This window comes from Mycobacterium sp. DL440 (genome assembly GCF_011745145.1).
In the GTDB taxonomy this organism is placed as follows: domain Bacteria; phylum Actinomycetota; class Actinomycetes; order Mycobacteriales; family Mycobacteriaceae; genus Mycobacterium.
The window spans coordinates 509844-566933 of record NZ_CP050191.1; the positions used below are offsets into that span (position 1 = coordinate 509844).

General features: G+C 66.5%; 52 protein-coding genes and 2 riboswitches (2 of these 54 running past the window's edge). Of the genes, 25 read left to right on the forward strand and 27 right to left on the reverse strand.

All coding sequences use genetic code 11. From position 1 onward, the window contains the following. From HBE63_RS02520 to HBE63_RS02545, 6 genes are all read right to left on the reverse strand, one after another. On the reverse strand, positions 1-175 hold the 5' portion of the coding sequence (locus tag HBE63_RS02520; protein WP_166902985.1) for a hypothetical protein. 113 nt of this gene lie to the left of the window's left edge; only the first 175 of its 288 coding nucleotides appear in the window; its start codon is at positions 173-175; its stop codon lies beyond the left edge, outside the window. Between the two features lie 119 nt (positions 176-294). Then, positions 295-1014, reverse strand: a complete 720-nt coding sequence (locus HBE63_RS02525; protein WP_166902986.1) for a hypothetical protein — start codon at positions 1012-1014, stop codon at positions 295-297. Then, complete coding sequence (locus tag HBE63_RS02530) at positions 1011-2216, reverse strand: zinc ribbon domain-containing protein (RefSeq protein WP_166902988.1); 1206 nt, start codon at positions 2214-2216, stop codon at positions 1011-1013. The genes HBE63_RS02525 and HBE63_RS02530 overlap by 4 nt, the downstream gene beginning before the upstream one ends. Then, a complete protein-coding gene (locus tag HBE63_RS02535; protein WP_166902990.1) occupies positions 2213-3853 on the reverse strand; it encodes a S53 family peptidase in 1641 nt (546 codons plus the stop codon). Before HBE63_RS02535 ends, HBE63_RS02530 begins: the two co-directional genes overlap by 4 nt. Positions 3854-3883: 30 nt before the next feature. Next, positions 3884-4159 carry a hypothetical protein gene (locus tag HBE63_RS02540; RefSeq protein WP_166902992.1) on the reverse strand — a complete coding sequence of 92 codons (276 nt, stop codon included), beginning with the start codon at positions 4157-4159 and terminating at the stop codon, positions 3884-3886. A 206-nt stretch (positions 4160-4365) separates the two neighbouring features. Further along, the gene (locus HBE63_RS02545; protein ID WP_166902993.1) at positions 4366-4662 is read right to left on the reverse strand and encodes a hypothetical protein; all 297 of its coding nucleotides are present in this window, start codon (positions 4660-4662) and stop codon (positions 4366-4368) included. Between the two features lie 292 nt (positions 4663-4954). Here HBE63_RS02545 and HBE63_RS02550 point away from each other — a divergent pair, with 292 nt between their 5' ends. Further along, entirely contained in the window at positions 4955-5662 is a 708-nt protein-coding gene (locus HBE63_RS02550; protein WP_166902995.1) for a hypothetical protein, read from the forward strand. 3 nt (positions 5663-5665) lie between these two features. Continuing rightward, positions 5666-7252, forward strand: a complete 1587-nt coding sequence (locus HBE63_RS02555) for a DNA polymerase Y family protein (protein WP_166902997.1) — start codon at positions 5666-5668, stop codon at positions 7250-7252. An 84-nt stretch (positions 7253-7336) separates the two neighbouring features. On the opposite strand, the gene HBE63_RS02560 is transcribed toward HBE63_RS02555, so the two are convergent. Next, the gene (locus tag HBE63_RS02560; RefSeq protein WP_166909285.1) at positions 7337-8368 is read right to left on the reverse strand and encodes a nucleoside hydrolase; all 1032 of its coding nucleotides are present in this window, start codon (positions 8366-8368) and stop codon (positions 7337-7339) included. A gap of 58 nt (positions 8369-8426) precedes the next feature. Beyond that, positions 8427-10454 carry an SDR family oxidoreductase gene (locus tag HBE63_RS02565; RefSeq protein ID WP_166902999.1) on the reverse strand — a complete coding sequence of 676 codons (2028 nt, stop codon included), beginning with the start codon at positions 10452-10454 and terminating at the stop codon, positions 8427-8429. A gap of 80 nt (positions 10455-10534) precedes the next feature. On the opposite strand from HBE63_RS02565, the gene HBE63_RS02570 reads away from it, so the two are divergent. From HBE63_RS02570 to HBE63_RS02580, 3 genes are all read left to right on the forward strand, one after another. Next, entirely contained in the window at positions 10535-11404 is an 870-nt protein-coding gene (locus HBE63_RS02570) for a MaoC family dehydratase (protein ID WP_166903001.1), read from the forward strand. A gap of 105 nt (positions 11405-11509) precedes the next feature. Further along, positions 11510-12409, forward strand: coding sequence for a universal stress protein (locus HBE63_RS02575; RefSeq protein WP_166903003.1), 900 nt, complete (start codon positions 11510-11512; stop codon positions 12407-12409). Further along, positions 12406-13962, forward strand: coding sequence for an APC family permease (locus HBE63_RS02580; RefSeq protein ID WP_208301286.1), 1557 nt, complete (start codon positions 12406-12408; stop codon positions 13960-13962). Before HBE63_RS02575 ends, HBE63_RS02580 begins: the two co-directional genes overlap by 4 nt. A 169-nt stretch (positions 13963-14131) precedes the next feature. Here HBE63_RS02580 and HBE63_RS02585 read toward each other — a convergent pair whose 3' ends face one another. Then, on the reverse strand, positions 14132-15160 hold the full coding sequence (locus HBE63_RS02585) for a hypothetical protein (protein ID WP_166903005.1): 1029 nt from the start codon (positions 15158-15160) through the stop codon (positions 14132-14134). A 154-nt stretch (positions 15161-15314) separates the two neighbouring features. Between HBE63_RS02585 and HBE63_RS02590 the strand changes: the two genes are divergently transcribed. Further along, entirely contained in the window at positions 15315-18629 is a 3315-nt protein-coding gene (locus HBE63_RS02590) for an error-prone DNA polymerase (protein ID WP_208301287.1), read from the forward strand. Between the two features lie 9 nt (positions 18630-18638). Here the strand turns inward: HBE63_RS02590 and HBE63_RS02595 are convergent, their stop codons facing one another. After that, on the reverse strand, positions 18639-19619 hold the full coding sequence (locus HBE63_RS02595) for a hypothetical protein (protein WP_166903007.1): 981 nt from the start codon (positions 19617-19619) through the stop codon (positions 18639-18641). Positions 19620-19880: 261 nt separating this feature from the next. Here HBE63_RS02595 and HBE63_RS02600 point away from each other — a divergent pair, with 261 nt between their 5' ends. Both HBE63_RS02600 and HBE63_RS02605 read left to right on the forward strand, forming a co-directional pair. After that, a complete protein-coding gene (locus HBE63_RS02600) occupies positions 19881-20453 on the forward strand; it encodes an XRE family transcriptional regulator (protein WP_166903009.1) in 573 nt (190 codons plus the stop codon). A gap of 158 nt (positions 20454-20611) precedes the next feature. Next, positions 20612-21265, forward strand: a complete 654-nt coding sequence (locus HBE63_RS02605; protein ID WP_166903011.1) for a nitroreductase family protein — start codon at positions 20612-20614, stop codon at positions 21263-21265. A 111-nt stretch (positions 21266-21376) separates the two neighbouring features. Here HBE63_RS02605 and HBE63_RS02610 read toward each other — a convergent pair whose 3' ends face one another. Next, positions 21377-21841, reverse strand: coding sequence for a tRNA (cytidine(34)-2'-O)-methyltransferase (locus HBE63_RS02610; protein ID WP_166903013.1), 465 nt, complete (start codon positions 21839-21841; stop codon positions 21377-21379). Positions 21842-22173: 332 nt separating this feature from the next. Here HBE63_RS02610 and HBE63_RS02615 point away from each other — a divergent pair, with 332 nt between their 5' ends. From HBE63_RS02615 to HBE63_RS02635, 5 genes are read left to right on the forward strand one after another with little or no spacing between them, the layout of a single operon-like run. Next, positions 22174-25164 carry a sensor histidine kinase gene (locus HBE63_RS02615; protein WP_166903015.1) on the forward strand — a complete coding sequence of 997 codons (2991 nt, stop codon included), beginning with the start codon at positions 22174-22176 and terminating at the stop codon, positions 25162-25164. Then, positions 25161-25568: a roadblock/LC7 domain-containing protein gene (locus HBE63_RS02620; protein WP_166903017.1), complete on the forward strand. Its 408-nt coding sequence runs from the start codon at positions 25161-25163 to the stop codon at positions 25566-25568. Before HBE63_RS02615 ends, HBE63_RS02620 begins: the two co-directional genes overlap by 4 nt. A gap of 34 nt (positions 25569-25602) precedes the next feature. Then, the gene (locus HBE63_RS02625; RefSeq protein WP_166903019.1) at positions 25603-25968 is read left to right on the forward strand and encodes a DUF742 domain-containing protein; all 366 of its coding nucleotides are present in this window, start codon (positions 25603-25605) and stop codon (positions 25966-25968) included. Then, the gene (locus HBE63_RS02630; protein WP_371814906.1) at positions 25949-26560 is read left to right on the forward strand and encodes an ATP/GTP-binding protein; all 612 of its coding nucleotides are present in this window, start codon (positions 25949-25951) and stop codon (positions 26558-26560) included. Before HBE63_RS02625 ends, HBE63_RS02630 begins: the two co-directional genes overlap by 20 nt. A 3-nt stretch (positions 26561-26563) precedes the next feature. Further along, a complete protein-coding gene (locus HBE63_RS02635; RefSeq protein ID WP_166903021.1) occupies positions 26564-27139 on the forward strand; it encodes a pentapeptide repeat-containing protein in 576 nt (191 codons plus the stop codon). A 91-nt stretch (positions 27140-27230) separates the two neighbouring features. Here the strand turns inward: HBE63_RS02635 and HBE63_RS02640 are convergent, their stop codons facing one another. Continuing rightward, complete coding sequence (locus HBE63_RS02640; RefSeq protein ID WP_166903023.1) at positions 27231-29894, reverse strand: FHA domain-containing protein; 2664 nt, start codon at positions 29892-29894, stop codon at positions 27231-27233. A 76-nt stretch (positions 29895-29970) separates the two neighbouring features. On the opposite strand from HBE63_RS02640, the gene HBE63_RS02645 reads away from it, so the two are divergent. Beyond that, positions 29971-31740, forward strand: a complete 1770-nt coding sequence (locus HBE63_RS02645; protein ID WP_166903025.1) for a PQQ-binding-like beta-propeller repeat protein — start codon at positions 29971-29973, stop codon at positions 31738-31740. Here HBE63_RS02645 and HBE63_RS02650 read toward each other — a convergent pair. Both HBE63_RS02650 and HBE63_RS02655 read right to left on the reverse strand, forming a co-directional pair. Continuing rightward, entirely contained in the window at positions 31737-32618 is an 882-nt protein-coding gene (locus tag HBE63_RS02650; RefSeq protein WP_166909293.1) for a diphosphate--fructose-6-phosphate 1-phosphotransferase, read from the reverse strand. The genes HBE63_RS02645 and HBE63_RS02650 overlap by 4 nt on opposite strands. Before the next feature lie 23 nt (positions 32619-32641). Then, positions 32642-33865 carry an NADH:flavin oxidoreductase gene (locus tag HBE63_RS02655; RefSeq protein ID WP_166903027.1) on the reverse strand — a complete coding sequence of 408 codons (1224 nt, stop codon included), beginning with the start codon at positions 33863-33865 and terminating at the stop codon, positions 32642-32644. A gap of 37 nt (positions 33866-33902) precedes the next feature. On the opposite strand from HBE63_RS02655, the gene HBE63_RS02660 reads away from it, so the two are divergent. The 4 genes from HBE63_RS02660 (at position 33903) to HBE63_RS02675 (ending at position 37481) form a co-directional block, all read left to right on the forward strand. Then, positions 33903-34754, forward strand: a complete 852-nt coding sequence (locus tag HBE63_RS02660; protein WP_166903029.1) for a bifunctional methylenetetrahydrofolate dehydrogenase/methenyltetrahydrofolate cyclohydrolase — start codon at positions 33903-33905, stop codon at positions 34752-34754. Beyond that, positions 34751-35044: a DUF3017 domain-containing protein gene (locus HBE63_RS02665; RefSeq protein ID WP_055109665.1), complete on the forward strand. Its 294-nt coding sequence runs from the start codon at positions 34751-34753 to the stop codon at positions 35042-35044. Before HBE63_RS02660 ends, HBE63_RS02665 begins: the two co-directional genes overlap by 4 nt. A 174-nt stretch (positions 35045-35218) precedes the next feature. Beyond that, positions 35219-35863 (forward strand): TetR/AcrR family transcriptional regulator, encoded by a 645-nt coding sequence (locus HBE63_RS02670; RefSeq protein WP_166903031.1) that lies wholly within the window; start codon positions 35219-35221, stop codon positions 35861-35863. Positions 35864-35942: 79 nt separating this feature from the next. Continuing rightward, the gene (locus HBE63_RS02675; RefSeq protein WP_166903033.1) at positions 35943-37481 is read left to right on the forward strand and encodes an FAD-dependent monooxygenase; all 1539 of its coding nucleotides are present in this window, start codon (positions 35943-35945) and stop codon (positions 37479-37481) included. Here HBE63_RS02675 and HBE63_RS02680 read toward each other — a convergent pair. Then, the gene (locus HBE63_RS02680; protein WP_166903035.1) at positions 37471-37890 is read right to left on the reverse strand and encodes a nuclear transport factor 2 family protein; all 420 of its coding nucleotides are present in this window, start codon (positions 37888-37890) and stop codon (positions 37471-37473) included. The genes HBE63_RS02675 and HBE63_RS02680 overlap by 11 nt on opposite strands. An 82-nt stretch (positions 37891-37972) precedes the next feature. Here HBE63_RS02680 and HBE63_RS02685 point away from each other — a divergent pair, with 82 nt between their 5' ends. Beyond that, positions 37973-38470, forward strand: a complete 498-nt coding sequence (locus HBE63_RS02685) for a helix-turn-helix domain-containing protein (RefSeq protein WP_166903037.1) — start codon at positions 37973-37975, stop codon at positions 38468-38470. 6 nt (positions 38471-38476) lie between these two features. Here HBE63_RS02685 and HBE63_RS02690 read toward each other — a convergent pair whose 3' ends face one another. The 3 genes from HBE63_RS02690 to HBE63_RS02700 are packed head-to-tail and all read right to left on the reverse strand — an operon-like array spanning position 38477 to position 41675. Further along, positions 38477-39205, reverse strand: coding sequence for a class I SAM-dependent methyltransferase (locus tag HBE63_RS02690; protein WP_166903039.1), 729 nt, complete (start codon positions 39203-39205; stop codon positions 38477-38479). After that, a complete protein-coding gene (locus HBE63_RS02695; protein WP_166903041.1) occupies positions 39202-40332 on the reverse strand; it encodes a homoserine O-acetyltransferase in 1131 nt (376 codons plus the stop codon). The genes HBE63_RS02690 and HBE63_RS02695 overlap by 4 nt, the downstream gene beginning before the upstream one ends. Before the next feature lie 20 nt (positions 40333-40352). Beyond that, the gene (locus HBE63_RS02700; protein WP_166903043.1) at positions 40353-41675 is read right to left on the reverse strand and encodes a bifunctional o-acetylhomoserine/o-acetylserine sulfhydrylase; all 1323 of its coding nucleotides are present in this window, start codon (positions 41673-41675) and stop codon (positions 40353-40355) included. A gap of 169 nt (positions 41676-41844) precedes the next feature. Continuing rightward, a riboswitch (SAM riboswitch) is annotated at positions 41845-41964 on the reverse strand. A gap of 277 nt (positions 41965-42241) precedes the next feature. Here HBE63_RS02700 and HBE63_RS02705 point away from each other — a divergent pair. Further along, complete coding sequence (locus tag HBE63_RS02705; protein WP_166903045.1) at positions 42242-44482, forward strand: NADP-dependent isocitrate dehydrogenase; 2241 nt, start codon at positions 42242-42244, stop codon at positions 44480-44482. Positions 44483-44649: 167 nt separating this feature from the next. Here the strand turns inward: HBE63_RS02705 and HBE63_RS02710 are convergent, their stop codons facing one another. Beyond that, a complete protein-coding gene (locus HBE63_RS02710) occupies positions 44650-45477 on the reverse strand; it encodes an alpha/beta fold hydrolase (protein WP_166903047.1) in 828 nt (275 codons plus the stop codon). Positions 45478-45549: 72 nt separating this feature from the next. On the opposite strand from HBE63_RS02710, the gene HBE63_RS02715 reads away from it, so the two are divergent. Then, complete coding sequence (locus tag HBE63_RS02715) at positions 45550-46359, forward strand: exodeoxyribonuclease III (RefSeq protein WP_371814908.1); 810 nt, start codon at positions 45550-45552, stop codon at positions 46357-46359. Positions 46360-46431: 72 nt separating this feature from the next. Here the strand turns inward: HBE63_RS02715 and HBE63_RS02720 are convergent, their stop codons facing one another. Beyond that, the gene (locus tag HBE63_RS02720) at positions 46432-47049 is read right to left on the reverse strand and encodes a TIGR03086 family metal-binding protein (protein WP_243858465.1); all 618 of its coding nucleotides are present in this window, start codon (positions 47047-47049) and stop codon (positions 46432-46434) included. A gap of 51 nt (positions 47050-47100) precedes the next feature. Here HBE63_RS02720 and HBE63_RS02725 point away from each other — a divergent pair, with 51 nt between their 5' ends. From HBE63_RS02725 to yhjD, 3 genes are read left to right on the forward strand one after another with little or no spacing between them, the layout of a single operon-like run. After that, positions 47101-47514, forward strand: a complete 414-nt coding sequence (locus HBE63_RS02725; RefSeq protein ID WP_166903051.1) for a MarR family winged helix-turn-helix transcriptional regulator — start codon at positions 47101-47103, stop codon at positions 47512-47514. Positions 47515-47548: 34 nt separating this feature from the next. Beyond that, positions 47549-48565 carry a tryptophan--tRNA ligase gene (trpS, locus tag HBE63_RS02730; RefSeq protein ID WP_166903053.1) on the forward strand — a complete coding sequence of 339 codons (1017 nt, stop codon included), beginning with the start codon at positions 47549-47551 and terminating at the stop codon, positions 48563-48565. Positions 48566-48586: 21 nt separating this feature from the next. Continuing rightward, positions 48587-49603 carry an inner membrane protein YhjD gene (yhjD, locus tag HBE63_RS02735; RefSeq protein ID WP_166903055.1) on the forward strand — a complete coding sequence of 339 codons (1017 nt, stop codon included), beginning with the start codon at positions 48587-48589 and terminating at the stop codon, positions 49601-49603. Here yhjD and HBE63_RS02740 read toward each other — a convergent pair. Next, positions 49600-49917, reverse strand: coding sequence for a multidrug efflux SMR transporter (locus HBE63_RS02740; protein ID WP_166903057.1), 318 nt, complete (start codon positions 49915-49917; stop codon positions 49600-49602). The two genes, yhjD and HBE63_RS02740, sit on opposite strands and share 4 nt — an antisense overlap. Before the next feature lie 12 nt (positions 49918-49929). Beyond that, positions 49930-49994, reverse strand: a riboswitch (guanidine-III (ykkC-III) riboswitch). Between the two features lie 30 nt (positions 49995-50024). Here HBE63_RS02740 and HBE63_RS02745 point away from each other — a divergent pair. Next, on the forward strand, positions 50025-50879 hold the full coding sequence (locus HBE63_RS02745) for a nitronate monooxygenase family protein (protein WP_243858466.1): 855 nt from the start codon (positions 50025-50027) through the stop codon (positions 50877-50879). Between the two features lie 285 nt (positions 50880-51164). Here HBE63_RS02745 and HBE63_RS02750 read toward each other — a convergent pair whose 3' ends face one another. From HBE63_RS02750 to HBE63_RS02775, 6 genes are all read right to left on the reverse strand, one after another. Beyond that, a complete protein-coding gene (locus HBE63_RS02750; RefSeq protein ID WP_166903058.1) occupies positions 51165-52409 on the reverse strand; it encodes a hypothetical protein in 1245 nt (414 codons plus the stop codon). Between the two features lie 483 nt (positions 52410-52892). Beyond that, positions 52893-54149 (reverse strand): glycosyltransferase, encoded by a 1257-nt coding sequence (locus HBE63_RS02755; protein WP_166903060.1) that lies wholly within the window; start codon positions 54147-54149, stop codon positions 52893-52895. Beyond that, entirely contained in the window at positions 54150-54380 is a 231-nt protein-coding gene (locus HBE63_RS02760; protein WP_122975218.1) for a F0F1 ATP synthase subunit C, read from the reverse strand. Between the two features lie 7 nt (positions 54381-54387). Further along, entirely contained in the window at positions 54388-55659 is a 1272-nt protein-coding gene (locus tag HBE63_RS02765) for a glycosyltransferase (protein WP_166903062.1), read from the reverse strand. Further along, positions 55656-56285 carry a TetR/AcrR family transcriptional regulator gene (locus HBE63_RS02770; RefSeq protein WP_166903064.1) on the reverse strand — a complete coding sequence of 210 codons (630 nt, stop codon included), beginning with the start codon at positions 56283-56285 and terminating at the stop codon, positions 55656-55658. Before HBE63_RS02770 ends, HBE63_RS02765 begins: the two co-directional genes overlap by 4 nt. Before the next feature lie 104 nt (positions 56286-56389). Further along, on the reverse strand, positions 56390-57090 hold the 3' portion of the coding sequence (locus HBE63_RS02775) for a D-alanyl-D-alanine carboxypeptidase family protein (RefSeq protein WP_166909298.1). Its footprint extends 457 nt past the window's final position; only the last 701 of its 1158 coding nucleotides appear in the window; its start codon lies beyond the right edge, outside the window — the gene reads right to left on this strand; the stop codon is at positions 56390-56392.

Here is a 57090-nt window from a genome sequence, read left to right on the forward strand (position 1 = left end):
GCTCCACGGGCGGAGGCGCCGACGGCGTGGTGGTTGTCGTCGTGGTGGTCGTGGTCGGCGTCGTGGTCTCGGGTGCTTTTTCGCCGGTACCGCAAGCGGTCAGCCCAACCATCCCGACGGCCGCAGCAGATGCCGCGGTGACTGCGAGGCGACGAGTTAATCGACGTGACCTCATGTTTTGTCCTAACTGTCCCCCGAGGGGCGATTCGTATGCAGGCGTCGAAACGGACCGGCTAGCAAACTCTATCCCAGTGCGCCCCGGCGTGGGTGTCAATTCTGTGTTTCGACGGGGGATCAGCGAGCCGGGTCTCCGCGCCAGCGGAAGCTGTTGACGTACTTACCCATGTCCAGCGCCAGCTGCAGGTTGGCGCCGGAGGGCTTACTGGCGCCTGAGTCGGGTCCGAACTCCCGGTAGGGGCCGACGGCCGACGCGATGAGCGCCAGGTCATCTTTCACCGCGACCAGCACCAGCACTCGCATCCGCATGTAGTTGCTGGTGGCGCCCTGCGGCCAGTAGTCGGCGACCAGCCCGAACCCGGGTTGGTAGCCCACCATCGCATTGGGAATCAGGTAGGCGGTCCTGGTATCCGGAAATGTCCTTCTGACAAGGGAATTGGCGATATCCTGGGCGCCACGCCCAGCTGCGGGCTTGCTGAACAACTGCAGCATACCGCCGTCACCGGCTTGGAATTTCGCAGTCACACCGGTCGAATCGGTGCTGACTCTGTAGGCGGCGGAGTCCACCGGGTAGGAGACCGAGAAGCTGCCGTCGGGGGCGGTGAACACCGGATTGATCGCTACGGCCTGCCCCATCGGGGGCAGTCCGCAGTCCGGTGGGCACATGTAGCGGGCCGGGGGCTTGCTCGTCATTGCGGACACCGAGACCAGGACCGCGGCCACGACCGCGATTGCGATGCCCAGGACCGTCAGCAGTTTGCGCTTGGACGCTCCGCGGACGTCTCTGGTTCTGCCCGCCGCAATGGGTACGGCATAGCCGGGAAAGAACGTGGTCACTGGGTGTCCGATTCCGGATACCGGACTGGCCGGTGCTCGCGACGTTCGGACCGGGAGGTACGCGACGACGCATGGGTAGCCGCTCCACAGACCGCGCAGAACGCCATATCGGGCACCACCTGGCCACAGCGCGGACAGAGGATGGGCTGATCGGAAGCGGTCTCGTCGTGCTGTTCATGCAGCAGGGCCAGGTGCAGCCCGATGCGCAGCAGAAACAGGGCCACGAGCGTGATTGTCAGATGAATCGCCAGTTGCAGCCATTGCGCCACACCTACGACATCGACGAGCCCGAGAACCGCGTAGACGGCGATGACGGCGAACCCGAAGCAAAACAGCGCCGCCCGCACATAGCCGGGATGCTGATGAGCTTTGCTCGGGGGACGGGTGAACCACAGCGCGGCGCCGATCAGACCGCCGACTGCCGCGGCGGTCAGGGGGACTGCGACACCACGGATTCCGGCCTCGACGAGTAGCCCGGTCATCGGGCGGTCGCGCGCCACCATACCGGTGGCGAGCTGTGGTGCCAGCCGGGTCAGGGTGGCCGCCGCGGTGAAGACCGTCGCGCCCAGTGCGCCGATCATGAACCCGTCCAACGATTCCCGGCTCGGGGGGCGTAGCAACCGGACCAGCGCCGCGGGCACCAACATCAACAACAGGCCACCCAGCGGAATCCCCAAGCCATTGCGCACGATCCGGAATCCGGTCACCCCGGCACCGAGCGGGACGCCGTAGGACTTGGCCATTATCTGACCGGTGAGCAGCACCCATCCGACGCCCAATGCAATTCCCAGCACGATGGTCAGCGCCAGATTGCCGCGGTGCAGATCACGGAATGCGTCGGACTCCTGGAGATAGATCACGAACAGCAATGGAAGCCCGAGTGCAGCGAGGGCGATCAGAGCCGCAGGCAACCTCAGCAGCGCACAGGCCACTAATCCCGCAACCAGGACCAGCATCGCGACCCGGAATGGGGCACGGGATTGCTGCGACAGTTGGGGGAACAGCGAGCTGGCGATCGACGGGCGCAGCAGGTGCTCTTCGGGGGCGACGCAGGATGCGCTGGGGCGCAACCATTCCGGTCCGTCACCTCGTTCCTTGTCGAGCGGTACGCCGCACAGGCCGCAGTACTTGCCGTCCGGCACGTCGACCTTGCACACGCGGCACTCGGTGGTAGGTACGTCTTCGTTGGGTGTTTCGGTCATCGGTTCGCCTTCTGCAGGACAAGAAGGTTCTTGGCGAGGTTTTCCACATCAGGTGTGCCCAGCCCGGTCACCAGGTCGTAGCCGGGTCCGGCGACGGCGACTGCGTTGCCGCCGAGGGTGACATCGCGGAACGCGGGCAGCGGTGCTCCTTTGGCGATGCGGTAGAGCATCGGATTGAGATGGCCCAACGCCCGCCCGCCGTTGGAGGTCAGGTACTGGTTCATCACCGCGGCGATGCCGGCCCACAGCGGTGCGGCTTGTGAGGTGCCCCCGCCGACCAGAACCTGGCCGTTCAGAACGATTTTCACCCCGGTGAACGGATCGGCGACAGCGGCGATGTCGGGGGTGAGGCGCCGCCCGGCGCCGCCGGCTTCGGTGCTGCCGGGCGCGGAAAGGCCGCGCTGCCAGTCCGGGCGGTCGAACAGTGACGACACCCCGCCGCCGGTGCCCTGCGACAGCGGGACGTCGAACCAGGCCTGTTCGGCCAGCCAGGCGCCGTCGGTATCGGTGGACAGTGAGGTGCCGCCCACACTGGTCATCTCGGGCAGCGAGGCCACCGAATCCAGGCCGACGTCATCGGGGCCTGGCGCGGATGACCAGTCCTGTCCGCCTCGGCATTCCAGGCCGGCCAGATCACCGCTGGCGTCGAACGCGGTGGTTCCGCGAGTATGTGCGGCGGCCAGTGCGGAGCGGACGGGCGCGAGGTCGGCCGCGGTGAGCAGCTTGTCGCAGCCCCAGCCGATCGAGAAGCTCCACACCGCGCCGGGAAACTGCTGGTCGGTGGATTCCAGCAGCTGCCCGATCTTTTCGTAGGCGCCGTCACCCTGCACCGTCGGCCGGGCGTTGACCACGACCTTCTGCGCTTCAGGAGCGATGGCGTGCGCGATCTGTAGATCCATGGTGGTTTCACCGTGTGGTGCGCTCGGTTGCCCTCCGACCACGACCGGTGTGAACGTCGGCAGGCCGAAGGACGTGGAGAACGTGTCGAGATCAGCCTGGTCGAAGCCATCGAACGCGAAGATCACGATGGTGCTGCCCTTGCCGGTGAACCCTTGTCGAGCCAGGCCGGAGAGGTTGTAGGTGTTGAGCAGCTCCTGGGGCGTCAGTCCGCGGTCGGGCACATCCAGCGGCAGGTGCCGCAGGTCCGGCCGGGACATCCGGTACGGCGTGTAGCCGAGGACGCGGCCGATTTCGGTGACTTCTCCGTGCAGCGTTTCGGGTATCGACGGCTGCTGTGGGGAGGCGTAGAACACCTGGCCGCGCCTGCCCCGGTAGTCGTGGATGTCCACCTCGAAAGCGCTTGCCATATTGGTGGGTTCGCCTGCCACGATCGCCCAGGCATCGCCGGGGCGCCACCGGACCGACAGCTCGTGCTCGGCGGCCCACCGGAAGAGCGCCGTGGGCCGTGCTGTGCCGTGCAGGGTCAGGGTGAGCTGGGCCGAGCCGTTGTCGGCAGGGCCGAGATCGGTTGAGGCCGCTATCAATTGGGCGTACGGGCCGGCAATCTGGCCGGAGCTTCGAGCCGGCCCGGGCGCCAACCCGTCCTGGGGAGAGGTCTGTAGATCAGAGACCAGCAGTGCACCGACCATGGTCAGCGCCAGTAGCACCCGCCCAGGGGTGATGCGGATCCCGGCCATGCGCGAACGACCGACTTTCTGTGTCGCGGTCTAGTTGTCGCCGGGGATGGCAGTCGGTGCCGGCGGCGCCTTGACGTCGGGGGTGAACAGGTTGCCGCCGGTGGGGTTGATCGACTTCTCGGTCGGTTCGACCGATGGCGGCGGGGCGGGAGTGGCCGGCGTGGTGGTGGTCGTCGTGGTCGGGGTGGTGGTCTCGGGACCTTTTTCTTCTTCGGTGCCGCACGCCGCGGTGAACGAGATCATCCCGATGACCGCGGCACCGCCTGCGATGACGGTGAGCCGACGAGTCAATTGCCGTGACTTCATGTTATGTGTCCTCACTCACTGACCCCCGCGCTTCGGTGCAGAGCGACCTTCGGCGTTGGTGATTCCCACTGTTCGCAACGGCAAATCGTGGCTCAAGGCACATCCCGAAAGCAGGGTTCTGATGCACGAACTTTAACTCAGTGGTGTAACGCCCGCAGGAACATTCCTGCGGGCGTACCTGACGGGGCAGCGTTGGTGACCCGGTCCTATCCGGTGTTGTCCTTGTTGCCGGGCTTGGCGGTCGCCGGTCCCGGTGCCTTCAGGTCGGGCGTGAACAGGTTGCCGCCGGTGGGGTTGATCGACTTCTCGGTCGGTTCGACCGATGGCGGCGGGGCGGGAGTGGCCGGCGTGGTGGTGGTGGTGGTCGTCGTCGTGGTCGGCGTGGTGGTCTCGGGACCTTTTTCTTCTTCGGTGCCGCACGCCGCGGTGAACGAAATCATCCCGATGACCGCGGCACCGCCTGCGATGACGGTGAGCCGACGAGTCAACTGTCCTGATTTCATGCTGGTTTCCTCACTGTCCCCCGTGTTGTTACAGAGCTTGGCCTTCGGCGAATCGCGTGGATTCCCACTACTTGCAACGCAAATGGTGCCCAGCCCCATCCCGAAGCGGGTTCTGGTAACCCGAACTCTAACCGAAGGTCAGCGCGGTCGCAGATCCATTCCTGCCGGCCCTGCCTTTCCGGGCCGATGACCGCTGCCCGCAGCTTGACGCTGTCGGGGGGTAGGTGTTTACTCTAGCAATCGAACATATATTCGAAAAAGCCGATGGGCGGATGGTGCGGGAGGTGTTGTTGTGACTGCTGCGGCAGAGCTCGATCTACGCCGGCTTACCCGCTCTGAACAGGTAGAACATCTCCGCAGGAAAATCGCGACGGTATCGGGGAAGGTCGGCTCCACGCCTCGGAACGTGCCCCGGCCCGGGGCGGTCACCCCGGCTCGGGAATCTTTGCTGGCACCGCCTGAAACGCTGGTTGAGACGTTGCTCGAGGGCCTGCCGACGATGCTGCCGCGGGGGTCGGTCGCGGTGGCCTCCGGCGCCCGGTCGCTGCCGCTGGGCCTGGTGGCGGCGGTGACGGCCGCGGGTGGACATGCGGTGATCATCGGCCAGCCCGATGTCGGCCTGCTGGCCGCGGTGGAGATGGGCGCCGATCTGAGCCGGCTCGCGGTGGTCCCCGATCCGGGCGCCGATCCCGTCGAGGTGGCTGCGGTGCTGATGGACGGGATGGATCTGGTGGTGCTCGGCCTGGGCGGGCGTTCGGTGCCGCCGAGTCGGGCCCGGGTGATGGCAGCGCGGGCCCGGCAGAAAGGCTGCACCTTGCTGGTCACCGACGGGGACTGGCAGGGTGCATCGGCACGGTTGGAGGCCCGGGTATCCGGCTACGAGCTGGCCGGCGCCGGCCAGGACGCTCCGATGCCCGGGCGTGGCCGGATCAGCCGGGTCCGGCTGGCCATGCGCACCCGTGGGCGGGCCATCGGAACCGCTTGTGCAGCAGGAGGTTAGCGCGTGCCCGCCGATTCCAGGGTGCTGGCTCTCTGGTGTATGGACTGGCCGGCGGTGGCTGCGGCTACGGCGGCGGGTCTGACGTCGACGGTGCCGGTTGCCGTCACATTGGCCAACCGGGTGATCGCCTGTTCGGCGTCGGCGCGCGCGGGTGGGGTGCGACGTGGATTGCGTCGACGCGAGGCGCAGGCCCGGTGTCCGCAACTACATGTCGTCACCGCCGACCCGGCCAGAGACGCTCGCCATTTCGAGAACGTGACACTTGCCGTCGACGATCTGGTGCCGCGCGTCGAGGTGCTGCGGCCGGGACTGCTGGTGGTCTCGGTGCGTGGAGCGGCGCGGTACTTCGGGTCGGAACCGGTAGCGGCCGAACGATTGATCGACGCTGTCGCCGCGGCGGGGGCCGAATGTCAGGTCGGTATCGCCGATCAGCTCTCCACCGCGGTGTTCGCCGCCCGGGCGGGTTGCATCGTCGAACCCGGAAACGACGCGCCGTTCTTGTCGGGGCTGTCGATCCGGCAATTGGCCACGGAACCGGCCCTGGCCGCGCCCGGGCGGGAGGACCTGGCAGACCTGTTGTGGCGGATGGGTATCCGAACCCTGGGCCAGTTCGCCGAATTGTCCCGCACCGATGTGGCCTCCCGGTTCGGGGCCGACGCGGTGGCCGCGCACCGGTTCTCCTGCGGCGAGCCGGGCCGGGGTCCCTCCGGGCGGGATCCGGCCATCGAGCTCGATGCGGTGATGAACTGTGACCCGCCGATCGAACGGGTGGATGCCGCAGCCTTCGCGGGCCGGTCACTGGCCGGCGACCTGCATCGAAACCTGGAGGCGGCCGGGGTGGGTTGTACCCGGCTGTCCATCCACGCTGTCACCGCCAATGGCGAAGAGTTGGAACGCGTCTGGCGATGTGCCGAACCGTTGACCGAGGATGCCACCGCCGACCGCGTGCGCTGGCAGTTGGACGGCTGGCTGAACCGCCGCACCGCCGAACGGCCCACCGCCCCGGTCACCGTGCTGCGCCTGCGCCCGGTGGAGGTGATTTCGGCGGCGGCGCTGCAGTTACCGCTGTGGGGCGGGATAGGGGAGGAGGACCGATTGCGGGCCCGGCGTGCGCTGTTGCGGGTTCAGGGGTTGCTCGGTCCGGAGGCGGTGCAGGTGCCGGTGCTCAGCGGTGGCCGTGGTCCTGCCGAGCGCATCACCTTCACGCCGTTGGGGGACGAGCCGGTGCCACGAGCTGATCCGCGGCAGCCCTGGCCCGGTCGGCTGCCCGAGCCCTCGCCGACCGTACTGCTCGACGACCCGGTGGAACTGCTTGACGCACAGGAAAAACCGGTTCGGGTGACCAGCCGCGGGTTGTTCTCGGCCGATCCGGCGCGGCTGTCCGGCGCCGGCAGGCGTGACGGCAGGTTGCGCTGGTGGGCAGGGCCGTGGCCGGTCGACGAGCGGTGGTGGGACCCGGAGAACCGGGGTGCCGGACGCACCGCGCGGGTTCAAGTGCTGTTGGGTTCCGGAGATGATGACCAGGAGGGGCTGGCATTGCTGCTGTGTTATCGGCAGCGCCGGTGGTATCTGGAGGGGGCCTATGAATGAGCGCCGTCGAACGTGAAGGAGACTGCGAGATTTCGCGGGATCCTGGCCAACACGTTCACGTGGGGGGAGCGGGAGCCGGTGGGCTCAGCCCAGGCGCTGCGCGAAGGTGCCCACGCGGCTGATGAACCGGTCGAAGAACACCGTCGGGTCGACCTCTGTGCCGATGAGCGCATTGGGTCGACGGCCCCAGTGCCCGCGCCAGTCGGCCACTGTCATGCCGCGGGTCAGACTGCCCCTCAGTTCGACGTCGACCGTGGTTTCCCGGTAGCTCACCAAACCGGGGTCCAGCGCGACTGCGGCGGCCAGGGGATCGTGCAGGTGGGCCAGGTACCCGTCGCCGGTGTCGAAATGGAACTCGAAGTAGAACCTCATGGCATCCTCGAGGACGCGGATCAACGGATTGTCAGCCGTCGACCGGGTGCCCCGCTCGTCGAGCACGCTCATCGCCGCCGACGGCGACCCGGCTGACGCCGCCAGTCGATTCAGCAGCGCAGGCGTCATCGCGATGTTCTCGGTGAGGTTGAGGCCCAGCACGATTGGCACATGGGTGGCCTTGTCGAGACCCCAGGCGGCGTTCCAGCCGCTGAATACCTCGGCGGCGGACTCGGGGTCCACGCTGATGTTCCATTCCGACACCGGTGTGGTGTTGCCGCGGTAGTCGAAGGCCCCGCCCATGATCACCAGCCGGCGCAGCAGCTTGGGCAGGGTGGGTTCGGCGCGCATGGCCAACGCCAGGTTGGTCAGGGGTCCGGTGGCCAGTCCGATCAATTCACCCGGGTGCGCGTGTGCGGCCCGCACCCAGGCCTCGGCGGCGTCGTGTGCGGTGAGCAGTCGGTCGCTGTCCGGTAACTGCGCATATCCCAGGCCCTGTGGCCCGTGGGTGTCCTCGGCGGTGCGCAGCGGTGCGCTCAGCGGCTGCTCGGCCCCCTTGGAGACCGGGATCCCGGTCACCCCGCACAGCTCCAGCAGGCCCAGGTTGTTGGTGCAGACCTGTTGCACCGGAACATTTCCCGCGGTCGATGCGATACCGACCAACTCGGCCTCGGGACTGGCGAACAGATATGCCAGGGCCATCGCATCATCGACACCGGTGTCGACGTCGGCGAACACGGGCATCATCGATTCGCCGCTCAGCGGCGGTGGCGTCACGCCGTCAACGATAAGACCAGATCGGCTACCAGTGCACGCCGGGCACCAACCGCACCGCCCGTTTGACCGGGCGGGCCACTGCACGGGGGACCCGCAGGGCGCGGCCGCTGCGGACCGGCCGCTTCGGCCGCCGTTGCGCCGGCTCGCCTGCGGTCCCCGGAGGGTTCTCACCGATCTGGCCCCGTGCGGCCGCTGAATCCGGATAGCCCAGATACAGCTGATGCAGAACGCGGCGCGACAGTTTCGGGGTCAGGTAATTGCCGAAATCAGCGACGGTGCCCAGCGGGGTGTCGATCCGGGCCGGCTTGTCGACCAGACCGCGCACCACCATGGCCGCGGCATGCTCGGCAGAGATCGGCGGCACGGGGTTGAGCTTGCGCGACGGTGCGATCATCGGCGTCTTCACCAGGGGCATATGGATATTGGTGAAGGTGATGTGATCCGACAGGGTCTCGGTGCCGACCACCTCGGAGAAGGCGTCGAGTGCGGCCTTGGATGGCAGGTAGGCGCTGTACTTCGGGCTGTTGGCCTGCACGCCCGCGCTGGACACGTTGACCACGTGGCCGAACCGGCGCTCGCGCCAGTGCGGCAGCAGCGCCAGCACCATGCGTACCGAGCCGAAGTAGTTGACCGCCATCACCCGTTCGTAATCGTGCAGGCGGTCGGTCGAGTTCACCACCGACCGGCGGATGGACCGGCCGGCATTGTTCACCAGGTAGTCGACGTGGTCGAACCGGCCGAGGATGTCCTTGACGGTGTGCTCGACCGACGCCGAATCGGTGACATCGCAGGTAAATGCGTAGGCCTGCCCGCCGGCCGAGCGGATCTCGGTGACCAGGTCGTCGAGCGCCTCACCGTTGCGGGCCAGCGCGAAGACGCAGGCGCCGCGTTCGGCGATCGCGATGGCCGAAGCCCGGCCGATACCGCTGGAAGCACCGGTGATGACGACGTGCCTGCCGACCAGGGGGCCGGCTGGATCGTCGCGACGGGCCCGGTCGGGATCGAGGTGCTGGGCCCAGTAACGCCACAGTTTCGGTGCGTACGAAGAGAATTCGGGTACCGAGATCCCGGTACCGCGCAGCGCGGCGGTGGTGTTGTCTGCGGTGAAGGTCGGCCGCAGCTCGACCACGTCGAGCACCTCACCGGGGATGCCCAGCTGGGTGGCGACGATGTTGCGCACCGCCTTGACCCGTCCCCGTGCCTGAAGGACAGGCGCGGCGGTGGCCCGTGGCAGCGACCCGCGCAGCGGAGGCAGTCCGGCCTCTCCTGCCACACCGCGGTAGATGTCGCGCAGCCCGATGGTCTTCGGTGCGGTGAGGTGGAAGGTTTCGCCGTCCTTGTCGTCGATGTGCAGGAGGTGGACGACGGCTTCAACTACATAGTCCACCGGCACCACGTTGGTCCTACCCGTGTCGGGAAGCATCATCGGCGTGAATCTGGGGAGGGCGGCCAGGCGTGCCAGCACGCCGAAGAAGTAGTAGGGGCCGTCGACCTTGTCCATCTCACCGGTCGCCGAATCACCCACCACGACGGCCGGTCGGTACACCCGGTAGCGCAGGCCCGGCGTCGAGCGCACCAGCAGTTCGGCCTCGAACTTGGTCTGGTGATACGGCGTGGGCAGGTCCTGGGCGACGTCGAAATCGTTCTCGGTGAACACGCCCCGATGGTTGCCGGCCACGGCGATCGAAGACACGTGGTGCAACGTGGCGTCCAGGCGCCGGGCCAGGTCGATCACCGCGCGGGTGCCCTCCACATTGGCCGCTCGCTGTTCGGATTCACCGATCGTCATGTCGTAGACGGCTGCGCAGTGCACCACATGCGAGACATCACCCAACTCCGCGACGTCAGTGTCGGACAGTCCGAGATCTGCCGCGGTCAGGTCACCGACCAGCGGTTTCACTCGCTCATCCCAGTTCTGGGCCAGCCGCTCGAACCGCGTCAGCGACTCACGGCGCACCAGAACCCACACCTCGGCGCCGGGTTCGAGGGACAGAATCCGGGTGATGACTCGGTGGCCGATAAACCCGGTACCGCCGGTAACGACATAGCGCATGCGAGTCATCGTGGCCTGAGATCGAGCAAACGTCAACAAGGCCGGTCAACTGAACCGCTGAGCCGCTATCGTCGGCACGCATGCCCCTCAATCCGGAAGCCATTGGCGAGACCACCGATCCGATTCCGTTCGACTGGACCGACCGCGACACCCTGCTGTACGCCATCGGCGTGGGCGCGGGCACCGCAGATCTCGCGTTCACCACCGAGAACAGTCACGAGATCGAACAGCAGGTACTGCCGACGTATGCGGTGATCGCCTGCTCGGCCTTTCCGGCGGCGCTAAAGATCGGCACGTTCAACTTCGGCATGCTGCTACACGGCTCCCAGGAGATCCGGCTGCACCGGCCACTGCCCCCGGCCGGGAAGCTCAGCGTGGTCTCCGAGGTCGTCGACATCCAGGACAAGGGTGAGGGCAAGAACGCGGTGGTCATGCTCAAGGGCATCGGCACCGATCCGGCCAGCGGCGAGGTCGTCGCGGAAACCCTTACCACCGTGGTGATTCGGGGCGAAGGTGGATTCGGCGGGCAGCCGGGGCAACGTCCCGTGGCGCCGCAGATTCCCGATCGCGAACCGGACGCCCAGGTGGCGTTGCCCACCCGCGAGGATCAGGCGCTGATCTATCGACTGTCCGGGGACCGCAACCCGCTGCACAGCGATCCGTGGTTCGCGAAGAATCTGGCCGGGTTCCCGAAGCCGATCCTGCACGGTCTGTGCACCTACGGGGTGGCCGGGCGGGCGTTGGTTGCCGAACTCGGAGGCGGTGACGCCACGAAGGTTCAGGCGGTGGCTGCGCGGTTCAGTTCGCCGGTGTTCCCGGGTGAGACGCTGACCACGTCGATTTGGCGTACCGAACCGGGGCGGGCGGTGTTCCGCACCGAGGCTGCCGGGACCGACGGTGCCGATGCCCGCCTCGTGCTGGAGGACGGCGTCGCCGAGTATTCCCAGTGATCCAGCCGGTCCGGCAATTTCGTAGAAGTGCTGCACACCGCGTGGTGGGTTGACAGGATCGGACCACTACGGGCGCACGGCGCGGTGCGGGATGGGTGGTGGCGGATGACGCAGGTAAACCTGGTCGTTGGATATCTGGCCACTCCCGGTGGCGCCGATGCGCTGGCGTTGGCAGTCCGGTTCGCCCGGACGCTGGATGCCGAGGTGAACATCTGCATTGTGCTGCCACCCGACAACGCACCTCCCGGCACCGTTCCCAAGGGCGGCTACGAGGAAGTGCTGGCCGAGCAGGCGCAGGGTTGGCTGGACGACGCGCTGGCCTCGGTGCCCGACGACGTTGTGGCGCACACGTATCTGAGCTTCGACGAGTCGTTCGCCGACGGTCTGATCCAGGAAGCGCTGCGGCTGCGGGCGGCCGCCATCGTGGTCGGCGGCGCGGGTGGGGGACTGGTCGGCAGCTACTCACTGGGATCGGTGGTCAACGAGCTGTTGCACTCCTCACCGGTACCGGTCGCGGTGGCGCCGCGCGGAACCCGCGATTCGAAAGTCGAGCGGGTACACGAAATCACCTGCGCCATCGGCCAACGCCAGGGTTCGGATCTGTTGCTCGCCACCGCGGTACGGGCCAGTCGGGCCGCGGACATACCGCTGCGTCTGGCGTCGCTGGTCGCCCTCGATCCGACGTTCGGCTCGTTGCGGGGAGACAGCGAGGCAGTGCGGGCCCATGCGCTCGCCCATGCCGAGCGGACGCTGGAAGTCGCCAGAAATGAACTGCCGGCTGAGTTTCCGGTGACCTCCACCATCGTGACCGGCCCGAGCGTCGAAGCCGCCGTCGAACAGTTGGGTTGGGACGACGGCGACATCATCATGGTCGGATCCAGCCGGCTCAGTGCGCCGCGGCGGATCTTCCTCGGTTCCACGGCGGCCAAGATGTTGCGGGTGTTGGACGTGCCGATGGTGGTTGTGCCCCGGGATGAACTGAAAGACGGCGAGGACCACTCATGACCGAGTCCGCATCGGAATCCGCGTCGCATCAAAAGCTTGCGGGTGCCGAGCAGTCCAGCGGGTTGGTGTCCAAGGGGCTCGCCGCAGGCAAGGTCGGCACGTTCTCGGGTGCGATCCTCGGGATTTCGTGCGTGGCACCCGGGTACACGCTGACCGCGAGCATCGGGTTGATCGTCGCCGCCGTCGGACTGAAGATGCCGGCGATCTTCATCGCCGGGTTCATCCCGATGTTCCTGACGGCCTACGCCTATCGCGAGCTGAACTCGCGTGCGCCCGACTGCGGGGCGTCGTTCACCTGGTCCACCAAGTCATTTGGCCCCTATGTCGGCTGGATGTGCGGGTGGGGCATGGTGATGGCCTCGATCATCGTGTTGTCCAACCTCGCCGCCATCGCGGTGGAGTTCTTCTATCTGTTCATCGCCAGGATCACCAACCATCCCTCGATCGCCGATCTCACCGACAACAAGGCCATCAACATCGTCACGACGCTGGTGTTCCTGGCCATCGCCACCGCCATCGCCAGTCGCGGTATCACGACCAGTGAGCGCGTGCAGTACGTCATGGTCGGCTTCCAGATGGTGGTGCTGCTGGCGTTCGCGGTGATGGCGTTCGTTCATGTGGGCCGCGGCGATGCGCCGGCCGGGCTGTCATTGGACCTGGATTGGTTCGATCCGTTCACCGGACTGACTTTCGGTGTGTTCGCCGTCGGCCTCACCGGATCGATCTTCGCCTTCTGGGGCTGGGACACCTGCCTGACGCTGGGGGAGGAGTCCAAGGACCCGACGAAGGTGCCGGGCCGGGCCGGACTGCTGTGCGTGCTCTCGATCCTGGCCACCTATCTGCTGGTTGCCGTCGCGGTGATGATGTACGCCGGCATCGGGGAAGAGGGTCTGGGGCTGGGTAATCCGGACCACGAGGACAACGTGTTCGCCGCGCTGGCCGATCCGGTGCTGGGCAGCTGGGCGGGACCGCTGCTGTTCCTGGCGATCCTGGCCTCGTCGGTGGCCAGCCTGCAGACCACCTTCCTGCCTGCCGCGCGGGCGATGCTGGCGATGGGTGCCTACAAGGCATTCCCGTCGCGCTTCGCCGAGGTCAGCCCGCGCTACCTGGTGCCCGGTTTCGCGACCATCACCGCAGGCGTGGTGACCGGCGCCTTCTACACCGTGGTGAATCTGCTGTCCGAGAGTGCCTTGCTGGATACCATTGCCGCCCTTGGCATCATGATCTGCTGGTACTACGGCATCACAGCATTCGCGTGCGTCTGGTATTTCCGTCGGGAGTTGTTCACCAGCGCCCACAACATGGTGTTCAAGTTCCTGTTCCCCCTGCTCGGCGGAATCATGCTGGCCTTGGTTTTCGTGATCGCGATCAGAGAGAGCATGAACCCGGAGAACGGCAGTGGTGCCGCGATCGGCGGTATCGGGCTGGTGTTCTTCATGGGTTTCGGCATCCTGCTGCTGGGCGCCGTGCTCATGTTCGTCTGGCGGTCGGTCAACCCAGCGTTCTTCCGAGGCGAGACACTCCGGCACGACACGCCGTCACTCGTGGAGTAGACGTACTGTCCGATTCGGCGAATTCAGTGAAATGAGCGACAGCGCAAATCATTTAGAACCACGTTGCGCTGTTTGCTCGGCGCAGTGGCGGGGCCACGCTCACTTTCCGCGAATGTAACGTGGTGGCGGAAAAACAACTCAAAAATCGCCACCACGTTACGTACGCGAACTATCCGGCGGCGTTGCCGATACCGGACTTACCCGGATTGTGGGCGACGTGGAACGGATCGAGGAGATCCCACACCGTCGCGACAGTGGTGTCCTTGAGTTCGGCACCCGAGGCTTCCTGATTGATGAGGTCGGCGACGATGTCGTAGCCGTAGTACACCGCCGAACCCGGTGGGGTGGTCTTGATCAGCTCCATGATGATCGTCTGCCGGGCATCTCGAGCTGCATCGTCATCACCTAGCGCAGGGGCCAGGCTCGGCAGGATCTTGCTGATCGGAATCACCGCATTCACCCAAGGCACGATCTGGCTGCCCCGGTAGATCTGCTCGGTCGCCTCGCGGATGAATGGATCGAGTTCGTCGGGAAGGGCTGTGTTCATCAACGCATTCCGCAGATTCATGATCGGCTCAGGGATGTCCGTCGGCTCCGGATCATTGTCACGGAACGGGTTGAGATCCCATGCCTGGCCATCGTCCGCGGTGTCGGCCTGAGTCTGCACCGCAGCGAGCTTCGGGGTGACGATCGACTTGCTCGCCGGTTGCGCGACGGTCTCGGTGTCCGATTTGTCGACCACTACCGGGTCCGGCTTCGGAGCCGCCTGCTTCGGGGCGAACAAGTCCTTGAGCTTGGCGACCTGACCGGCCTCGAACTCGTCGGCGCTGGGCTTCGGCTTGGGCGTGGCCGCCACCGGTTTGGTGGCCTTGGCGGTATCGGTGACCTGGGTAGCCGCCTTCTCGATCTTGCCGGCCCGCTTTTCGCGGCTGTCTTTGACGTTGTCCTTGACCTTGGACAACGGCTTGGGCCGCTCGGCCTCGCCAGTCTTCGTCTTGCCGGTCTTGGCCTGGGTGCGCTTGGGCCCGGCCTTGACGTGCTGCGATGTGCTTTTGGTCGAGCCTTTAGCCGCGCCTTCGCCGGAATCAGCGTGGGCGGTGCCCTGTCCGGCCACGGCGAGCGCCGCGCCGACTCCCGCCGCTACGGCGACACCACCGACGTAGCCGATGTACTTCGTTGACGCTGACGTCGATGCCATTGCCCGTCCTTTCACAGCCGATCCCCAGCCCAGGGGCATCGTAGGGGGCGGCGGCGTGATCGGCATCACGAGGCGCGACCTACCCACCTTCACCGGTTGCCTTGCCGCTGCACCAACAGCTGGATCTCGAACACATGTTCGATACACTGATGGGGTGAGTTGGCATAACGGGCCGCCGAGCTGGTCGGAGATGGAGCGGGTGCTCTCTGGCCAGTCGCCGCGGCCCGCCGCGGGTGGCAAGCCCCGCCGTTCCGGCCTGCCGTTGGAGCCCGCCGGCGACGGCGGGGACAGCCCGGCCTGGTCGCGTAAGCGCAGCATCTATCAGCCGCCGGAACTCGACCGGTCGCGAACGTCGGTCCGTTACGCCGAACTGCACACGCACAGCGCCTACAGCTTCCTCGACGGCGCGAGTACGCCGGAGGAGTTGGTCGAGGAGGCGGCCCGGCTGAACCTGCGGGCGATCGCGCTGACCGATCACGACGGGCTCTACGGCGCCGTCCGGTTCGCCGAGGCGGCCAGGGAGCTGGACGTGGCCACGGTCTTCGGCGCCGAGCTGTCGCTGGGGAACATTCCCCGCACCGAGGATCCCGATCCGCCCGGCCCGCATCTGCTGGTGCTGGCCCGCGGGCCGGAGGGTTACCGGCGGTTGTCCCGCGAGATCGCCAAGGCGCATCTGGCCGGTGGTGAGAAAGGCAAGCCCCGCTACGACTTCGGCGGGCTCACCGAGGCCGCTGGTGGGCACTGGCACATCCTCACGGGCTGTCGTAAAGGTCATGTCCGCCAGGCGCTTTCCCGCGGTGGGCCCGAAGCTGCCGCTGCCGCGCTGGCCGATCTGGTGGACCGGTTCGGAGCCGGCCGGGTCAGCATCGAGCTCACCCATCACGGCCATCCGTGTGACGACGAACGCAATGCCATCCTGGCCGGGCTGGCGTCGCGGTTCGGGATACCGGTGGTGGCCACCACCGGGGCGCACTTCGCAGCGCCTGACCGGGGTCGGCTGGCCATGGCGATGGCGGCGATCCGGGCCCGCAACTCGATGGACACCGCAGCCGGGTGGCTGGCCCCGCTCGGCGGGTCTCATCTGCGCTCGGGGGAGGAGATGGCCCGGCGGTTCGGTACCGAGATCGTGACGGCTGCAGCCGATCTCGGTGAGCAGTGCTCTTTCGGTCTGGCGCTCATCGCCCCGCAGCTGCCGCCGTACCCAGATGTACCGTCCGGCGAAACCGAGGACAGTTGGCTGCGGCATCTGGTCATGGCGGGAGCGGCCGAGCGGTACGGGCCCGTCGACAACGCAGAAAAGGCCTACGCGCAGATCGAACACGAACTGCGGATCATCGAGCAGCTGAAGTTCCCCGGCTATTTCCTCGTGGTCCACGACATCACCCGGTTCTGCCGGGACAACGACATCCTTTGTCAGGGTAGGGGATCGGCGGCCAACTCGGCGGTCTGCTACGCGCTGAAGGTCACCAACGTCGACCCGATCGCCAATGAGCTGCTGTTCGAACGGTTCCTGTCCCCGGCTCGCGACGGGCCGCCCGATATCGACATCGACATCGAATCGGACTTGCGCGAGAACGTCATTCAGTACGTATACGAGCGCTACGGTCGGGACTACGCCGCCCAGGTAGCCAACGTCATCACCTATCGCGGACGCAGCGCGGTCCGCGACATGGCCCGGGCGTTGGGGTTCTCCCAGGGGCAGCAGGACGCCTGGAGTAAGCAGCTCAGCCGGTGGAATGGGCGTCCCGACTCGCCGGAGGCGAAAGACATCCCGCAGCCGGTGATCGAGCTGGCCACCCAGATCGCCAATCTGCCTCGGCACCTCGGCATCCACTCCGGCGGCATGGTGATCTGTGACCGCCCGATCGCCGACGTGTGCCCGGTGGAGTGGGCCCGCATGGCCAACCGCAGCGTACTGCAGTGGGACAAAGATGACTGTGCGGCAATAGGTTTGGTGAAGTTCGACCTGCTCGGCCTCGGCATGCTCTCGGCCCTGCACTACGCCATCGACCTGCTGGCCGAGCACAAGGGCATCGCTGTCGACCTGGCCAAACTGGATCTGTCCGAACCGGCGGTCTACGAGATGCTGCAGAAGGCCGACTCGGTCGGGGTGTTCCAGGTCGAGTCCCGCGCGCAGATGGCCACCCTGCCCCGGCTCAAGCCACGCGAGTTCTACGACCTGGTGGTCGAGGTGGCGTTGATCCGGCCGGGCCCGATCCAGGGTGGTTCGGTGCACCCCTATATCCGTCGCCGCAATGGTTTGGAGGAGGTCACCTATGACCATCCGTCGATGGAATCCGCGCTGAAGAAAACGCTGGGCATCCCGTTGTTCCAGGAGCAGCTCATGCAATTGGCGGTCGACTGTGCGGGTTTCACCGCGGCCGAGGCCGACCAGCTGCGCCGGGCGATGGGTTCCAAACGCTCCACCGAGAAGATGCGGCGGCTACGCAGCCGGTTCTACGACGGCATGCGTGACCTTCACGGCATCAACGGCGAGGTGGCCGAGCGCATCTACGAGAAGCTGGAGGCGTTCGCCAATTTCGGTTTCCCGGAAAGTCATTCGCTGAGCTTCGCGTCGCTGGTGTTCTATTCGTCGTGGTTCAAACTGCACCATCCGGCGGCGTTCTGCGCGGCACTGCTGCGGGCCCAGCCGATGGGGTTCTATTCACCGCAGTCCCTGGTCGCCGACGCGCGCAGGCACGGAGTGACGGTGCACGGTCCCGGTGTGAACGCCAGCCTGGCCTACGCGACGTGCGAGAACCGCGGCATGGATGTGCGGCTCGGCCTGGGCAGTGTCCGCCACATCGGTGACGAGTTGGCCCAACGGCTGGTCGATGAACGAGATGCCAACGGGCCGTTCACCACCCTGATCGACCTGACCAACCGGGTGCAGCTGTCCGTGCCGCAGACCGAGGCGCTGGCCACCGCCGGTGCGCTGGGTTGTTTCGGGGTCAGTCGGCGCGAGGCGCTGTGGGCGGCGGGCGCGGCGGCCACCCAGCGGCCGGACCGGTTGCCAGGGGTGGGCTCTTCCTCGCACGTGCCGCCGCTACCGGGGATGAGCGCCCTGGAGTTGTCGGCCGCCGACGTGTGGGCCACCGGCATCTCACCGGACAGCTATCCGACTCAGTACCTGCGCGCCGGCCTCGACGCTCTCGGTGTTGTCCCCGCCGACAAGTTGCTGGACGTTGTCGACGGAACCCGAATCCTGGTTGCCGGGGCGGTGACTCACCGCCAGCGCCCGGCGACCGCACAGGGGGTGACGTTCATGAACCTGGAAGACGAGACCGGGATGGTCAACGTGCTGTGCGCCCCCGGGGTGTGGGCGCGCTACCGCAAGCTGGCGCAGACGTCCCCGGCACTGGTGGTGCGTGGCATCGTCCAGAACGCCAGCGGTGCGATCACCGTGATCGCCGACCGGATGGAACCAGTCGCGCTGCGGGTCGGCTCCCGATCGCGAGACTTCCGCTGAGCGCTCGGCTCAGGCACTCGCCACGGACGGGTCGATGGATGGGTCAGGGACCGGAGTGGCGCGGTCCTCGAGCCCGGTCCTCAGCAGTGACCACGCCAACCGCCGCGCGGCGGTGGCCCGCTCATGCAGGAGGTGCTGGACGGCCGGGATGGGGTTGGTTTCCGGGGTGCGGCCCTCGACCACGTCGGCGTGCAGATCCTCGGCGACCTGGATCGCCATCAGCACCGCATCGTTGACCCGGTTCAGGGCGTCCTGCAGGCGGTCGTCCTGGCTGAGCAGGTGGGCGTTGTCCAACTCGACCGAGACATCACTTACGACCTGGCTGATCTGAGCGAAGAGCGCGTTCATCGCGGTTTCCCGCTCGTCGCGGTCCGGGTTGCGCAGTTGCGTCGCACCTTCGGTCCACAGCGTCGCCAGCATCCGGGTGTGGGCTCCGACCGCGCGGGATACCTCGATCATCGCCTGCTTCTGCAGCTGCTCGAGCAGGTTGTTGCGTTCGATGCGGGACAGTTCTCGTTGGGCTGCCAGTTCGGCGTGGTGCAGTTTCTGCTGGGACTCCATCTGGGCCCGATGCCATTTCTGGGTCAGCGCGAGTCCCAGCGCCGAGCGCTCGTCGGCAGCCGCCAGCTCACGCCGCAGGCGCTCGTCGGCCTGCGCGATGTCGTATTTGGCCTGACGTTGGATGGTGAGGGTCAGCCACATCGTCACCATCACGACGACGAAGACGACGGCACCGAAGAACCACTCGGCCTTGCTTCCGGGTTGTCCCGGGCTGAACAGCAGGTAGGAGATGATGGCCAGGCTGCCCAGGCCGCCACACACCAGCCACCCGATACCGGGCCTGGTGTCAACCGACATCGTCTTGGCCGGCGCCACTGGATCCACCACAGCCACCCGCATCGGCTCGGTCACCTCGCCCACCTGGTCGTAGTTCGGCGGGGCGCCCCCTGAAGACTCAGCGGCCCTTGTCGATTCAGTTAGTCCGGCCATGTCGACCTCCCGTCGGCCAAGCCTGCCACCGTGCGCGTACAGAGTAGGGCCACCCTCCGCGCCGCGTGCTACCGGCCGGTGGCACCCTCCTCGCATACTCTGTTTTTCGTCATTCTTCAAGTGCCCCTGGCGATGACGGGCCGCTCCAAAACCGCTAGTGTCATCGGCGTGCTCCCCGTGAGCGGTGGTGAATCGGACCCGACAGTTCCGGCAACCGGCCGCTCACTTCTGTTGATCTGTTCGCTTGAGAATTGAGGGCCCATGGGACAAAACGCGACGCTGGAAGGTGATTCGGCGGTCATCGTCAGTCTGTCGGAAGCGGCGATGCACATGTATTCCGCCGCTATCGACGCACTGCCTTTCCCCGAGGACAAGAAGTTCCACAAGCGCGCCGACGTCGTCCTGTCCGGCCTGCGCAAGCTGCGTGCCTCGCTGGCCGAGGCGGCCGGCAGCAACCGGCCTTCCCCGGCGGTCATCGTGGCGCTCAGTGGGGTTCGTCAGCGGTACGACTCGCTGATGTCCCACGCCGCATCGGCACCGGGTTCCTCTCTGGGGCAGCAGATCTACGTCACCCGCATCCACGCCAAGCTGTCGGCGCAGGAAGTGGCCAATGGCGCCGGTCTGCGTGACGGTCTGCTCGACGAACTCGAGGCCGGCGCAACGCCGACGGACGCCGAGGCGGCGAAGATCCGCGACACGATCGCTGCGCTTGGCGGGTTGCCCGGCGACGACCATGGCATCCATGCTGTCCCCGCTCCGGCCGACTTCGGGTCGTCGGACGAGTCGCAGGCAGGCGGCTGGGAACCCGTGCTGGTCTCCGAGAACGCCGGCTGAAACCCCGCGAAAACCACCCGTGCGCCGTCGTCGATCAGGCTCCGGCGCGCAACTTTCATCGATTAGCTGAGTTGCACTGCAGCGCACGATGATTGGAAGCTCCCCAGCAAACTGCTGGGGAGCTTCTCTGGTTCGGCGGACGGTTGTAGTCTCGCCGCATGACAGCCGAACCAGCCCTGAACTTGACCGTTGACGAACTGCTCACCACGACCCGCTCGGTGCGCAAACGCCTCGACTTCGAGAAGCCGGTCTCGCGTGAGGTGATCATGGAGTGCCTCGACCTGGCCCTACAGGCTCCGACCGGGTCGAATGCGCAAGGCTGGCAATGGGTTTTCGTCGAGGACCCGGCAAAGAAGAAGGCGTTGGCCGACATCTACCGGGCCAATGCCAATCCCTATCTCGACCTGCCCAAGCCGGAGCGCGGCGACGTCCGCGACCAGCAGATGGGTGCGGTAACGAGCTCCGCCAGATACCTCACCGACAACTTCGAGAAGGCCCCGGTGCTGTTGGTGCCATGCCTCGAAGGCCGTCCCGACGGCGCACCGGCGGGGATGAGTGCGTCTTTCTGGGGGTCCCTGCTGCCCGCGGTGTGGAGCTTCATGTTGGCGCTGCGGTCGCGGGGCCTGGGATCGGCCTGGACGACGCTGCACCTGCTCGGCGACGGCGAGAAGCAAGCCGCCGAACTGCTGGGCATTCCGTTCGATCGCTATGCCCAGGCGGGCCTGTTCCCGATCGCCTACACCGTGGGCACCGATTTCAAGAAGGCCAAGCGCCTTCCCGCCGAGCAGTTCTCACACTGGGACAGTTGGTGAGCCGGGGCGCCCTGGGGTGCCTGTTGCGCCCGATGTAAATGTGAAGCCGGAGTATGAACACTCTGTGGGATTCGGGCGTGGGCCGCGTGTCGGCCCACGCCCGCGGCGTAACTAGACGCCGCCGGCGAAGCCGTGTTGGCGCCACGCCTCATAGGCGGCGACAGCCGCTGCATTCGACAAATTCAGTGACCGCCTGCCGGCAAGCATCGGAATACGCACCTGCGCGGTGATATTGGGGTCGGCCAGAGTTTGGGCATCCAGCCCGGTGGGTTCCGGGCCGAACATCAGCACGTCGCCGGGTTGGTAGGCGACGTCGGTGAACGACGTCGTCCCGTGCGCGGTGAACGCATAGACCCGAGCCGGCAGCAGAGCGCGCCACGCCGCCGCCAGATCGGCGTGCACCGTCACCGATGCCAGGTCGTGGTAGTCCAGGCCGGCCCGGCGCAGCTTGGGCTCGGACAGATCGAAACCCAGCGGCTCGACCAGATGCAGCTCGCATCCGGTGCCCGCCACCATCCTGATCGCATTGCCGGTATTAGGTGCGATGCGAGGAGAAAAGAACATCACCCGGAACATCCGACGATGATCGTATGGCGCCCTGCTCTGTGACGAATCGGGATGCAAATGCAGTCGTGAATCGGCTTGGAGAATCAGGGTGGGAAATCGGCACACGTTTGGGCAAGCGCATCACTGTTTGCTCGATTACCACACAACTCCGCTACAGCTCGGTCACGAACTCTGTCTGTTCAGTAAGAATTGTGGAAACGCTCGCGCGCTGCTGTCATACTCGTGCAATTGCCAAGGCGTTTGACGCCCGCCCCAGTGTGGGCGGAAACAGCAGGAAGTCTTATGAATCACGCCCCACGAGTGAATTGCGGCCACACTGCCGGTAGTGCGGTTGGGTGCCGATGACTGCCTTTACGCAGCTGAAACAGGCTGACGGCACCCTGGTCGAATTCTCCCCAGCACCATCGGCTCCGGCCAAGCGCCCTTCTCGCTGGTCGCCGGCCAACTGGCCGGTCAACCGGAAAGTCCTCGCCATCGTCGTCGTGCCGTTGATCCTGGCCGCGACGTTCGGAGGCTTGCGCATCTATGCCAGTGCCAGCGCCGCCGGAGATCTCCGGTTGGCCGCTGACCGGGCCGAATTGATTCCCGGCATCGACAGCTACATGGCTGCCATGGAGGGCGTCCTCATCGCAGCTACCGAAGGTGGCGATGGGCAGGCCGCGATGTCTACGTTCAATGAGCGGAAATCGGACCTGCAGCAACGCCTGGACGCGACTGATGCAGCTGAAGATGTGGATCAGGCGGTGAGCGGCCTGCTCAGCAAGGGGCCGGAACTGGTCGACGCGGTGATGTCAAACTCGATCGACCTGCGCCAGCGCATCCTCAACTACGGCCCGCTGCTGCTGACCGGGGAAGCTGCCATCACCGGTTCGGTGCACAGCAACCAGCAGTCGCTCCAGGCCCAGGTCGAGGCGCTGGCCCGGGCGGTCGGCGCCCGCGGGCAGATGGCCATTCAGCAGATGCTGGTCACCGCCGGCGGTGCAGAGCCGGAGCCGCTGCTGCGCACCTCGATGATCACGATGGCCGGTACCGAACCTTCCACGGTCGCGGCACTGACCAAGGTGCTGGGCGGTGGCTCCCAGGAGGCGGCCACCCTGCGCGCCGAGATGGTCAAGCGGATGGCGATGATGTCCAACCCCGGGGTTCCGCTGGTCGGTAACCCGGACATGCTGGCCTCGTTGCAGACCACCGACAAGATCGCCGGGCAGATCATCGAGAACACCACCGCGGCGATTCCCGCTGCGGTCGAGGCTCAGGCCAACGATGCCCGCAACGATGCGATCCGCGACGCGATCCTGGTTGCGACCGCGATCATCAGCGCCATCGTCATCGTGTTGTTGGTGGCCCGCTCGCTGGTGCGCCCGCTGCGGACGCTTCGGGACAGCGCGCTGCGGGTGGCCCACCAGGATCTGGCCAAGGAGATCGAACGGGTCCGCGCCGGCGGCGAGTTGGTCCCGGTGACCCCGATCCCGGTGCAGACCACCGAAGAGGTCGGCCAGGTGGCCCATGCCGTCGACGAGCTGCACGAGCAGGCGGTGTTCCTCGCCGGTGAACAGGCTCAGCTGCAGTTGCAGGTCTCGGACATGTTCGAGACGTTGTCGCGGCGTAGCCGTTCCTTGGTCGACCAGCAGTTGTCGCTCATCGATCAGCTGGAGCGCAACGAGGACGACCCTCAACGGCTGGAGAGTCTGTTCCGGCTTGACCACCTCGCGGCCCGCATGCGCCGGAACGGGGCCAACCTGTTGGTGCTGTCCGGGTCCAAGCTGGCTCGAGAGCACAGCCGGCCGGTGCAGCTGGCGACGGTCGTCAACGCCGCAGCTTCGGAAGTCGAGGACTACACTCGCGTGGTCACTGCGTCGGTCGCCGACGTCGAGATCACCGGTTCCGCAGCCGGCGACCTGATCCACCTGCTGGCCGAGCTGCTCGACAATGCGCTGCGCTACTCACCGCCGATCTCGCAGGTGCGGGTGTCGGCCGTGCATGCGGCCAAGGGCGCGTTGGTGATCGAGGTCAGCGATGTCGGCCTGGGCATGACCGAGGCCGACCTGCGGGTCGCCAACACCCGTCTGCAGTCGGGCGGCGAGGTCAACCCTTACACCGCGCGTCACATGGGTCTGTACGTGGTCGGGCGTCTGGCCACCCAGCACGGTCTGGTGGTACGGCTGCGCAGCACGGTCGCCGAGGAACCGAGCTCGGGTACCACGGCAGGGGTCTACATCCCGGCCACGCTGCTGGCCCGCGACGGTGGCGACGCCGTCGACGACCTTCCCTATGGCATGCCCGTCGACGCCCATGCCGGGATCGCCACGGCGCTGTCGTTGGACGCCGATCCCGCCGATGGTTCGGAGTTCGGGCTTGCCGACTCCAACGTCAACGGCGCCGAGGTTCCGTTCGACCTGCTGCCTCAGCGCAGTCCGGGAGCCAGCGGTATCTCGGAGCTGCCGGGCACGCTCGCCCCACAACCGGAGCCGGCCGCTGAGGAGCCGGTCGAGGAGCCTGCGGACGAGCCGGTCAGTGAGTGGCCGCAGCAGTGGCCGGTGCACACCGAAGAGAGCGCGGCCTTGGCCAAGGGCGAAGCCAAGGGTGAACTCGGGGGAGCGGCCGACACCGCGGCGGACGCAGCGGACGACACTGCGGCCGACGACGACGCGGAGTCGGGACGTCTGTCACCCACCAACACCTCGTCGTTCTTCGCATCCCGCGGGCAGGCCGCCACCAACGGCGTAAACGGTGCTGACGGCCTCAACGGCCTCAACGGTGCCAGCGGCGTCAACGGCCTGAACGGTCTCAACGGGCTGAACGGTGTGCACGCACCGGCTCATGATCCCGGCGAGGAACCGGAAGAACCGCTGGAATCCGCCCCGGTCCAGGCCGAAAGCCCGGACGTCCAGGGCGACTCGATCTATCAGTCGATGATCTCGGAATTCGACATCGATCCGACGACCCACGTGCGCAGTGCCGACCTGGACTGGAAGACGGTCTGGGAGAAGGGCTGGTCGGTGGCCGCCGCGGCGCAGGATGCGCCCGTCGAGCAGCACACCGAGGAAGGCCTGCCCATGCGTACGCCGGGTGCCCGACTGGTGCCGGGCGGCGTTGCAGCGGTGGCCGCGGCCGTCGGCGAGTCCAACGGGCGTCACCGCAACGGTGGAGTACACCGTAACGACGACGGCTCAGAGACGGTAGCATCGGCAGACGAACCTGACAGCGGCATGTTCGCGGCGTTCAAACCGCGTGATCCTGAGGCTGTCCGCGCGAGCACCAGCAACCTTTTCGGAGGCGTGCACGCCGGACGATCGCATGCCCGTGAGACCAGAGGAACCGATAACGAATGACGCGTCCGACACAACGCGACTCCCTGGACTGGCTCGTGTCCAAGTTCGCCCGCGAGGTATCCGGGGTGTCCCATGCGGTGTTGGTTTCGGCCGACGGACTGCTGATGGCTGCCAGCGAACAGATGCCGATCGAGCGGGCCGACCAGCTCGCCGCGGTCTCCTCCGGTCTGGCCAGCCTGGCCACCGGAGCGTCGCAATTGTTCAACGGCGGCCACGTGATGCAGTCGGTGGTCGAGATGGAGAACGGCTACCTGCTGCTGATGCGGGTGGGTGACGGCTCCAACCTGGCCACGCTGACCGCCCCGTCGTGTGACATCGGGCAAGTCGGCTACGAGATGGCCATTCTGGTCGAGCGAGTCGGCGCGGTGGTGCAGTCGTCGCGCCGTACGCCGCAGCCGTCTTGAGTCCCCGACCCCTTCTGCCTATCGCGAGGTGCCTGTGGACGAACCGGAAACCACCGATCGACCGAGTTTGGTGCGGCCGTACACCCTGACGGCCGGCCGCACCGACTCGCGTGTGCATCTTCCGCTGGAAGCGCCGGTGCAAAAAACCGACACGACGCGCGAACCGCGCTGGACTGGGCACGATGTGCGCGCACAGATCGTAGAGTTGTGCACCGGCAGTCCTTCGGTTGCCGAGATTGCCGCTCATTTATCTCTCCCGCTCGGCGTGGCGCGCGTGCTGATCGGGGACTTGGTGACGCAGGGTTATCTCCGGGTGGAAGCCACCCTTGATGACTCGGCTAGCTTCGACGAACGCCGCGAATTGATTGGAAGGACCCTGCGTGGCCTACGAGCACTCTGAACCCCGCTCGGCCTCCGGCGGCGGCTCCCCCCGAGGTGGGGCCGTCTCGACGAAGATCGTCATTTCCGGCGGGTTCGGGGCAGGGAAGACGACCTTCGTGGGCGCGGTCTCCGAGATCATGCCGCTGCGTACAGAAGCGTTGGTCACCAACGTGTCCGAGGGTGTCGACGCCCTGGACGGCACCCCGGACAAGCGCACCACGACGGTCGCCATGGACTTCGGCCGGATCACGCTCGACGAGGAGCTGGTGCTGTACCTGTTCGGCACCCCCGGGCAGCGACGGTTCTGGTTCATGTGGGACGACCTGGTGCGCGGTGCGATCGGTGCGATCATCCTGGTCGACGTCCGTCGCCTGCAGGACAGCTTCGCCGCGGTCGACTTCTTCGAGGCCCGCAAGCTGCCGTTCATCGTCGCGGTGAACGAGTTCGACGACGCGCCAAAGCATCCCACCCAAGCGGTGCGCAAGGCCCTGGCACTGCCGGAGCACATCCCGGTGGTCGCCGTGGATGCCCGCGACCGCAACTCGGCCAAGGCTGCGCTGATCGCGGTCACCGAATACTCGTTGAGCACGCTTTCTGCGTTGCCCGGCTGAGGCGTGGTAGCTGACGAAACCGCCTGGGCGGACAGGGAATTCACAGGTGTGGATTTCCGTGCCGAGGAATATGACGGAGTTCTGAGCCGGTTGAGCACCGAGCGTGTGGTGTTCACCGAGTGCGATTTCAGCGGCGTCGACCTGTCCGAGTCTCAGCATTCGGGCTCGGCGTTCCGCAACTGTACGTTCCGCCGCGCCACGCTGTGGCACAGCACGTTCACCAACTGCAGCCTGCTGGGTTCGGTGTTCACCGAGTGCCGGCTACGGCCCATCAAAATCGTGGAGTCGGATCTGACGCTGGCCGTGCTGGGCGGCTGCGATCTGAGGGGCGTCGACCTCTCGGACTGCCGGCTACGCGAAGCCAGTCTGGTTGGGGTTGACCTGCGCAAGGCGGTGCTGAGGCAGGCGGACCTGACCGGGGCCCGGGTGCAGGACGCCAAGCTCGACGAGGCCGATCTGCGCGGCGCCCGCGTCGACCCCACGTTCTGGACCACCGCGAAAGTGCGCGGTGCCAAGATCGACATCGCCCAGGCGCTGGCCTATTCGGCCGCACATGGCCTCGACGTCCACGGCGGGTAACTTCTTCGGCCGAACAGACGCAAAACTGCGCATTTCCACTGGAAAATGGGCAGTTTTGCGTCTGCTCGCGGAGGGGACTCAGCCGGAGAACTCAGGCGGCCTTGAGTCGGATCCGCCAGCGAACGAACCCGGTGTAGACGATGCAGATCAATACGAGGATGCCGATGTTGATCAGCCACACCGACGGCGTGTGCTTCCAGTGCGAGTCGGCGGGCAGCAGCGGTGGCGGCACCAGGCGGGTCAGGTCGACGGTCGATGCCGAGGCGGCAAAGCCCCAGCGCGCCGGGGTGATCCAGGACAACTGATCCAGCACAACCCGGTCGGTCACCGGGATCATGCCGCCGGAGAACACCAGCTGACTCATCACGGTCACCACCAGCAGCGGCATGATCTGCTCGGCTGAGCGGGCCAGTGCCGAAAGCGCGAGCCCGACCATCGCCGACGCCACACACGTCATCGAGATGTCGATGAACAATTCGAGGTTGCGGCCGCCGAGGAAGGCGCCCCGGTCGACTGCGCCCGGGCCCCAGCCCTTGCCGAGGATCGTGATCACCGTGACGATGGCGGACTGGATCACCGCGAAGACCGCGAACACTGCGATCTTGGCCATCAGGTACGCAGTGGTCGACAGACCGACGGCCTGCTCACGCCGGAAGATTGCCTGCTCACCGATCAGAGCGCGGATGGTCAGCGCGGTGCCCATGAAGATCGCGCCGACGTTGAGCATCACCAGGATCTGGCCCGGTTCGTTGGGAGCCTCGCCGCCTTGGACGGCCGGCACCGGCAGACCGAACCCGACATCACCTGGCACCGACAACGACAGCACACCCATGATGAACGGCAGCATCAACAGGAATGCGGTGTAGCCACGATCGGACACGATCAGCCGGACTTGTCGGCGGGCGATCGTGGAGAGCTGGCGGAAGAGGCTGGTGTGCGTCGGCTCGCCGAGGCTCTCCGGTTTCTCCGCGGGCGGTTTCGGGGGTGGGGGGCCGTGCTTGGCGAGATAACGCTGCTTGGCTCCTTCAGGGTCACCGGCGACCGTGCTGAAGATGTCGGCCCAGTTGGTGGTGCCGAGTTCGTCGCCGATCTCGTCAGGTGGCCCGCAGAATGCGGTCTTCCCTCCGGGCGCCAGCAGCAGCACCTGATCGCACACGTCGAGATACGTCAGCGAGTGGGTGATGACGAGTACGACGCGGCCGGCGTCGGCGAGCTGGCGCAGCATCGTCATGACCTGGCGGTCCAATGCCGGGTCCAGACCCGAGGTCGGTTCGTCGAGGATCAGCAGTGACGGGCCGGTCAGCAGTTCCAGTGCCACCGAGGCACGTTTGCGCTGTCCGCCGGACAGCTTTTCGACCCGCGTGTCGAGATGCTTGGTCATCTCGAGTTCTTCGAGCACCTGCATGACGACCTGTTCGCGGTCGGCTTTGGTGGTGTCCGGCGGCAGCCGCAGCTCGGCGGCGTACATGAGTGCCTGCCGGACGGTGAGCTGACCGTGCACGACATCGTCCTGCGGCACCATGCCGATGCGGGATCGCAGCGAGGCGTACTCGGAGTGGACGTCGTGGCCCTCGAACGTGACCGTGCCGCTGGTCGGATGGGTCAGGCCGGCGACCTGGCGGGCGAACGTCGACTTGCCCGCACCCGACGGGCCGATGACGGCGGTCAGCATGCCGGGGCGCGCGTCGAGCGAGATGTTCTCGAGCAGTGTCTTGTTGCCCTCGATCGTCCAGGTCAGGGCACGCACCTCGAGCCCCCCGGTGCGGGTGTCGGCCTCGGTCTCGCTGCGGCGCACCAGGGTGCCGCCGGAGAACGTCAGGTCGACGTTGCCGATGGTGACCACGTCGCCGTCGTGCAGAACAGCGGAGTCCACCCGCGCGCCGTTGACGAAGGTGCCGTTGATGCTGCGCTCATCGCGGATCGCGGTGCCGCCGGTCATCGGGATCAACGTGGCGTGATGCCGTGAGGCGAGCACATCGGGGATGACGATGTCGTTGTCGGTCTCGCGGCCGATCTTCACCGCACCGGCCGGCGCCGGGCTGGTGCGCCCGGGCCGCAGGATCTTGAGCATGCTGGTGGCGATGTTGCCGCCGGGCTCACTGCTACCGCGGCTCGAGGTGGCCGTCGGCCCCATCGCCGTGGGCGGCGCGGCCGGGCTCGAGTTGCGAACCGGTTGGGGCTGATAGGCCTGTGGACCGCTGGGGTGGCCGGTCTGGGGGCCACTCGGATAGCCGGATTGCGGTCCGCTCGGGTATCCGCCCTGCGGGCCGCTGGGATACCCGGTGGGCGGGGTCGGGTAGCGCGGTTGTGGGCCGGAGGAGTAGCCGGGGCGCTGCGCCGCCGGCGGTTGTCCGTACTGCTGCCGGCCGGGGGCGGCGGCCTGGGTGGGCCAGGCGCCACTGGGCCGGTTCGCGAGCGGTACCGCCGCGGTCGGGGTGCGGCCGACGGACCCCTCCTGGACGCGGCCGACCTCGAACGTCAGCTGCGGGCCGTCCGGGTTGCCGATGTTGACGACCTGGCCGTCATGGATGTCGATCGTGGGCACCCGGCGGCCGTTGGCGTACATGCCGTTGAGGCTGCCGTTGTCGATCGCGATCCATCGACCTTGGTCGAAGCGCAGCACCACGTGGGCACGCGATATCAGCGGGTGGGCGATGCGGACGTCGGCGCGGAGGTCGCGGCCGATGACGACATCGTTGCCCGGGGCGAAGGTACGGGTCGATCCGTCGTAACGAACGGTCAGCGCAGGGCTCATCGTGCTCAACTCTATCGGTAGTTTTCACCGGGGCTGGGCCGTTGCGGGGGTGTCGCGTCGTGTGACGATGACACGCATGGTTTCTGAAGGGGCGCAGAAGGTGGCCGGCCGGGTGCTCGGCGTGCTGCGGCGGGCGGGCACGGTGCTGGCCGGGGCAGCGGCGGTGTGGTTGGTGTGGGCCGTGGTGCTGGGTGCCTGGGCACGGCTGGTGGCGCCGCGCAGTACAGGTGAAAGCGCCTGGTACGTATTCAACCTGCACCGGTGGGGCGCCGCCCTGCCGAACCGGATGGCGCTGGCCGTGACGGTGATCGCGGTGGTGCTGATCGCGGCGATGGTCTACAGCGTGTGGCGTGGACGCACCGACCGCGACCTGGCGGCCACCCCGGCCGGCGCGGCGGGTGTGGCGGCCGTGCTGGTCATCGCCTACGTCAGCCAGGGCATCCCGGCGTTCTACCACCGGGTGATGGACAGTGCCCCGGTCACCACGGCGTTGCCTCTCGGTACGGCGGCGTGGTGGTTGTGTCTGGCCGGCGCGGCGGCGACCTTCCTGGCCGCGCGGGCCTTCCCTCGCCTGGAGCGCGGCTCGGTGAAGTTGCTGGCTGTCGGCGCAGCGATCGCAATTGTGGTTGCCGCGGTGGTGACCGTGGGTGCGTTGCGCGCCGGTGACGACGCACGCTTCGTCGACGCGACGACGGCGGCAGCTACCGATGTGCCCGGGGTGCCCACCGCGTTGGGGAAGCGGACGTTCACGGTGTCAGTGCCTGACGCCTTCGCCGAGCGAGACGTGTCGGTATATGACATCGATTCTGCCGGTGCCGGTTTCGCGGTCTATCAGAAGGGCCGCATCACGGCCTATGGCACCGACGGCAAGGAGCGCTGGCACTACGCGCGCACGGGACCCGGAGACGTGGGCGTCAACGGGATGCGGGTCGTTGACAGTGGCGCCACGGTGTTGGCGTTCATCGATGGTGGCCTGGTCGGTCTGGATGCGACCACTGGGGAGCAGCTTTGGACCAGTGGGGATGCGGACTTGCACGACGCGGCACGGGGACGTTTTCGTTTGGCGACCGGTCCGTTCATCGTGGGATGGAACGACGAGCGCGTCTGGACCCGATACGACGGGCGGACCGGCCACGCATTGTGGAGTGTGCCCGCACCACATCCCGGTTGCGGCATTGTCGAACCCGTCGTGGCCGCGTCCGGTGTGGTGTCCACGGTTCAATGTGAGGACGGCAAGGTCTGGTTGAGTGTGCTCGATCCCGAGACCGGGGAAATCGGTTGGGACACAGTCCTGTCGGAGGAAAAAATCGACCCGGCGGTGCCGATCGAACAGCGCTACCTCAAGCTGGGGGCCAGGCCGGCCAACGGCATCGGAGTCTTCATTTCCCTGCTGGGATCCGGTGCGCCCGACTCAGCCCTGTATGCCGACATCGTTCATCGCACTGTCACCGCGTTGCCGGCAGACGGACGATTCGCCGAATCATATGGTCCCAGCGATGATTTCGTGGTGTGGTATCTCGATGATCGGACCACCCGGCTGACCCTGTTCGGGCCTGACGGGCATCAACGGTGCCAGGTTCCCGACGGCGTCGAGCCGGTTCGGACGACCGTGCCGAGCCAGCGAGTTGATCAACCTGCCTACGTCGCGTTCCCTGACAGCCTGGTTCTCGCCGACCGTGGTGCCCGGGGCGCCACGGGCTCACTGCGCACCTTCGATGCGAAGACGTGCGCTCAGACCGCCACGGTGCCAGCCGAATCGGTGGAGGGCCTGGTGCCGGCCCCGGGTGCGGTGTTGGTGTTGCGGCGCGACGGGCAGACGCTGCAGATCGATGGCTACACCGCCTAGGTCGGCGTATTGGCCAGCGCGGGTACGGCTTCTTCGGGGTAGCGGTCCTGGGCGTCCCAGACGTCCCAGGTCTGCACGGCCCAGAACACCGCGAAAAGCACGATGAGGATGAGTTCGACGGTGATCACGCCGAAGTGCCATCCGAGAATCAGCAGCACCACGCCGGCCACGACGGTGACGAGCATGAGCGCGGCGATGGTCGCGTAGAACCGGGCCAGGTGCCGGCGCACGGCGGCCCGCGCGTAGCACGCGTGGTAGACCGCCACGAGGGTGATGGCCAGGAACATCGCCACCGCGGCGATCACGTGTGCGTGTTGGGCGAACCAGTCCCACAACATCAGCGGGGCGCCGGCGATGGCGATGGCCAACAGTGCTGTCGGAAGCCATTTTTCGACCCGCAGCAGCGCGGTGGCGATGGTCTTCCACGGCGTGGCGGCCTCGGCGCAGGATGGTTCGGACGCCACGGGTGGTTGCTGCGGGCGGCGCCAGCGGCCCAGTGCCAGGTACATCCCGGTGCCGACGGCGACAGCGACGAATAATGCGGCGACGTTGTTGGCGACGCCACCGAACGGGTCGGTGACCGTGGGGAGCCATGGCCGGCACAGGTCGTCGGGACCGGTGGGAACCAGGGCCACGATGAAAGCCATGAACCCGGAGTAGTTCAGCAGCGCGTCCTCACCGATCCGGCTGCCCTTGTAAGCGATCAGGCAGATGCCGATCGCGCACAGGGAGGCCAGAAACACCGCGTGGGTGCGGGTGTAGAAGAACGCGCTGATCGACCCCTGCGGGCAACTGTGCGTCCACGTCAACGCCAATGAGGTCAACAGGAAAACCACCAGCGCGACCAGGCCGACCCGCACGTAGCGGTAGGTCACCATGGTGTCGCTGGTGAAATCGGTGCTCACTTCACGAGTGTGTCCGGAGCTCCTGTCACCACGCAATGGGTGTGGCTGTAGATGGTCGGCATGCACTCGTTGCAGTGCGTGCACAGCGATTTCACGGAACCTTTTTCGCTCTCGGCTTTGATCCGGTTGAGCAGGTCCGGCTCGGCGAGCAGCGCGCGGCCCATCGCGACGAAGTCGAAGCCGGCCGCCATCGCCCGGTCCATGGTCTCGCGGTTGGTGATGCCGCCCAGCAGGATGATGGGCATGGTCAGCTCGGCGCGGAACTTCTCGGCGTCGCGCATCAGATACGCCTCGTGGTACGGGTATTCGCGGAAGAACTTGTTGCCGCTCATCCGGATGCCCCAGCTGATCGGGGGTTTGAAGTTCGCGGCGAACTCCTTGACCGGCGCGCCGCCGCGGAACAGGTACATCGGGTTGACCAGCGAGCTGCCCGCGGTGAGCTCGATGGCGTCCAGGCCGCCGTCTTCCTCGAGCCACTTCGCCGTCTGCAGCGACTCATCGATCGGGATGCCGCCGCGGATGCCGTCGCTCATGTTGAGCTTGGCGATGACGGCGATCTTCTTGCCGCCGTGCTTGTCGACGGCGTCGCGCACCGCGCGCACCACACCGCGGGCCACCTTCGCCCGGTTCTCCAGTGAACCGCCGAACTCGTCGGTGCGCCGGTTGATCAGCGGGGACAGGAACGAGCTGGCCAGGTAGTTGTGGCCGAGGTGCACCTCGACGGCATCGAATCCCGAGTCGATCGCCAGCCGTGCGGCATTGGCGTGGGCTTCGGTGACGTCGCGGATGTCGTCGATGGTGGCCTTCTTGGCGAACCGCATCGACAGCGGGTTGAAGAATCGCACCGGCGCCAGCGCCTTGGCCTTGTTGGTGCGCGAATTGGCCACCGGCCCGGCGTGGCCGATCTGGGCACTGATGGCCGCACCCTCGGCGTGGATGGTCTCGGTGAGCTTGGTCAACCCGGGTACCGCTTCCGGCCGCATCCAGATCTGCCAACCGTCGGTGCGGCCGCCGGGGGACACGGCGCAGTAGGCGACGGTGGTCATGCCGACTCCGCCGGCCGCGGGCAGCCGGTGGTAGTTGATCAAATCCTCGGTGACCAGCGCATTGGGCGTGGACGCTTCGAAGGTGGCGGCCTTGATGATGCGATTGCGCAGCGTCACCGGACCGAGCTTGGCCTCACTGAAAACATCAGTGAACACATTGGGCTGGGTGTTCATATGCTGAGCCTGCCACGCGGCTGACACAATGGCACCCGTGGGTGCGATTGTGTTGGACGGTAAGGCCACGCGCGACGAGATCTTCGTCGACCTCAAGCAGCGCGTAGCGAAGTTGACCGAAGCGGGCCGGACGCCCGGGCTCGGAACGGTGCTGGTCGGTGACGACCCCGGCTCGCAGGCCTATGTGCGCGGCAAGCATGCCGACTGCGCCAAGGTCGGGATCAACTCGATCCGGCGTGACCTGCCCGCCGACATCACGCAGGCCCAGCTTGACGAGACGATCGACGAGCTCAACGCCAACCCGGACTGCACGGGCTACATCGTGCAGCTGCCGCTGCCCAAGCAGCTGGACGAGAACGCCGCGCTGGAGCGCATCGACCCGGCCAAGGACGCCGACGGTCTGCATCCCACGAACCTCGGTCGGCTGGTGCTCGGCAAGGAAGCGTCGCTTCCTTGTACCCCCCGCGGCATCGTGCACCTGTTGCGTCGGTTCGAGGTGCCGATCGCCGGGGCCCACGTGGTGGTGATCGGGCGCGGGGTGACGGTCGGCCGGCCGATGGGCCTGTTGCTCACCCGACGCTCGGAGAACGCCACGGTGACGCTGTGCCACACCGGCACCCGGGATCTGCCTGCTCTGACTCGGCAGGCCGACATCATCATCGCCGCGGTCGGTGTGCCGCACATGGTGACCGCCGACATGGTCAAGCCCGGGGCGGCCGTCGTCGACGTCGGTGTGAGCCGGGTGGACGGCAAGCTCACCGGTGACGTTGCGCCCGACGTCTGGGATGTGGCCGGGCACGTGTCGCCCAACCCGGGCGGGGTCGGTCCTCTGACGCGGGCGTTCCTGCTGACCAACGTCGTCGAGCTCGAAGAGTCGAAACTGGCGTGACAGTGAACGAGTTCGTCCGCAAGGTGTTCGCCGGCCAGTGGCCGATCCTGGTGGTCGGGCTGATCTTCATCGCGGCGTTCGCCTTGGTGGTGGCGGGCTACTGGCGCCGCGGCGCGCTGGTCATCGGGATCGGCGTGGGCGCTGCGGCAGCGCTGCGGCTGGCCCTGACCGATGACCGGGCCGGGCTTCTGGTGGTGCGTTCGAGGACCATCGACTTCACGACCACCGCGACGGTGAGTGCCATCGTGCTCTACATCGCCTGGACCATCGACCCGTTGGGCACGTCGTAGTTTTCCCGCCGAGTGGCCAGTTATTGCACGGAAATTGGGAAAACCCGTGTAATAACTGGCCTTTCGGCTCGGGGTGCAATTCGGGGGAGGGGGCTGCCCGGCTACCCGAATATTCACAGTAAATGCTCAGTGGGCAATATTGCTCAGTGGGCAATATTTAGTTAGTGTGGTGGCATGGCACCGGGACTGCGGGAACGCAAGAAGCTCGACACTCGACGGGCGCTGAGCGATGCCGCGCTGACTCTGGCGTTCGAGCGTGGACTGGAGAACGTCACCCGCGAGGACATCGCCAACCTGGCCGGGGTCTCGCTGCGCACCTTCACGAACTATTTCGCCGGCAAGTACGACGCGCTGGCGTACCGGCAGCAGGAGCGCATGCGCTCCAGTATCGACCTGCTGCGCTCGCGCCCGGCCGGCGAACCGCTGTGGACCGCGATCGCCGAATCGGTGATTAATCCGGTGGACGCCGACATGTCCGACGTCTATGGTGTGGAGAACGCGCTGCCGACCCGCCAGCAGCTGGCCGAGGTCCGAAAACTGTTGATGATCCCGGAGATTCGCGATGCCACTTTCCGGGGGATGTCCGACGAGTGGGTGACGGCGATCGCCGAGCGGACCGGCACCGACCCGGAACGTGACATGTATCCCCGATTGGTGGCCGCCGTGGTGCGAGCGGTCGGCGATGTCGCGATGGATCAGTACGGGATCGCCGATCCGCCAGTGTCTTTCACGTCACTACTGCGCAAAGCGTTCGCGGCGGTGGCCGCAGGCCTGCCTGAACCATCACCCAGCCAATCACCACCGCCGATTTCTACCTGAGGGTTGTCGCGGCGGCCGATCACTAGCCCTGGCGTAGGAACCGGCGCACATAGGGCACCAAACACGTAAGGAGAAACCCATGACCAAGACAGACGTCGTAATCTCCGGAGCCGGGCCCAATGGCCTGCTGGTGGCCGGGGAGTTGGCGCTGGCCGGGGTGCGGCCGGTGGTGCTCGAGCAGCTGGCCGAGCCGAGCCCCGAGCTGAAGGCCAACGGCATTGTCGGGCAGGCAAATCGCGTGCTCGACCTGCGAGGCCTGTATCGGGCGCTCAGTGGATCGGACGAGGCGCCGGAGCCGATGGGCGGCTACATCTTCGCAGGCATGCAGGTGCCGTTCGTCGACGTCGTCGAGAACCCCATGTACGGCATGCTGATTCAACAGCCCAAGGTGGTGCGCCAGTTGGTGGACTGGGTGCAGAGCCTCGGGGTCGAGATCCGTTGGGGGCATGAGCTCGTCGATCTCCAGCAGGAACCCGATGGCGTCACCGTGGAGGTCGCCGCACCCGCGGGCAACTATCGATTGTCGACCACCTACCTCGTCGGCGCCGACGGGGGCCGTAGTCCGGTCAGGAAGCTGACCGGCATCGAGTTTCCCGGGCTGACCTCCGAGGTGATCGCGCGGGTAGCCCACGTCACCGTGCCCGACGAATTGCGCGACGGTTACGGTGCGCTGAATCTCCCGGGTGTGGGGCAGGTCCCTTTCGGGCACAATCGATTCGACGGCGGGGTCCTCATCTATGCCGAATTCCAGCCGGGGCGCTCGATGGTGGGGACCATCGAGTACGGTTCAATCCTTCCTGACGATGCGCCGGAGCTGACGATCGAGGAGCTGCGTGCGAGTGTCGAACGGGTGGTCGGGGCCGACCTGCCGATCCAACGGCCGAACTGGCCTGGGCCGCATGCCCTGCGCCGGATCAATGGCCAGAACACCCGTCAGGCTGCGCAGTACCGCGCGGGCAATGTCTTCCTGGTGGGCGATGCCGCACATGTCCACTCGGCCATGGGCGGTCCCGGCCTGAACCTGGGACTGCAGGATGCCATGAACCTGGGCTGGAAACTGGCCGCCACAGTGCAGGGGCGGGCACCCGAGGATCTGCTGGACAGCTATCACAGCGAACGTTGGCCGGCGGGGCAACGGGTGATGATGCAATCCATGGCGCAGGCCGCCTTGATGGCTGCCGGGCCTGAAGTCACTGCACTACGAACCCTTTTCGGCGAACTCCTGGCGACGCCGGATGGCTCCGCGCACATCGCCGGGGTGTTGGCCGGCTCCGATGTTCGTTACGACGTCGGTGACGAGCATCGGCTGTCCGGGTATTTCGTCCCCGATTTTGTCCTGGACGACGGTCGCCGGATTGCCGAGCTGCTGCAGACGGGAAGGCCGTTGTTGCTCGACTTGTCTGGCGGCGACTGCGCGGACGCGATTGGGGGCTGGGGAGACCGGCTCGACATCCAAGTGGCGACATTGGCCGGACCGCCCGCCGCAGCGATGCTGATTCGGCCAGACGGCTATGTCGCCTGGGCCGCAGACGAATTCGCCGAGAGCGACCAAGACCGACTGCGCGGTGCGCTGCAGCGCTGGTTCGGCGCCTCGGCCGGCGAGAAACTCAGCGCCTGAGGGCGCGGCGCAGGAGGCCGGGGCGGCGGGCGAGCTTCGGTCCGAGCAGGAGGGTGAATACCGTGGTCGCCAACAGCGGCCGCAGGTGTGGACGCAGGCGTCGGATCTGGCCGTCGCCATCGAGGTCGAATACGAGCGCATCGGTGATGGTGACGCCTGCGATCCTACCTTCGCTGACCGCCACGCGCGTCGGGCCTTCGCCGATCGTCTCCTGCCAATCGAGCTCTCGCAGACCGCCGTATACCGCAGTGAGCAGCGCGCGGAGATCGTCGTGTCCGCGGAACACCATCTGGCCGGACAACGGGGAGACGAGTTCTGCGTCCGGGGCCAATGCGGTCATCAGTCGGTCGATGTCGTTGGCGCGGGTGGCCTCGCAGAACACGGTGATCGAGTCTGTCTTCGTCGTCATCGCCACATCCTTGAGTCGCTTGCGAATTACAACCCACCCTAATCCCGGTCCATTGCAATTCGCAATGGACTACGGTTGAAGTGTGCCCAAACAGTCCTTCGGCGATATCGCGTGCTCGATTGCGCGGGCCGTCGACGTCGTCGGGCAGCGCTGGACCCCGTTGATCCTGCGAGACCTGTTCGCGGGGTTGGTTCGGTTCGAGGACATCCGCCGTGACCTCGGTATCGCGTCGAACATCTTGGCTGTGCGTCTCGACGACCTCGAAGGCCACGGGGTCGTGGAACGGAGGCAGTACCAGAGCGCGCCACCGCGGTACGAGTACCTGCTCACCGAGAAAGGTCGTGACCTCTACCCGGTGATCGCGACGATGCTGGCGTGGGGGGACAGGTGGCAGGCCGGGCCGGACGGGCCGCCGGCCCTACTTGTCCACAACGAATGTGGCTGCGTCACGACGGCGAAGACGGTGTGCGCGCAGTGCGGTGGAGAACTCCGTGCCGACACGGCGACCGCCACGGGCGGCCCGGGCGCGCGGCCCGGGCCGGGTACGGCCGTCATCGGCGAGTTCCTCGCGGGCGCCTGACCGGCCTCAGGCGATGTTCGCGCGGATTCCGACCGTGACGTAGGGCAGGGCCAGGCCCGATGAATGGGCTAGCGCCGGGTGAGTCGTCAACAGTTCCCGGACCTGCTCCAGTGTCCGGGTGCGCACCTTCTCCGGCGAGGTGATGCAGTAGCTGCGCGAGGCCACCAGATCGATGAGTGCCTGGGGCGTCAGGTAACTCGTCCACTCCACCTGGTGGCGTTCGACTCTGGAGAACGGCTCGGCCAGTGTCACCTCATTGGTGAACGGATCGTGTTCGGGCCCGATGATGCGGCCCAGATCCTTGACCCAGCCCGACCGCTCGTCGCGGGTGTTCCACACCAGGCCCAACCGGCCGCCTGGGCGCAGCACCCGGCTGACCTCTTTCACGGCCAGTTCGGGGTCGAACCAGTGCCAGGCCTGGGCCACCAGCACCGCGTCGACGCTGTCGTCGGCCAGGGGGATCTCCTCGGCGGTGCCCAGCAGTGCAGGGGTGTCCGGCAATGAGTTCGACAGCAGCTCAAGCATTTCCGGGATGGGGTCGACGGCAATGACGTCCAGTCCGCGCTCGACGAGCCGGGTGGTCAGCTTGCCGGTACCTGCGCCCAGGTCCAGCACATCGTGGGCGCCGTCGGGGAGCAGCCAGTCGATCGTCTCCGGTGGATACGACGGCCTGCCGCGTTCGTAGGCTGCGGCCTCTGAGCCGAAGGACAGGGAACGCGCTTTGGGCGAGCTCACCGCTGTGCCAGCTCCAGCGTGCGGCGGACCAACTTGCCCACCACTTCCGTCTCGACCAGGAAGCCGTCGTGGCCGTAGGCCGAGTCGACGACGTCGAGGCCGTTGCAGCCGGGCAGCAACTCGGCCAGTTCCTGTTGCAGCCGGATGGGGTAGAGGCGGTCGGAGGTGATCCCGCCGACAATGACGGGCACCGGACAATTGCCCAGCGCACTGGCCACCCCGCCGCGACCGCGGCCCACATCGTGGGTGGACAGCGCATCCGAGAGGGTCACATAGGTGCCCGGGTCGAATCGGCGGGCCAGTTTGCCGCCCTGGTACTCCAGGTAGCTCTGCACCCCGTAACGCCCGCCGGTGGTCGGGTCCTCGTCGCCCTGGGCGTCGTTGCCGAAGCGGTCGTCGAGTTCCTCTTCACCGCGATAGGTCAGGTGCGCGAAGCGGCGGGCGATCTCCATGCCGGCCAGCGGCGCCCGCCCGGTGTCGTAGTAGTCACCGCCCTGCCAGTCCGGATCGGCCTTGATCGCGGCCACCTGTGTGCTCTGGGTGCCGATCTGATCGGCGGTGGCGCGGGCGCCGACGGCCAGGACGAGACCGGATCGGACCTCGTCGGGGTGTGCGACGAGCCATTCCAGGGCCCGGGCTCCGCCCATCGACCCACCGACCACCGCGGCCACCTCGGTGATGCCGAAGGCGGCCAGCGCGGCGCGGTCGGCTTCGACCTGGTCGCGGATCGTGATCTGGGGAAACCGTGAGCCCCAAGGCTTTCCGTCGGGGCCCGGCGAGCCGGGGCCGGTGGAGCCCTGGCAGCCGCCGAGCACATTGGTCGAGATCGCGCACCACTGGTCGGTGTCGATCGGGGCGCCCGGTCCGGCCACCCCGTCCCACCAGCCCGCGGTGGGATGGCCGTCGCCGGCCGGTCCCGTGACGTGGGAGTCGCCGGTCAGCGCGTGCAGCACCATCACCACGTTGTCGCGTGCGGGGGACAGTTCGCCCCATCGCTGCACGGCGATCGACACGTCAGGCAGGACGGTGCCGTTCTCGAGCGTCAGTGCACCGATGTGCACCACGCCGATCTCGCCTTCGGCAGGCAACGGGAGGGTGGACACGGCCGGTTCTTCGGTGATCGTCATGCCGGTCTTCTCTCGCCGTCCTACACCGTCGCCGCAGTCTGCGCGACGCCGCTGAACGGACGGGCGGCGGCGAATCCCTGCTCCAGGTCGGCCAGGATGTCGTCGATGCCCTCGATCCCGACGGCCAACCGCACCAGACCGGGCGTGACGCCGGTGGACAGCTGTTCCTCAGGGGAGAGCTGTGCGTGGGTGGTCGAGGCGGGGTGGATCACCAGGGAGCGCACGTCACCGATGTTGGCGACGTGGCTGTGCAGCGTCAGCGCGTTGACGAACGCCTTGCCCGCTTCGACACCGCCGGCCAACTCGAACGCGAGCACTGCGCCGGTGCCCTTCGGGGCGAGCTTCTGGCCCAGGTCGTACCAGGGGGAGGTGGGGAGTCCGGCGTAGTTCACCGACGTCACGCCGGAGTGCCCGGCCAGATACTCGGCGACCTTCTGTGCATTGGCCACGTGGCGTTCAACACGCAGTGACAGCGTTTCCAATCCCTGCGCGATCAAAAAGGCGTTAAACGGCGCAAGAGCCGACCCTAAATCGCGCAGCAGCTGCACCCGGGCCTTCAATGCGTAGGCGGGTGCGCCCAGCTCGGCGAAGATCACGCCGTGATAGCTCGGGTCCGGTGTGGTGAAGCCGGGGAAGTTGCCGTTGGTCCAGTCGAAGTTGCCGCTGTCGACGATCACCCCTGCGATCGCCGAACCGTGGCCACCCAGGTACTTGGTCGCCGAGTGCACCACGATGTCGGCGCCGAGCGCGATGGGCTGGATCAGATACGGGGTGGCGATCGTGTTGTCGACGATCAGCGGGACACCGTTCTCGTGCGCCACGGCGGACACGTTCGGGATGTCGAGCACATCTATTTGGGGGTTGGAGATCGTCTCGGCGAAAAAGGCCTTGGTGTTCGGCCGCACGGCCGCCCGCCAGCTGTCCAGGCTGTCGGGATCTTCGACGAAGCTGACCTCGATGCCCAGCTTGGGCAGCGTGTAGTGGAACAGGTTGTACGTGCCGCCGTACAGGCGCGGGCTGGACACGATGTGGTCACCGGCGCCGGCGAGGTTGAGGATCGCGAACGTCTCGGCGGCCTGGCCCGAGGACAGCAGCAGCGCGGCGACGCCGCCTTCGAGTGCGGCGATGCGCTGCTCGACGACGTCTGTGGTCGGGTTCATGATCCGGGTGTAGATGTTGCCCGGCTCGGCCAGCCCGAACAGGGCGGCGGCGTGGTCGGTGTCGCGGAACGTGTACGACGTGGTCTGGTAGATCGGCAGGGCCCTGGCGTTGGTGGCGCTGTCCGGGGTCTGGCCGGCGTGGACCTGCTTGGTCTCGAATGACCAGGTTTCGGGGGTTGTCATGGCTTGGTGTCTCCTCCGGGTGAGGGGATGAGGAAGGTATGGGTGTGATCGGCTACCGGACGTCTCGCTCGTCGACGATGACGACAAGCGAACATCGACAGTTCACGGACACATACACATGGTTGGCCTCCATCAGGTTTCCCTGTCTGTCTGGGGGCCCGTACCTTCGGACCCGCGCTTGCCTTGCAGCCGCGAACGGCTGCTCAACCTGGTCATCACCCGGGGCACCCCACCGCGGTTGGAGGGTTGCCGGCCAGCAAGCCGGGGCTTGATGCTGACACTCATGACCGGCCTGCAGCTTATCGCAACGCGCTGAGGCGGTGCCAGTCGGTTGTTCGGGGTGTTTGCCCGTTCTGTGCGGGCGGGACTGAATCCCGTTCGGTTCGGCGGGTGCATGGAGGTGTTGGACGCCCGAACGTAAGCCAAAGTTACTGGTCAGTAATGAAAGCTGCTCCTTCGCGGCCGTCCGCGCCCTTGTAGTCTGGCCCGCGATACAGAGCAGCGAATAACCGCGGGTGAGAACGAGTGATCCTCGTCGAACCCAGACTGACGCCGGGAGAGCAACCATGACTGCCCAGCAGCCGACCATCATCTACACGCTGACCGACGAGGCGCCGCTGCTTGCGACGTACTCCTTCCTGCCGATCATCCGCGCTTTTGCCGAGCCCGCCGGCATCGATGTCCAGACCAGTGACATCTCGGTGGCGGCTCGCATCCTGGCCGAGTTCAGCGACTACCTCACCGAGGACCAACGCGTCCCGGACAACCTCGGTGAGCTGGGCCGTCTCACCCAGCTGCCCGACACCAACATCATCAAGCTGCCCAACATCAGTGCCTCGGTCCCGCAGCTCGTGGCCGCGGTCAAGGAGCTGCAGGAGAAGGGCTACGCGATCCCCGACTACCCGGGTGATCCGAAGACCGACGAGGAGAAGGCGATCCGCGATCGCTACTCAAAGATTCTCGGCAGCGCGGTGAACCCCGTTCTGCGCGAAGGCAACTCGGATCGTCGCGCTCCCAAGGCGGTCAAGGAGTACGCGCGCAAGCATCCGCACAGCATGGGCGAGTGGTCCCAGGCCTCACGTACCCACGTGGCCACGATGAAGACCGGCGACTTCTACCACGGTGAGAAGTCGATGACGTTGGACAAGGCCCGCAATGTGCGCCTGGAGCTGGTCACCGCCGGTGGCGAGACCATCGTGCTCAAGCCTGAGGTGAAGCTCGACGAGGGCGATGTCATCGACAGCATGTACATGAGCAAGAAGGCGCTGTGCGACTTCTACGAGGAGCAGATCGAGGACGCCTACAAGACCGGCGTGATGTTCTCGCTGCACGTCAAGGCGACCATGATGAAGGTCAGCCACCCGATCGTGTTCGGTTACGCGGTGAAGATCTTCTACAAGGACGCGTTCGCCAAGCACCAGACGCTGTTCGACGAGCTCGGCGTCAACGTCAACAACGGGCTGTCGGATCTCTACAGCAAGATCGAGGCGCTGCCGGCCTCGCAGCGTGAGGAGATCATCGAGGACCTGCACCGTTGCCACGAGCACCGGCCCGAGCTGGCCATGGTGGATTCGGCCAAGGGCATCTCGAACTTCCACTCGCCCAGCGATGTCATCGTCGACGCGTCGATGCCGGCGATGATCCGGCTCGGCGGCAAGATGTACGGCGCCGACGGCCGTACCAAGGACACCAAGGCCGTCAACCCCGAGTCGACCTTCTCCCGGATGTACCAGGAGATGATCAACTTCTGTAAGACCCACGGCCAGTTCGATCCGACCACGATGGGCACGGTGCCCAACGTCGGCCTGATGGCGCAGAAGGCCGAGGAGTACGGCAGCCACGACAAGACTTTCGAGATTCCCGAGCCCGGTGTCGTCAACATCGTCGACATCGCTTCCGGTGAGGTGCTGCTGAGCCAGGAAGTCGAAGGGGGCGACATCTGGCGGATGCCGATCGTCAAGGACGCCCCGATCCGCGACTGGGTGAAGCTGGCCGTGAACCGGGCGCGGTTGTCCGGCATGCCGGTCGTGTTCTGGTTGGACACCGAGCGCCCCCACGAGGTCGAGCTGCGCAAGAAGGTCAAGGCGTACCTCAAGGACCACGACACCGAGGGCCTGACCATCCAGATCATGCCGCAGGTGTGGGCCATGCGGTACACGATCGAGCGCGTGGTCCGTGGCGAGGACACCATCGCTGCGACCGGGAACATCCTGCGCGACTACCTGACCGACCTGTTCCCGATTCTGGAGCTGGGCACCAGCGCGAAGATGCTCTCGATCGTGCCGCTGATGGCCGGTGGTGGCCTGTACGAGACCGGTGCCGGTGGTTCGGCGCCCAAGCACGTCCATCAATTGGTGGAGGAGAACCACCTGCGCTGGGATTCGCTCGGCGAGTTCCTCGCGTTGGGCGCCAGCCTTGAGGACCTGGGCAACAAGACCGACAATGCCAAGGCCAAGGTGCTGGCGGCCGCGCTGGACACCGCGACCGGAGAGTTGTTGGACGAGAACAAGTCCCCGTCGCGCAAGACCGGTGAGCTCGACAACCGCGGCAGCCAGTTCTACCTCGCGCTGTACTGGGCGCAGGCGCTGGCCGAGCAGACCGAGGACAAGGAGCTGGCCGCGCACTTCGCGCCGCTGGCCAAGGCGCTCGGCGAGCACGAGCAGGCCATCGTCTCCGAACTCAATGCGGCGCAGGGCAAGCCGGCCGATATCGGCGGCTACTACTACCCGGACCCCGAGAAGATCACCACGGTGATGCGGCCGAGCAAGACGCTCAACGACACGCTGGCGGCTGCCGAGAACGCTTAGTCAGGTCTAGGTGGCAAGTCGGGGCGGCTCGGGATTCCCGGGCCGCCCCGACTGCTGTCTGGTAAGCATCGTCGATTTCTACCGAAGGGCGGTAACCCGCCCGAACGCGGACAGCCGTGGTGCAGAAATCGACGCAACCGCCATCGCCATGGCGTTACAAACGCGGCCTAACCGGTCGCGCGGGTGGGGCCAACGTGCCGGTCGACGAATTCGGTGATCACTCGGGTGATGGTGTCGGGTGCCTCGAACATCGGGACGTGTCCGACGCCCTTCAAGGTCGTTACCACGGCGTCCGGCGCCAGGCTCTTGGTGAAGTGCCGGGTGAACCGCGGCGCGGGCAGCACCCGGTCCTTCTCGCAGATCACCAGTTGGGTCGGGGTGCGGGAATCGCCGATTTCCATCAGGCCTGCGGTGGTCAGTGCTTTCACCATGAGCTTGAAGTAGGCCGGGCAGTGCGCCAGATCCTCGATCAGGTCGCGCCGGTCGCTGTCGTTGAGCACGTCGGGTGTGGCGCTGACGGCCAGGTAGGAAATCTGTTTGGTCAGTGGGAGTTTCAGCAGGTGTTGACGCAGCGCCGCGGTGGCGAGTACCACCGGCAGGGCCGCCAGGAACTTGCCGATGATCTCGTATTTGGCGGGCGTGAACATCGACCAGCCGCCGGCGGGGGCGATACCGGTCAGCGTGCGGGCCCGGCCGCGGCGTTCCAGTTCGAAGGCCACCCAGCCGCCCAGGGAATTCCCGACGATGTGTGCGGTGGTCCAGCCGAGCGTGTCGAGCCGGCGTTCGACATCGTCGGCCAGTGTCGCGACGTCGAGGAACATCGGTGCGTGTGCACCGCCGTGGTGGCCGGCCATCGTCGGGGCGAACACCTCGTAGCGGCTCGTCTGCGCGAGCTGCGGCGCGACGTACTTCCACACGCTCTGTGACAACAGGAACGGGTGCAGTAGCAGGATCGGTTCGCCCGATCCCAGGTGAATGGGTGCACGTTCAGCCATGCCGCCCGACATTAAGGTGATACCGCCGGTACCGCAAGAGGGCTGTCGGCACAGATCGGTAGGGTCTGGGCCGTGGCATCTCCGGCACCCCTGACCGTCAGCACCATCAACGTCAACGGCATTCGCGCCGCAGTCAAGCAGCGGTCCACCGACAACCTCGGCCTGCTGCCCTGGCTTAAGGAAACCGAGGCCGATGTGGTGTGTCTGCAGGAGACCCGCGCGGACGACGAGCAGCTCAACGACGCCCTGACGCCGGCCCTGGCCGACGGCTGGAACCTGGCTTCTGCCGTTCCGCATGTCAAGGGCCGCAACGGGGTTGCGGTGTTGTCGCGACATCCCATCGACGCGGCGCGATTGCTGGTCTCCGACGAGTTCGAGGCTCACGGGCGCTACCTCGAGGTGGATACCGCGGGGGTGACGGTGGCCAGTGTGTACGTCCCGACGGGCGAAGCGGAGACGGAACGTCAGCTGGAGAAGGAACGGTTCATGGCCACCATCGCCGCCCGGATGGCCGAGCTGCTGGAGCATGACGCGGTGCTGTGCGGGGACTGGAACATCGCGCACACCGAGAACGACATCAAGAACTGGAAGGGCAACGTCAAGAAGGCCGGCTTCCTGCCCAGTGAGCGGGCCTGGCTCACCGAGCTGCTGGCCACGGGCTGGGTTGACGTGGTGCGGGTGCTGCATCCCGACGTGGCCGGGCCTTACAGCTGGTGGTCGTGGCGTGGCAAGGCCTTCGACAACGACGCCGGCTGGCGCATCGACTATCACCTGGCCAGCCCAACTTTGGCGGGCCGGGCGACAGCGGCCCGGGTGGACCGGGCCGAGCTGTACGCGCTGCGGTGGTCCGACCACTCACCGGTGACGGTCAACTACGGCTGAGCGAGAACGCGGGGTGGTGCTTACGTGGCGAGTTACGGTCACTATTGAGCAGTAATCCGCCGCTTAGTGCGGTTACGCCTGAAGCCAGTCTGGACGACGGCCGAGGTGTAACAGGATCTTCTCGAAATCCGTTGCCGCCGACGCGTTGACAGCGCGGTCGAACGGTGAGGCCGCACTGTCGCGAAAGTCGCCATCGGGGATCCCCATGACCAGTGGCAGCACGGCGGTGACGATGTCGTCGGGCAGTTGGAACGGCACGCCCATCGAAGCGGCGACATCCCACCCGTGCACCGCGTAATCCACGAAGTGGAATCCGATCGCCAATTCGCCGGGGAACGTCGCATCCGGCCCGAACTCGGGTAATGCGAATGTCGCCTCGGTGATGCCGTCGGCCGCGAACGCGTCGAGCACGTCGTGGGCGGCAGCGGCATAGGTGCCGGCCGGGTCGGCGCGCACGGCGTCGCTCACTGTCGCGACGTTCCAGACGGCTTCGTCGGCGCCGTTTCCGCGGGCGGCCGCGGCGAACCCATGATGCTGCACGGTCATGTGCGCCAGAAGTTCGGCCAGCGTCCACTCCGCGCACGGCGTAGGGCGGTCCAGGTCGGAGGTGTGTACCGCGTCGACGGCTTCGACGGAACGCAGAACGGCGACGCGGTGAAGAGTGCGTAGGTCTGTCTCGATGGTAGGCATACGCATACGATAAGCGTCAGCATACGATATTGCAACGCCTACGATGAGCCGATGTCGAAGCGTCCGGATCTGGCAGCCATGCTCGCCCCGTTGATGCGCGACCTGATGGCCGCCGAGCAGCCGGTGCTCGACGCCCACGGCCTGACGATGTGGGGCTACGTCGTGCTCCTCGCCCTCGACCGGTCCTCGGTGCGGACGCAGGCGGCCCTGGCCGAGGCGATCGGCGCGGACAAGACCCGCATCATCCGCACCCTCGATGACCTGCAACAGCAGGGCTTCATCGAGCGCGAGGCCGACCCCGACGACCGGCGGGTGCGGCTGCTGCGCATCACGGAGGCGGGCCGGGTTGTAAAGGATGCGGTCCAACGGGAGATCCAGCGTGGGGAGGAGCGCTGGCTGGGCGAGCTGACTGCCGAGGAGCGGAAAGTGTTCTTGCGGGTCCTGCAGCGGCTGACCCCTGAATAATCCGGATGACGCCAGTGCGAAAATCAACAGCATCATGAGTAGCGGAAGCAAACAGGTCGTATTCTCGGGCGCTCAGCCCACCTCGGACTCCCTGCACCTCGGTAATGCCTTGGGCGCAGTCACGCACTGGGCGCAGCTACAGGACGGGTACGAGGCGTTCTTCTGCGTCGTCGACCAGCACGCCATCACCGTGCCGCAGGACCCCGAGACTCTGCGCCGGCGCACGCTGGTGACGGCCGCGCAGTACCTGGCGCTGGGCATCGATCCGGCGCGCAGCACCGTGTTCGTCCAGAGCCATGTCCCCGAGCACAGCCAATTGGCCTGGGTGCTGGGTTGTTTCACCGGCTTCGGCCAGGCGTCGCGGATGACACAGTTCAAGGACAAGTCGCAGAAGCAGGGCGCGGACGCCACCACCGTGGGCTTGTTCACCTATCCGGTGCTGATGGCCGCCGACGTGCTGCTCTACGACACCGACCTGGTGCCGGTCGGAGAGGATCAGCGTCAGCACCTGGAGTTGGCCCGTGACCTGGCGCAGCGGTTCAACGCCCGGTTCCCCGACACGTTCGTGGTGCCCGAGGCCATGATTCCCAAGGCGACGGCCAAGATCTACGACCTGCAGGATCCTTCGGCGAAGATGAGCAAGTCCGCGGCGTCCGATGCCGGGCTGATCAGCCTGCTCGACGATCCGAAGGCCACTGCGAAGAAGATCCGCTCCGCGGTGACCGACAGTGAACGTGAGATTCGGTTCGATCCGGAGGCCAAGCCCGGCATCTCGAACCTGTTGACGATCCAGTCCGCGGTGACGGGTACCGGCGTCGACAAGCTGGTCGAGGGCTATGCCGGCCGCGGCTATGGGGATCTCAAGAAGGAGACCGCCGAGGCCGTGGTGGAGTTCGTCACGCCGATCAAGGCCAGGGTGGACGAATTGCTGGCCGATCCGACCGAACTCCAGTCGGTTCTGGCTGCCGGGGCGGAACACGCCCGGGAGGTCGCGGGGAAGACCCTCGCTCGGGTTTACGGCAGGATAGGGTTTCTCCAGCAAACGCAATAAGGGCCAGGGGAGGGGTCGGCGGTGAACGAGCCGGAGAAGCCGGGATTACTGGTACGGGTCCGCACGCGCTTTCCCTGGTTCGACCATGTGATGCGGGCGCAGGAGCGCTATAACGACTGCAGCGGCAACTTCTACGCCGCTGGCATCACCTATTTCACGATTTTCGCGCTGTTCCCATTGCTGATGGTTGGCTTCGCCGGGGGCGGTTTTGTGCTGTCGCGCCGTCCGGATCTGCTCGAAGAAATCGAGCACCGGATCCGTGAGGCGGTATCCGGTGACCTCGGCCAGCAACTGGTGACCCTGATGGACTCGGCGATCGCCTCGCGCGGCACGGTCGGCGTGATCGGCCTCGCTACCGCGGTGTGGGCCGGCCTGGGCTGGATGGCCAACCTGCGCGAGGCGCTGAGTCGGATGTGGGAGCAACAAGCTGAGTCCAGCTTCGTCGGCAACAAGCTCTCGGACTTGCTCGCTCTGGTGTCGGCGTTTCTGGCGATGGTGATCACCATCGGGCTGACCGTCCTCGGCGACCCCTCGTTGATGCGGAAGGTGTTGCGCTGGATCGGCCTTCACGATGGCGCGCTGTTGGGCAGCGGGTTGCGCGTCATATCGATCGCCGTGTCGGTCTCGATCTCGTGGCTGTTGTTCACCTGGATCATCTCCCGGTTGCCGCGTGAGCCAGTGCCTTTCCGCAGCTCGCTTCGGGCCGGGCTGCTGGCCGCGGTGGGCTTCGAGATCTTCAAACAGGTCGCGTCGATCTACCTGCAGTCGGTGTTGACCGGGCCTGCGGGCGCGACGTTCGGCCCGGTGCTGGGCTTGATGGTGTTCGCCTACGTCACCGCGCGGCTCATCCTGTTCGCCACTGCGTGGGCGGCGACATCCTCGGAGAGCCTGGCTGTCGCGCCGGTGCCACCACCGGAACCCGCACAGATCGTCACCAGGGTGCACGTCCACGAGGGGATCGGGGTGTCCGGCGCGGTGGCCGCGGCCGCCATGGGAGCCATTGGCGCACTCGGGCTTTCGCGGCTGTTACGGCGTTAGTGGCTGACGACCTTCAGGCCTACGATGCAGCCGACGACGCCGAGCATCAGGAGAACCTTGATGACCGACGCGGACTCAGCGCCGGTGATCATGGCGAAGGCGATGGTGAGCACCGCGCCGATGCCGACCCAGATTGCGTAGCTGGTGCCGGGCGGAAGGCTGCGCATCGCGACGGCCAGTCCGATCATCGAGAACACAAGGGCCACACCGAAAATCACTGACGGAACCAGACGGGTGAAACCCTCCGTCTTGCTCAGGGCAGTCGCCCAGACCGCTTCCAGGACACCTGAGACGACGAGAATCAGCCATGCCATGGCACACCTCCAAACACCCCGTCTTGTCGCTGGCCGGGTACGGGTGCGCCTCGTCCGGTGCCATGTGCTGGCGATCCTATTGTAACAACGAAGTAAAATTGCAGGCTGTGAGCTTGGCAACCACGTGGTCGCAGTCAATCGGCATCGATGTCCCCATTGTCAACGCGCCGATGGGCGGCGCGGCCGGAGGCCGGTTGGCCGCGGCGGTCTCTGCTGCCGGCGGACTGGGCATGGTCGGGATGGGCAGTTCGGCCACTGCCGAGCAGTTGACGGCCGAACTGGCGCAGCTCGCCGGGCAGCGATTCGGAATTGGCTTGGTGCACTGGGTCGCTCAGGATCGGCCAGATCTGTTCGAGGTGGCCCTGGCCGCCCAGCCGGCGTTGCTGAGCGTGAGCTTCGGTGAGGACTGGGACTGGGACTGGGTGCATCGGGCGCATGATGCGGGCCTCACGGTGACGACCCAGGTGGCGACGGTCGATGCCGCCCGGCGTGCAGTCGACGCCGGTGTCGACGTGGTGGTGGCACGGGGCGCCGAAGGTGGCGGCCACGGTGAGCCGACGGTCGGGACGCTGCCGCTGTTGGCCGAGGTGCTCGACGCCGTCGACATACCGGTACTGGCTGCCGGCGGGATCTCCTCACCGCGCGCGGTGGCTGCGGTGCTGGCGGCGGGAGCGGGTGCCGTCTGGGTCGGCACGGCATTCGCCGCGTGTGTCGAGGCGCTGACTCCGGCTCCGGCGCGTGATGCCTTGCTGGCCGCAGCGGGTGACGGCACCGAGCTCACCACCGAGTACGACGTCACGGCCGGCTATCGGTGGCCGGCGACGATTCCCGAGCGAGTGCTGCGTGGATCGCCCGTCAACGCCGGGCAGGGCGTAGGCGCCGTGCAGCGCGAGACTGGTGTTGCCGAAATCGTGCGATCGCTATCCGAAGGTGCCGAGCAGCTGCTGCGACGTTGGCATTGATGAGCCTGCCAAACCGCCGAGAGCGGCGGCGGATTGGCAGGCCCGGGGTGTATTTAACTTGAGTGGCAATTATTTGTCAGACGAACTGGCGAATTTGCTGTTGGTTGCCGGTGGCCGTCTCACCGATCCGACAAGGTTGCCCATACCGGCGAGCAGACGCGCCGGTACCCGAAAACCGCGCACTACGGGTACCTAAATGTCTTCTCGCGCTGGGAAAAAGAGGTGGGCCCGTCCTGGGAGAAGGGGAGGGCCCACCAGTTGAGGAGTGGCCAGTGGCCGGATTGGCTACTTGTCGCTGTTCTTGTCGGCGCGGTGCTTGCCGCCGGTGCTGTTGGTGGACTTGGTGCCTTGCTTGTCGGCCTTGGCTTCCTTCTTCGCTTCCTGGCGCTCGTGCTGGCGATCTGCCCTGGCTTGTTGGCGGGCTTGCCGCTTGGATTCCGCGGCTTCCTTCTTGGACACCTTGGCGGCCTTGGTGTTTGACGTGTCCGACGCATCGTCGTCGGTGCCCGCGTTGGTGCCGGCTGTGACGCCGTCTGTGGAAGGCTCACTGGCAGCCGGAGTCTCGGTCGCAGCGGGCTTCGGATCGACCGTCAGCGTCACGGTTTTCACCGCATTGAACGCCGACGCTGCAGCGCTCGTGAGGTTGTCGACGGTGTCGGTCACACTGCTCGTGAGCTGTTTCGTGGCGAGTTCAGCAGGCGCGGACGTTTGATCCGCGGTTGAGGGCAATGCCTTGGGTGTGGTGGTGCTGGCCTCGATGGCCGGCGTTTCCGTGGCCGGTAGCGCAACGGTAGCCCACGTGTCGGCCGCCAACGTGCCGGGCGCAGATTCCACGGCTGGGGGTACGACCGGGGAAGCCGGGGGCTTGAGCACCTCCGCGATGATCTTCGGGACGCCCACCACCAGAGCGCCGACAAGTCCGGTAAAAACCTCGGTGGTGTACGGCTTGAGCAGCTCGTCGAGGAGGGCGCCCGTCATCGCGGCGGGAATGTTGACCACCGCGTTCGCCGCGTCGACTGGGTCGCCGGCGTTCACCGCGTCGACAAGGCCTTGCACCTGACGCCCAAACGCATGAAATGGAGACTGGGCCGCCACGATGGTGCTCAGCCCGATCATCGTGACTGCCCTTGGTATGGCCTGCACCACATCTGCGAAGTTCTGCGCCATCGCGCCTGGGATCTTCAGGGTGTCGAGCATCGGGAACATCGCCGTTGCTATGCCGGACACGGCGTAGACAAAATAGCTGATCGCGTCACCGATCTGGCCCGCTTGGAGCTGTTCGTACGCATAGTCCAGCAGCCACTGGTTGTTGGTCTGCCACATCGCGAGTCCAAGGCCCGTGTTCTGGAGTGCGGTGCCGTAGGCCTGGACGTAACCGGTGAGGTTGGCGAGGACCTGATTCAAGACGGGCGCGCCGTTATCGACGATCTGCCCGCCCAGCGTGCCCGCGTTTTGGGCGGCGCCCGTGAGGACCTCGATCAACGCAGTGATGGGGTCGCTGACGGGGTTGGTGACGCCGGTGAGGTCCACCGCCGCAGACGAGGCGTGAACTTGGATGTCGGGCAGCGACGGCGTGACTGGGCTGATCGGACTGACCGCGATGACGCTGGCGCCGGCCAGCGCTATGCCGGCGGTGACGTAGGGGCGAAGTGTGAGTTCCAACGGGATTCCTTTTTCTGACGGGGACAGGTGGCCCTGACCGGCGCTGAATTTAGCAAGAAGGTATCCGGTTTTCGATCACTATTGGGAATAGTTTGAAAACGTTCAAAAAATATTCCGAAACATTCGAATAATGTTCGCAGTTACTGGGGCCGCCACTCCGTCGTGGCGATATATAAGCAGTTCACAAGCCTAGTCGGAGATGTGCAACGGTCAGATCTGATCCGGCGTTGGCCAAGTGTAATGCTGATGAATCGGCGTACTGGAACACGTTCATTTCCGGATCTGGAACCCGCTGACCCTCGGGTTACCTGAAGGCAGATGATGCCGGCGACTATGCCGGGGAATATCTCATCAGCCGATGTTGAGCACTCGATCGATGGCTGTGACCACGCGCCCGGCGCCGTCGTCGGACCTCACACGTCTGGCCAACTCTGCTGCGTTGTCGCGGAAGCGGATATTTGACAACACTTCTCGGATTGATGCGCTGAGATTCTCGGCGCCGAGCCGGCGCTGTGGAATCGGCGGCGGCCCCACTCCGAGGTCGAACAGCCTTCGCGCCCAGAAGGGTTGGTCGCCGTAGGCGCCAGGGGTCGCGATCGCCGGCACACCGGCACGTAGTCCCGCCGCGGCAGTGCCTGCGCCGCAGTGGTGGACAACGGCTGCCGCCCGCGCGAACAACCAGTCGTGAGGCACCTCGCCGACCGCGATCACGTCGTCTCCGCAGACGTCGAGGCCCGCCCAACCGGCCTGGATCACCGCGCGGGCGCAGGCCGACCGAGCTGATTGTGTGACAAGTGCGGACAGCTGTTGAGCCTCGGTGGTGCTGTTGACGGTGCTGCCGAAGCCGATGACGACCGGTGGCGGGCCGGCGTCGAGGAACTCCACCAGCTCGGTGGGCGGTTGCCATCCGGTCGGATGTGCCGGCCACCAGTAGCCGACGACTTCGACACCCGGCCGCCAGTCCGCCGGCCGGGGCAGTACCGCGGGCGAATAGCCATACAGGATCGGCCAACGAGCGTCGGTGCGTCGGCGTCGCAGCACTCGGGCCGGAGTGGTCGGGAGACCGAGTTGCGCGCGAAAGTGGTTGACGGCCCTGCCATACAGCCCGTCGATCATCGCATCACCGATCCGGGCCGCCGTCCTGTTCCCGAACCGCCCGGCAGTCCACGCTCCCAGCACCGCCGGTGGATAGTCGGCGGTTGCCGAGAAGGGTTGGAGCCGGACGCCGATGGCGGGAATGGCGAGCGCGTCGGCAAGCGGATGGCCGGCCAACTCCGCGAACGGTGACAGCAGTAGCGCATCGAGCGGTTCGTCACGAACGGCTGCCAACACGCGATCGCCCAGCACCCGCATGCCGCGTGGTGAGAGGAATGCCGCCATGGCCTTGGCGGCTTGGCGCGCTGATACGTCCGAGAGATCGGCTGAGGTGTCGTCGAGATCGTCGGCGAGTCCGCGAAACTCCAGCCCGCATCCGGAGACGAGCTTGGCGAATGCCTGATAGGCCACCACGATCACGCGATGCCCGGCCTGCTGCAACCGCACACCGACCCCGGTCAGAGGTGCCACATCTCCGTGACTGCCGATGGCGATGATCGCGATGGTTGCCATCTATCCGCCAGGGGTGGCGAAGACGAACAACGCCATGAAGGCGATGTTGATGAAGAACGTGGCCTCCACCAGGCTGACGGTGATGAAAAACGGTGTGTACAAACGTGCTTGGGCCTCTGGCTGGCGCGCAACACCGGCGATGAACTGCGAGCCGGCGAGCCCGTCGCCGATCCCGGCGCCGATCGCTCCGCCGGCCAGCACGATTGCCCCGGCCAGTAGGGCGTTACCCATCAATGCGTCACTGGCCATGGTGAACCTCCTGCGATCGATTGAGCATTTGGGTGATGCGGTGCGTTGCCGACCCGGCTCCGTCCTCTTTTGCGAGCAACGTCGAGAGCTGTTGAGCGCGTTCCCGATACGACGGATCGCCGCACACCTCGCGGAGCGCGGTGGCGAGGTCGGAGGCGGTCACGCTGGCGCGCGGAAGAGCGGCCGGTGCGGTACCCAGGAGCCGCAGCCGCTTCGCCCAGAACGGTTGATCCATGATTCCGGTGACGGGTATCGACGGAACACCGGCTCGGAGCGTCGCCGCCGTGGTGCCCGCACCGCAATGATGCACGACGGCCGCGACCCGGGGAAACAACCATGAGTGCGGAAGCTCGTCGACCATCAGAACGTCGTCGCCGGTGCAGTGCAGCCCGGCCCATCCGGTCTGCACCACCGCTCTCGTGCGGGTGGCACCCAGCGCCGAGCTGATGGTGTCGGACAACTCAGGTCCGCGCGCCGTTGCGGTACTGCCCAGACCGACGAATACCGGCGGCGGACCTGCTTGCAGGAAGTCGATCAGTTGCGCGGGCGGAGACCAGATGTCGGGCTCCGACGGCCACCAATAGCCGGTGACCTGCAGGTGCGCCGGCCAGTCCGCGGGCTGCGGCACCACGTGTTCACTGAACCCGTGCAAGATGGGCCAGGTGGCTGCACGTTTGCCTTGGTACCCGGCCAGCGTGGTCGGGCGTAGCCCGAGCTCGGTGCGTAACTCGTTGATCAGCGCCAGGTGTGGCTTCTCGCCGAGCGCGCCCAGGCGGCCTGCGACCCGGTTGCCCCAACGGCCGAGCGATCGCGCGCTGAGCACTGACGGCACGAAGTCGCCGGTGGGTGCGGTCGGCTGTAGAAAGACGCCGATGCTGGGGATGCCGAGCCCTTCGGCGACGTGGTAGCCGAGAAGGGCCGCAACCGACGGAAGTAGCAGCAGGTCTGCGTCTTTCGTGGCCTCGATCAAGCCATGGCCCAGCTGGCGCAGATCCTCGCGCATCTCGTCGAGCAGTTCCCGGGAGGGCCGCATCCTGGCACCGTCGACGAACGCCTGCGCGACCGGCGAGGCCTTGGTGGCGTGTTCGGTATCTCCGGGCAGCGAGCGGAATTCGATTCCCGCACCGGATACCAGTTCCCGATAGGGCTCCTGGGCGGCGACGGCGACGCGGTAGCCCTCGCCGGCGAGTCGATGAGCAAGGCCGGTGTAGGGCGCGACGTCCCCGCGGCTGCCGAAGGCGGCGATAACGATGGTGGTCATCGCGTGGTGGCCTTCTCGAAGACCTCGACCAGCACCTCGCCGTGACCGATCACGTCGTAGCCGGGGTCGCGGGCGTACTCCTGCGCGGCGCTGTCGAGGGCACCGCGCAGGATGTTCTTCATGAACAGCGGTGACAGATCGCGGAACTCACCGTTGCTCACGCCTTCGGTGAAGATGGTCAGCGGGTCGAGGGCGGCCATTTCTCCGGTTGGCGGATGCTCTTGCACGGCCTTGGCCGCGGCTTGGTCAACCCGCAGCCCGTCCGCGTCTCGGTAACCGGAGATGAGCTCGAGCATTGCCACCGCCGCGGATCGGTTGCCGGCGACGAACGCGACATTGGCCCGGATATAGGCCGACAGCTTGGCCGCTGCGGTGGTTTCGGCGTTGACGGCGGGCACGATCACCGCGACACCGCGGGTGAAGATCTCGGTGAAGACCGCCTCGACCACTTCGGACTTGCTGTTGAAGTGGTACAGCACTGCGCTTTTCGCGATACCGATGTGTTCGGCGATGCGGGCCAGCGACGCCTGTGGATAGCCCTGTTCGGCGATCACCTCCAGGGCGCCGTCGACAATCTGCCGACGGCGGGCCTGCTCGGTGAACGTCCTCGTACCTTCTGACCGCATGGTCTGAGATTAGACCGATCGGTCAGATGTCGGCAAGGGGTAGCCGCGGACCGAGCATCAGCGCGTGAATATTGGCTGGTTGGAGGCGTACCGGAAGGTGTAGATCAGCGGACGGGACGGCGATTCAGCGAACGCGCACCCATGATCAGCAGGAACACGATCACGGCACCGACGATGGCCACGCCGACCCGCACCGGCAGTGAATCCGCCGACGGCAGAACCGAAGCCGCCTGGGCTGCGGTCGGTTCGTCAGCCTTGGGCTTCAGGGACGGATCGGGGTCGACGAGGGTGCCGACTTTGGTGCCCGGGGGAGTGGCGAAGCCGTAGTCCAGCAGATGCGCCGCCTGTTCCCACGGCGCGATCGGCACCCGGGTGCCCTTCATCAGGATGGCGACCAGGCGCCGGCCGTCACGATTGGCGGCGCCGACGAAGGTCTGACCCGCGTCATCGGTGTATCCGGTCTTGCCGCCCATCGCGCCTGGGTAGTTGTAGAGCAGCTTGTTGTCGTTCTCCACCGGGTAGGACGGATTGCCGTCGCGGCCGGGGAAATCGTAGTTCTGGGTGGCGACGATGTTGGCGAATGCCGGGTTCTGCCAGGCGTAGCGGTAGAACAATCCGATGTCGTAGGCGGAGGTGCTCATGCCCGGACCGTCCAGGCCCGACGGGGTGGCCGCCCGGGTGTCGCGGCCGCCGAGCTTGCCGGCCAGGATGTTCAGCTTCTGCAGCGCGGGGTCCATGCCGCCCAACTGAACCGCCAGCGCATGCGCGGCGTCGTTGCCGGAGTGCATCAGCAGGCCGTGCAACA

Bases quoted from the DNA above. Each gene is read 5' to 3' on its own strand.
- HBE63_RS02575 (WP_166903003.1), top strand. From the start codon at position 11,510: ATGACGCAGGTAAACCTGGTCGTTGGATATCTGGCCACTCCCGGTGGC.
- HBE63_RS02565 (WP_166902999.1), bottom strand. From the start codon at position 10,454: ATGCGCTATGTCGTTACCGGCGGTACCGGGTTTATCGGCCACCGAGTC.
- HBE63_RS02595 (WP_166903007.1), bottom strand. From the start codon at position 19,619: ATGGCCGGACTAACTGAATCGACAAGGGCCGCTGAGTCTTCAGGGGGC.
- HBE63_RS02695 (WP_166903041.1), bottom strand. From the start codon at position 40,332: ATGACGATCACCGAAGAACCGGCCGTGTCCACCCTCCCGTTGCCTGCC.
- HBE63_RS02560 (WP_166909285.1), bottom strand. From the start codon at position 8,368: ATGCCCGTGTTCGCCGACGTCGACACCGGTGTCGATGATGCGATGGCC.
- HBE63_RS02760 (WP_122975218.1), bottom strand. From the start codon at position 54,380: ATGGGTAACGCCCTACTGGCCGGGGCAATCGTGCTGGCCGGCGGAGCG.
- HBE63_RS02710 (WP_166903047.1), bottom strand. From the start codon at position 45,477: ATGGCTGAACGTGCACCCATTCACCTGGGATCGGGCGAACCGATCCTG.
- HBE63_RS02740 (WP_166903057.1), bottom strand. From the start codon at position 49,917: ATGGCATGGCTGATTCTCGTCGTCTCAGGTGTCCTGGAAGCGGTCTGG.
- HBE63_RS02725 (WP_166903051.1), top strand. From the start codon at position 47,101: ATGTCGAAGCGTCCGGATCTGGCAGCCATGCTCGCCCCGTTGATGCGC.
- HBE63_RS02610 (WP_166903013.1), bottom strand. From the start codon at position 21,841: ATGTTCCGGGTGATGTTCTTTTCTCCTCGCATCGCACCTAATACCGGC.
- HBE63_RS02530 (WP_166902988.1), bottom strand. From the start codon at position 2,216: ATGACCGAAACACCCAACGAAGACGTACCTACCACCGAGTGCCGCGTG.
- HBE63_RS02680 (WP_166903035.1), bottom strand. From the start codon at position 37,890: ATGACGACGAAGACAGACTCGATCACCGTGTTCTGCGAGGCCACCCGC.
- HBE63_RS02755 (WP_166903060.1), bottom strand. From the start codon at position 54,149: ATGGCAACCATCGCGATCATCGCCATCGGCAGTCACGGAGATGTGGCA.
- HBE63_RS02620 (WP_166903017.1), top strand. From the start codon at position 25,161: ATGACGCGTCCGACACAACGCGACTCCCTGGACTGGCTCGTGTCCAAG.
- HBE63_RS02570 (WP_166903001.1), top strand. From the start codon at position 10,535: ATGCCCCTCAATCCGGAAGCCATTGGCGAGACCACCGATCCGATTCCG.
- HBE63_RS02675 (WP_166903033.1), top strand. From the start codon at position 35,943: ATGACCAAGACAGACGTCGTAATCTCCGGAGCCGGGCCCAATGGCCTG.
- HBE63_RS02585 (WP_166903005.1), bottom strand. From the start codon at position 15,160: ATGGCATCGACGTCAGCGTCAACGAAGTACATCGGCTACGTCGGTGGT.
- HBE63_RS02650 (WP_166909293.1), bottom strand. From the start codon at position 32,618: ATGGTGACCTACCGCTACGTGCGGGTCGGCCTGGTCGCGCTGGTGGTT.
- HBE63_RS02655 (WP_166903027.1), bottom strand. From the start codon at position 33,865: ATGAACACCCAGCCCAATGTGTTCACTGATGTTTTCAGTGAGGCCAAG.
- HBE63_RS02720 (WP_243858465.1), bottom strand. From the start codon at position 47,049: ATGCCTACCATCGAGACAGACCTACGCACTCTTCACCGCGTCGCCGTT.
- HBE63_RS02770 (WP_166903064.1), bottom strand. From the start codon at position 56,285: ATGCGGTCAGAAGGTACGAGGACGTTCACCGAGCAGGCCCGCCGTCGG.
- HBE63_RS02640 (WP_166903023.1), bottom strand. From the start codon at position 29,894: ATGAGCCCTGCGCTGACCGTTCGTTACGACGGATCGACCCGTACCTTC.
- HBE63_RS02705 (WP_166903045.1), top strand. From the start codon at position 42,242: ATGACTGCCCAGCAGCCGACCATCATCTACACGCTGACCGACGAGGCG.
- HBE63_RS02535 (WP_166902990.1), bottom strand. From the start codon at position 3,853: ATGGCCGGGATCCGCATCACCCCTGGGCGGGTGCTACTGGCGCTGACC.
- HBE63_RS02540 (WP_166902992.1), bottom strand. From the start codon at position 4,159: ATGAAGTCACGGCAATTGACTCGTCGGCTCACCGTCATCGCAGGCGGT.
- HBE63_RS02605 (WP_166903011.1), top strand. From the start codon at position 20,612: ATGACAGCCGAACCAGCCCTGAACTTGACCGTTGACGAACTGCTCACC.
- HBE63_RS02765 (WP_166903062.1), bottom strand. From the start codon at position 55,659: ATGACCACCATCGTTATCGCCGCCTTCGGCAGCCGCGGGGACGTCGCG.
- HBE63_RS02670 (WP_166903031.1), top strand. From the start codon at position 35,219: ATGGCACCGGGACTGCGGGAACGCAAGAAGCTCGACACTCGACGGGCG.
- trpS (WP_166903053.1), top strand. From the start codon at position 47,549: ATGAGTAGCGGAAGCAAACAGGTCGTATTCTCGGGCGCTCAGCCCACC.
- HBE63_RS02700 (WP_166903043.1), bottom strand. From the start codon at position 41,675: ATGACAACCCCCGAAACCTGGTCATTCGAGACCAAGCAGGTCCACGCC.
- HBE63_RS02615 (WP_166903015.1), top strand. From the start codon at position 22,174: ATGACTGCCTTTACGCAGCTGAAACAGGCTGACGGCACCCTGGTCGAA.
- HBE63_RS02545 (WP_166902993.1), bottom strand. From the start codon at position 4,662: ATGAAATCAGGACAGTTGACTCGTCGGCTCACCGTCATCGCAGGCGGT.
- HBE63_RS02645 (WP_166903025.1), top strand. From the start codon at position 29,971: ATGGTTTCTGAAGGGGCGCAGAAGGTGGCCGGCCGGGTGCTCGGCGTG.
- HBE63_RS02580 (WP_208301286.1), top strand. From the start codon at position 12,406: ATGACCGAGTCCGCATCGGAATCCGCGTCGCATCAAAAGCTTGCGGGT.
- HBE63_RS02600 (WP_166903009.1), top strand. From the start codon at position 19,881: ATGGGACAAAACGCGACGCTGGAAGGTGATTCGGCGGTCATCGTCAGT.